This window comes from Luteimonas sp. RC10, assembly GCF_014192745.1.
Taxonomy (GTDB): domain Bacteria; phylum Pseudomonadota; class Gammaproteobacteria; order Xanthomonadales; family Xanthomonadaceae; genus Luteimonas.
Genome location: NZ_JACHYJ010000002.1, coordinates 623,551 through 680,124, shown reverse-complemented (window position 1 = coordinate 680,124; position 56,574 = coordinate 623,551). Strand labels below are relative to the sequence as shown.

The window sequence follows — 56,574 nt, the reverse complement described above, 5'->3', positions numbered from 1 at the left end:
GCGCGGCCTCTGCAGTGAGGCAACGCGTCCGTTCTGAGTGCATCGGTTCCGGCACAGTGTGCGCGCCGTCAAAAAATCCCTGGAACACTGGATTCCCATAGCGCTCGCGCGCATTTCACGCGTGCTTGACACAGGTCAAGGTTGCCCGGGCGGGGCTGGCCGACGATGCCGCGGACCCCGAAAGAGACCAGTGCCATGAGTTCGACACGCAAGTTATGGATAGGGCTGACCGCCCTGTTGCTCGCATCCTTCGCGGTGCTGTTATGGGTGGGCAGCGAGGTCCACCGCAAAGCGCCGCCGATGCCCGACAAGGTGGTCACCGTCGATGGCGATGTATTGTTCACCCGCGCCGACATCGAGACCGGCCGGCAGGTGTGGCAATCGATCGGCGGACAGCAGTTGGGCTCGATCTGGGGCCATGGTGCCTATGTCGCCCCCGACTGGGGCGCGGACTGGCTGCACCGCGAAGCCGAAGCCGTGCTGGACCTGTGGGCACGCCGCGAGCATGGCGTCGACAGCTACAAGCAGCTCGACGAGCCGACCCAGGCCGCCTACGCCAAGCGCGTGCAGGCGCTGCTGCGCCGCAATACCTGGGACGAAAGCGCGGGCACCATCACCATCGAGCGCGATCGTGCCGAGGCGATGGCGCTGGTCGGCGCGCACTACATCGACCTGTTCGGCAACGAGCCGGCCACCGCGGAGCTGCGCGAAGCCTACGCGATGCGCAACGACACGGTGCCCGATGCCGCACACCGCAAGGCGATGACCGGCTTCTTCTGGTGGGCGGCCTGGTCGTCGGTGACCGAGCGTCCCGATGACGTGATCAGCTACACCGCCAACTGGCCGGCCGACGAGCTGGTCGGCAACACGCCGCCGCCCAGCGCCTTCCTGTGGACCGTCTTCAGTGTGCTGTTCCTGATCGCCGGTGTCGCGCTGCTGGGCTGGCACTACGCGGTCAACCACGGCGACGAGATGGTGCCCGAGCTGCCGCGGACCGACCCGCTGGCCTCGATCCGCATCACCCCGTCGATGCGCGCGAGCGCCAAGTACTTCTGGATCGTGATCGCGTTGTTCCTGGTGCAGATCCTGCTCGGCGCGACGACCGCGCATTACCAGGTCGAGGGCCAGGAGGCCTACGGTTTCGCGCTGGCCGACATCCTGCCGTACTCGCTGACGCGCACCTGGCACACACAGCTCGCGGTGCTGTGGATCGCCACCGCCTGGCTCGGCATGGGGCTGTACATCGCGCCGGCGATCTCGGGCCATGAGCCGAAGTTCCAGCGTCTGGGCGTCAACGTGCTGTGGATCTGCCTGATCACGATCGTGGTCGGTTCGTTCACCGGCCAGTGGTTCGCGGTGATGCAGAAGATGGGTCTGGCGCACAACTTCTGGTTCGGTCACCAGGGGTGGGAATACGTCGATCTTGGCCGCTTCTGGCAGTGGTTCCTGTTCATCGGCCTGATCCTGTGGTTGACGCTGGTCGGCCGCGCGCTGTGGCCGGCGATCCGCCACGGCGGCGAATCGCGCTCGATCGTCAGCCTGCTGTTCCTGTCGGTCGTGGCGATCGGCGTGTTCTACGCTGCGGGCCTGATGTGGGGCGAGCACACGCACCTGTCGATGGTCGAGTACTGGCGCTGGTGGGTCGTGCACCTGTGGGTGGAAGGCTTCTTCGAGGTGTTCGCGGTGGCGGTGATCGCTTTCCTGTTCACCCGCCTGGGCCTGCTGCAGGTGCGCACCGCCACGATCGCCGTGCTGTTCGCGACGGTCGTGTTCATGGCTGGTGGCGTACTCGGCACGCTGCACCATCTGTACTTCGCTGGCACGCCCACCTCGGTGATCGCGCTGGGTGCGAGCTTCTCTGCGCTCGAAGTGGTGCCGCTGGCCTACGTCGGATTCGAGGCCTACCAGAGCTATCGACTGGGCCGCTCGACGCCGTGGATGCAGCGCTACAAGTGGCCGATCATGTTCTTCATCGCAGTGGCGTTCTGGAACCTCGTCGGTGCGGGCCTGTTCGGGTTCCTGATCAACCCGCCGCTGCCGCTGTACTACATGCAAGGTTTGAACCTGACGGCCAACCATGGCCACACCGCACTGTTCGGTGTCTACGGCATGCTTGGCATCGGCCTGATGCTGTTCTGCCTGCGCGGCCTGAAGCCGGGCGTGGAATGGAACGAGCGCGCGCTGAAGGTTTCATTCTGGTCGCTCAACATCGGACTGGCGGGCATGTCGGCGTTCACGCTGCTGCCGCTGGGCATCCTGCAGCTCAACGCAGTGCTCGATCATGGCTACTGGTACGCACGCTCGGCGGAGTTCATGCAGCAGCCGCTGGTGGAGATGCTGGTGTGGATGCGCGTTCCGGCCGACACGCTCTTCAGCGTGGGCGCGCTGGCACTGGCCTGGTTCGTCCTGCGCCTGTGGATCGCGCCCAAGCAGGCGTCTGTGCCTGTGAACGCCGCCGGTATCGCCGCCGCCAAGCGCTGATTCCACTGATCTGTTGCACCGACCGGGGCCGCCACGCGGCCCCGGTTCTTTTTGGGGCCAGCGTGATCCAGTCGGCAGTGACCGCCAGCCGCATTGCGTGTCGTCGGCCCCAGAAGGTCGGCAGCGCATTCGCGGCCCAAGCGCGGGGCGGGCATCACTCCTGGCTGGGCAACCGCGGCATACGGGCCCTCGACCCCGGCCGTTGCATGGCGGCCGCCTTCACGTTCGGCTCTTCGCTTCGTCAGCCTGTGCAGGCGCCATCACTGTTCCGGTGCGGCGAGGCCCCGGGCACACTATCGCTTCCATCCTGGCCGTGACGTTCCATATGCCCAGGACCGGCCAGTGGGTTTCATGCTGTTGGACGGTCACCATATGGACGCACTCTTCATCGATCCCGCTGCGCGCGGTACCGGTGTCGGTCGTTTGCTGGTCGAGCATGCGCTGGCCCGATATCCCGGGCTGAGTACCGACGTCAATGCACAGAATGCGCAGGCGCTCGGGTTCTATCTGCGGATGGGCTTTGTCGAGATCGGCCGCTCGGCGCACGACGCGCAGGGGCGGCCCTATCCGTTGATCCATCTGCGCCACGGCGGCTGAGCCGCGGTCATGCCTCGCCACGTCATCGCCCTGTTGCAGCGTCGTACCGCGGCATGGGGTGCTGCGCGCGGTCTTGAAGCGCGGTCGTGGCCGGTGGGGATCGCGGTCGCGTGACGCCAGCCCCTGCAGTTCCGGCATGCGGTTGACCCACGTCAACGACGCGGCCGTGGCGCATGGCCGAAGATGCCTGCATGAAATCACCCGCATCCCGTCCCTCGCCACAGCTGTTGGCGGCTGCCCCGCACCGGCTGATGTTCTTCATCGGTGCGGGCAATCTGCTGCTCGCGATGCTGTGGTGGGCGGCCTGGCTGGTGTCCCAACGCTGGTCGCTGGGCTTCGGAATGCCGCAAGCGGCGACCTATCCAGGCTGGCTGCACGCGTTCGTGATGCAGTACCAGGTGCTGCCGAGCTTCTTCTTCGGTTTCCTGCTGACCACGTTTCCGCGCTGGATGGGCCTGCGCGAGGTGCCGCGCTGGCAGTACCTGCCGGTCGGCATCGGTCTGATGGGCGGTCAGGCGCTGCTGCTGTGCGCAGCGCTGGGGCTGGAGGTCGCGTTGACGATCGGCCTGTTCATGACGCTGGCCGGCTGGGGCGCCGGGTTGTGGCTGCTGACGCGGCTGGTGCTGGCCGAGCGCGGTCGCACCTGGCATGCCTGGTCGTGCCTGGCCGCGTTGTGGTTGGGCATGGCGGGGCTGCTGTGCTTCGCCGGGTTCGTTGCGACCGGCTCGCCATGGCTGGTGTTTGTCAGCATCAAGCTCGGGACCTTCGGCTTGCTGGCGCCGGTGTACCTCACCGTCGCGCACCGGATGTTTCCGTTCTTCGCCGGCAATGCCGTGCCCGGTTACGTCGCCTGGCGACCGATGTGGTGGCTCGGTGCGATGTGGGCCTTGCTGATCGCGCATCTGGCGCTCGAGCTCGTACATGCCTATGCCTGGCTGTGGCTGGTCGATCTGCCGATGCTCGCCCTGGCCCTGTACACGCTCTGGCGCTGGTGGCCACGGGGCGCCGCGCCCGGGCTGCTGAGTACGCTGTTCTTCGGGCTGTCGTGGTGGCCGGTGACGTACGTGCTGCATGCCGCGCAGAGCCTGCTGTATCTGCAGACCGGGACGTTCCTGCTTGGCCGCGCACCGGCGCACGCCTTGTTCATCGGCCTGTTCGGCAGCGTGCTGGTCGCGATGGTGACGCGCGTCACCCAGGGCCATTCCGGGCGCCCGCTGCGCATGACCGGCACGGCATGGTGGGCATTTGTCGGCATCCAGGTCGTCGCCGCGCTGCGGATCTCAGCCGAGGTGCTGCCCGACACGATGCTGTGGCTGGCGGTATCCGCGCTCGGCTGGCTGGTCGTGCTCGGCCCGTGGGTCGCCCGCATCGGCGCCATCTATCTGTCGCCGCGCGCCGACGGCAAGCCCGGATGACGGTCGCAGGGACGTCGGGCATGCTGCTGCTTTCATCGCCGGCCGCGTCGCAACCTTGGCGCACTGGCCGGCTTCGCGTCGAGGGTCCGTTCCGATGATCGAGTTCTATCCCCAGATCAAGCATGCGCACATGGGACTGGCGTTGACCAGCGGCGCGCTGTTCGCGCTGCGTGGTGCGGCGCTGCTTGCCGGCATGCGCTGGCCGAAGGCGGCTGTCGTGCGTTACGCCAGCTATACGATCGATACCGCGCTGCTGACCGCAGCGATGATGCTGCTGACCATCCTGCCCGGCGCGCTTTATGCCAACGGCTGGCTGGCGACCAAGGTGGTGCTGATCGTGGTCTATGTCGTACTGGGCATTCTGGCCTTCGGCGAGAAGCGGTCGCGGCGCGCGCGGGTCATGTTCTATGTCGCCGCGTTGCTGACGTTCGGGCAGATCTACTGCATCGCCCGTGCACATCACCCGCTGGGGCTCTTCTACCTGCTCTGAACGAGCGCCGGTGCTGGCGAGGCGCGCACGCTCGTCTTCATGCCCCGGCACTGCGTCGTGCCGCAGTGCCGACTGACGATGCCTCATCCTCAAGGGCATCGCGTGTTCGAGCCTCGCGGTGGATCGCCGCAACGCGGCGCCAGCATCTGACGCACACCGCTCGCACGTCTGACGAACCGGTCAGTGCGCCTGCACACCTGGTGTGCATCGTCGGCACAGCGTGTGCGTTGGTGGTACGCGCCCGCAGCTCCATGTGCGCTGAGCGCCGGTGCGCTTAACCGGCGTCCTGTCCCGCTGCGCTCTGTGCAGTAGACGTCGGTGCCAGTGGCACCAGGTGGGCAATGCGCCCGGTCTGACCCATCAGCATCCACAGCCGCGCAGCCCCGTCAAAGGATGGCGTTGAGAGCGCTGGCTTCTGGTCGACCGCGTCCGGTGGGATTGGCATGCGCAGGCGGGCGGGGCGATGGGGGTCGGGCCGTGAGCAGACCGGCATCGGCTGAGTGGGCGGTCCCCCTGCACGCAAGGGGCCAGGTGGCAGCGTCCGGCATGTGGCGTGGGCCGCGCAGGGTGCAGACCCTCAGGCGCGCGACGCCAATCGCGATGCTTCGTGGTCGATCGACCCGGCCACGGCGTGGGTGGACGTCCTGCAGGCGCCGAATCTGACGGGTGACAGTGCCCCGGCACGACACGCGGCGCATCTTCCGGCGTTGTGGAATGTGACGGTCTGTGGCACGCCGAGAACAAGAAAGGCCACCCCTGCAATGCAGAGGTGGCCCAAGGCGCTGGAGAGAGCGCGTGACTTACTTGTCGGCAGGCAGCGCCAGGCTGGTGCTGGCCTTGATCGGACCGGCCGGGGACGGCGTGGTCATCAGGTCGTGGTTCCACTTGTCACCGTCGACCTTGATGTGTGCGGCGGCACCGAGCAGGACAGCCTCGATCAGGTTGTGGTTGAGATACACATACAGGCCCGGCTGACGGAAGGTGTAGAGCGCAGCGCCCGCCGAGCCGCCGCGGATGAACCAGGTCTCCAGGTCCTTGGCCGGCGCGTTGTTGAACTTGCCTTCTTCCCAGACGTAGTCGCCATGGCCACCGATCAGATGCGGACGGCTGTCGCGGTTGGCCTGGGAGTGCACCAGCAGGACCGTTTCGCCGACCTTGCTGGTCATCGCGTGCTCTCCCGTCAGTGCGCCGACGGCGCCGTTGAACACGACATGCGAGGGTGTGAGGCTCTTCATCGTGGCCAGTGTGTCGGGCAGCGCCTCGGCATGCGAGCCATAGGTCTTGAAGTTGCCGTCGGCATCGCGCGGGACGTAGAAGTCCGTTTCACCGACATAGTAGGCGCGGTCGTAGTGCAGCGGCTTGCCGTCGCCGTCCTTCAGGCCGTCGCGGGGCAGCACCATCACCGTGCCCTGCATGCCCGAGACCACGTGCCAGGGTGTCATCGGACCGCCCGGGGCGCAGTGGTAGACGAACGTGCCCGGACGCGTGGCCTTCCAGCGCAGCACCACTTCCTCACCGGGCTGGATGACCGTGAGGTCGCCGCCGCCCAGCGCGCCGGTGGCCGCATGGAAATCGATGTTGTGCACCATCGAATTGGTTGCGGGATTGACCAACGTGAGTTCGACATAATCGCCCTCGTGCACGACCATCAACGGACCCGGCACCGAACCGCCGAAGGTCATCGCGTGCATCGTGGTGCCCTGGCCGTCGATGACGATTTCCTTTTCGACAATCGGCAGCGTGAACTGGATGACCTTGGGGCCGCCCTTGGCGACCTGGTCGTGATCATGGACGAACGGCGGGCGCTTGAGTTCGACGTGCTGGCGCGGCAGGTTGGCCAGATCCGAGGCGTCGCTCAGCGTCGCGTTGACGAGGTCCTTGGCATCGACCGCCTGAGCGGGGCTGGACAGCAGAGGGGAGGCTGCGAGTGCGATCGCAGCGGCGAGCAGGCTGGTCTTCAGGACGTTCATCTGGGTGTCTCCTCTTGTTTCCGTTCGCTTGTTATTGGCGTGGAAACAATATGCGTCCGAGGATTATCTGCCGCCTTGATCGGGATCAAGAATATGTGAACAAATAATCGGTTGATTATTGTTTCAATTGAATAAATTGATTTCGATCAAAACCGATGTTGATTCAAATCAATCGGCTCTTGAAGCGCGATTGGGCAGGTGCCTTGGCCGATCCGGTCGCCCAGTGGCCGTGCGGTCCGGTCTTGAAGGAGGGCGCGACGATATCCGGCGAGAAGGCGGGCAACGCAAGCGCTGGCAGCGCGCCGAGACAAGGTCTTCATACCGGCGATCCGCGAAGTGAAGCGGGCCGCCGGGCCGGGACGGAGACTCCGAAAGCGTGCGTTTTCCGCCCGGAGAGAAGCTGCCACTGTCCGCAGCAGCGGACTGCCAGACAACCGGCGTAAAAGAACCGGGGTCAGAGTGCGATTTCGCAAGGCGAAAGTGCACTCTGACCCCGGTTTGTGGCGGGAGGGCGCCCGCGTCGCGAAGCGGCCAGGTCGAGGGAGGCGACTTCCGCTGGCAGGGCGCTGGTATCCGAGGAGGCGCGCCATTCCCGCAGTGGGAGAAGCATCAAAAAAAGCGCCACCCGAAGGTGGCGCCTGGTGTCGCGGGTCGGGCCGTGGGCCCGGGGCGAGCGGTCAGGGCTGGACGACCAGCTTGCCGCGCATGATCGCCGAGTGGCCCGGGAAGGAGCAGAAGTAGGTGTAGTCGCCACCGGCCTTGAGCGCCGAGCCCGGCAGGGTGATCGTGGTCGTCTGGCCGCCACCCACCAGCTTGGTGTGCGCCAGCACGCGCTTGTCGCCGGCCTGGATGTAGTCGGCGGCTGCGCCGGCCTTGATGCCGTCGCGGGCGACCGCATCGGCGTCCGGGGTCGCGGTCAGGACCACGTTGTGGCCCATGGCGGTGACCGGCAGGTTGCCGACGTGGGCGAGTTCGATCGTGACCGTGCGGCAGCTCGCCGACACCGTGGCGGTTCTCTGGTCGAACTGCATCTGGTCGTTGCCCTTCAGGCTGACCTTGCAGTTCGGAGTGGCGTGGGCCATGCCGGCGGCACCGAGGAGGGCGAGGCCGAGCAGCATCGTACGGGTGTTCATGGAGCGTCTCCGTTGGGGTCTGGTCTTCTTGCGTGGGGCCATCTTCCCCCGTTGCCGGCCGCCGCGCCTTGATCTGGATCATTCCTGGCCTTTCAGGTGATCCGCCGGGATGATGCGCTTCCCTGCCGTTCATTCCGGGCGCTTACGGCCCGGCGCACCGACCATGCCCGACCGCTCGACACCCACTCCCGGTCCCGCTTTGTGCAGCGAAGAGGACGTGGTCCGGCTGGTCCACGCGTTCTATGCGCGGGCCCGCGCGGACGCACAGCTGGGGCCGGTGTTCGAGGCGCATGTCGAGGACTGGCCAGCCCATCTGGCGCTGCTGGTCGACTTCTGGTCGGCGATGTTGCGCGGGACGCGACGGTTCCGCGGCGCGCCTGTGCAGCGACACATGCGCCTGGATGGGCTCGATGAGGCCATGTTCGCGCGCTGGCTGGCGCTGTTCCGCCAGACCACCGCCGAGTTGGGCAATGCGCCGATGCAGCAACTGGCCGACGAGATGGCCGAGCGGGTCGCCGCGACGTTCCTGGCGCGCTACCGCGACGCGCGCGGCTGAGCCGGCGACAGCGCGCCGGTCGAGCCGCGCAGCACCAGCCGGCCGGGAATCGTCCGGCTTTCGACCGGCGCCCCTTCGATCTGCGCGATCAGCGTATCGACCAGCAGCGCGCCGGCCTGACGCGTGTCCTGCTGCACGGTCGACAGCCCCGGGGTCACGAACGCGGCCAGCGGGATGTCGTCGAATCCGGCCACCGCAACATCGTCGGGCACCCGCAGGCCGTGCTCGTGCAGCGCCTTCATCGCGCCGATCGCGATCAGATCACTGCCGGCGAAGATCGCGTCGAATGGCGTGCCGCGGGCGAGCAGAGTGCGGGCGGCCTCGAAGCCGGACTGCTCGCTGGTGACCGCATCGACCTGCAGGGCGGGCCCGGTGGGCAGGCCGGCCTCGGTCAACGCCGCCGCCAGGCCGCGGTGGCGCTCCTGGAACTCGGGATAGCGCGCGGAGGCGTCGCCGAGGAAGGCGATGCGCCGGCGCCCCTGCGCGAGCAGGTGCTCGGCCATCGCCCGGCCGCCCTGGAAGTTGTCGCTGCCGATCGACACCCCCGGCTGGCCCGGCAGCGCCGCGCCCCAGCGCACGAAGCGGGTGCCCTGTTCGACCAGTTGCTGCAGCCGGTCGCGGGCCTGGAGGTAGTCGCCGTAGCCGAGCAGCAGCAGGCCGTCGGCCTTGTGGGAGTCCTCGTAGTCGGCGTGCCAGTCGCTGGAGAGCTGCTGGAACGAGATCAGCAGGTCGTAGCCGCGCAGCGCGCAGGCCCGGGTGATCGCGCCGAGCATCGACAGGAAGAACGGATTGATCGCATCGTCCGCCGGTTCTTCGAAGAACAGCAGCGCCAGCGTGCCGGACTGCTGGCAGCGCAGGTTGGAGGCGTTCTTGTCGACCTTGTAGTTGAGCTCGCGGGCGATCGCGAGGATGCGCTCGCGCGTGTCCCGGCTCACCGACGGGTGGCCGCGCAATGCGCGCGAGACGGTCGGCTGGGACACGCCGGCCAGGTGCGCGATATCGAGGGAAGTGGGCTTGCCTTTGATGGTCATCGCACGCCGTCGCGGCGCTGGGGGCGACCGCATGATGCCACGGCCGCGGCGCGCAACGCCGGCCCGGCGTTCTGGGCTAGAATCGGCCCCTGGCGTCCCTCCAGCCGAACAGGTGGCCCGCGTTTGCGCCGGCCGAGCGTGCGACATGAGCACTACCCCCTTCCAGCGCTGATCGTCCCCGCGGGTCCTCCAAGGCGCCCTCGCGGCGCTTTTTTTGTGCGACACGCCGCGACCCGGGAACGACAATCGACTGCTTGCGATCGGCCCGCGTTCGCGAATCTCCACCTCTCCTCATAGCCATCACGCCCATGATCACCATCACGCTTCCCGACGGCAGCCGCCGCGAGTTCGACCACCCCGTCACGGTCATGCAGGTCGCCCAGTCGATCGGCCCGGGCCTGGCCAAGGCCACCGTCGCCGGCAAGGTCGACGGCCGCCAGGTCGACGCTTCCGATCTGATCGACCACGATGCCTCGCTGCAGATCCTCACCCCCAAGGACCCGGAGGGTGTGGAGATCATCCGCCACTCCTGCGCGCACCTGGTCGGGCACGCGGTCAAGCAGCTCTACCCCGAGGTCAAGATGGTCATCGGCCCGGTGATCGACGAAGGCTTCTATTACGACGTCTACAGCGAGCGGCCGTTCACGCCCGAGGACCTGGCAGCGATCGAGAAGCGCATGGGCGAGCTGATCGACACCGAATACGACGTGATCAAGAAGATGACCCCGCGTGCGGAGGTCATCGAGACGTTCCGGGCGCGCGGCGAGGATTACAAGCTGCGGCTGATCGACGACATGGGGCCGGACATCACTGAGATGGGGCTGTACTTCCATCAAGAATACGTCGACATGTGCCGCGGGCCGCACGTGCCCAATACGCGCTTCCTCAAGGCGTTCAAGCTCACGCGCATTTCCGGCGCGTACTGGCGCGGCGACTCGAAGAACGAGCAGCTCCAGCGCATCTACGGCACCGCCTGGGCCGACGCCAAGCAGCTCAAGGCCTATATCCAGCGCATCGAGGAAGCCGAGAAGCGCGACCACCGGCGCATCGGCAAGGCCCAGGACCTGTTCCACCTGCAGGAAGAAGCGCCGGGTCTGGTGTTCTGGCACCCCAAGGGCTGGGCGCTGTGGCAGGTGGTCGAGCAGTACATGCGCCAGGTCTACCGCGACAGTGGCTACGGCGAGGTGCGCTGCCCGCAGATCCTCGATGTCTCGCTGTGGCAGAAGTCCGGCCACTGGGACAACTACAAGGACAACATGTTCTTCACCGAGTCCGAGAAGCGGACCTATGCGGTGAAGCCGATGAACTGCCCCGGCCACGTGCAGGTCTTCAACCAGGGCCTGCACAGCTATCGCGACCTGCCGATCCGCTATGGCGAATTCGGCTCCTGCCATCGCAACGAGCCCTCGGGCGCGCTGCACGGCATCCTGCGCGTGCGCGGCTTCACCCAGGACGACGGCCACGTGTTCTGCACCGAGGCGCAGATCGAGTCGGAGGTGACCGCGTTTCACCAGCAGGCGCTGGCGGTCTATGCGCATTTCGGCTTCCAGGACATCCAGATCAAGATCGCGCTGCGGCCCGAATCGCGGCTGGGCGACGACGCGACCTGGGACAAGGCCGAGGCCGCGCTGCGCAATGCGTTGTCGGCCTGCGGCGTGGCCTGGGAGGAGCTGCCGGGCGAGGGCGCGTTCTACGGCCCGAAGATCGAGTACCACCTCAAGGACGCCATCGGCCGGACCTGGCAGCTGGGCACGATGCAGGTCGACTTCATGATGCCCGGGCGCCTGGGCGCGGAGTACGTCGACGAGCAGAGCCAGCGCCGCACCCCGGTCATGCTGCACCGGGCGATCGTCGGTTCCATGGAGCGTTTCATCGGCATCCTGATCGAGCACCACGCCGGGCAGTTCCCCGCCTGGCTGGCCCCGGTGCAGGCGGTGGTGATGAACATCACCGATGCCCAGGCCGACTTCGTCGAGGCGGTGCGGAAATCCCTTGCGAATCAAGGCGTCCGGGTCGAGGCCGATTTGCGGAACGAGAAAATCGGCTATAAGATCCGCGAGCACACGCTGCAGCGGGTGCCGTATCTGCTCGTGGTCGGGGACCGCGAGAAGGAAAACGGCGCAGTCGCGGTTCGGACGCGGTCCGGGGAAGATCTGGGCACGATGCCGGTCGGCGATTTCGTTTCGCGCCTCCGCGCGGAGCCGGTGTCAGCATGAGTTCTTCACCGGCGCGGCGCCATCATCGGCCGCGCCGGTCGCCCCGTTGGCTGACGAGCCGGCGGTATGTTCCATTTCGGAGATTGCAGTATTAGCACCCCTGACAAGCAGAATCGGCGCAACCAGGATATCCGCGTACCCCGTGTGCGCGTGATCGGTTCGGACGGAGAAATGATTGGCGTGCTCTCGCGCGACGATGCATTGCGCGCCGCCGAAGAGGAGGGACTCGACCTCGTCGAGATCCAGCCCAATGCGGACCCGCCGGTCTGCAAGATCATGGACTTCGGCAAGTTCAAGTTCGAAGCCCAGAAGAAGGCCAACGAGGCCAAGAAGAAGACCAAGCAGGTCGAGATCAAGGAACTGAAGTTCCGGCCGGTCACCGACGAGGGCGACTACCAGATCAAGCTGCGCAAGATGCGGGCTTTCCTGGAAGACGGCGACAAGATCAAGGTCAACATCCGCTTCCGTGGCCGCGAAATGAGCCACCAGGAACTGGGCCGCGAGATGGCGGCGCGGATCGAGGCCGACCTGGGCGAGGACATCGTCATCGAGTCGCGGCCGCGCCTGGAAGGCCGGCAGATGGTGATGATGATCGCGCCGAAGAAGCGCTGACCGGTCGCGTCCTCGGGCGCGGCAGGACTCCGGCTCGCCTGTTCCGGACCGGGGCAGGGTGAAGAGAGGCGCCGCAAGGCGCCTCTTTGCGTTTTCGGCAACGCCGCCATTTGGCCGCGCCCCAGGGCGATCGCGCCCGGCGAGGCCCGGCGGACGCGGATGCGCCGCTTTCCGGAAGGCCAAGCCGATGATTTGCAAGCCAAAGCGGCGCGCGGCATAATGCGCGGCTCCCGGCCTGTCCGGGTGGTTTGAGCGGTATCAGGACCGGCCGGAATCCCGCAGGGATCGAGGCCTGAACACCGGCATGGGCATGGATGGAAAGTGTGGCGAACGCCACCGCCCGGTCAGTACTCGTATCCCACAAGGACTCTCGCAATGCCCAAGATCAAGACGCACCGGGGCGCTTCCAAGCGTTTCCGGAAGACGGCTTCCGGCAAGTACAAGGCCGGCCACGCCAATCGCAGCCACATCCTCACCAAGAAGGCGACGAAGCGGAAGCGCAATCTCCGCCAGACGAACCACATTCCGGCGTGCGACAGCGGTCGTCTCGACCGCATGCTGCCGTATCTCTGAGGAGGACTGAACCATGGCACGAGTCAAGCGTGGCGTCCAAGCGCGCCGCCGTCACAAGAAGGTCCTCGGCCGCGCGAAGGGCTATTACAACGCCCGTCGCAAGGTCTTCCGCGTCGCCAAGCAGGCCGTCATCAAGGCCGGCCAGTACGCCTACATCGGTCGCAAGCAGAAGAAGCGCGACTACCGTTCGCTGTGGATCACGCGCATCAACGCGGCGGCCCGTCTGAACGGCATCAGCTACAGCCGCTTCATGAACGGCCTGCTCAAGGCTGGCATCACGCTGGACCGCAAGGTCCTGGCCGATATCGCGGTGCACGATGCGACCGGCTTTACCGCGCTTGCCGAGAAGGCGAAGGGCGCGCTGGCGGCCTAAGGCCGTCGTCTCCACCGTAAAGCGGTACTGCCGCCGGATCCGTCCGGCGGTCACGTGGGGAAGGGCGCAAGTCCTTCCCCATCGTTTTTTGCGGCATCCGAATGTGCGGCGCCCCGGTGTTCGGGCGCGTCCGCGACACGGACCTCCCTCAGTGACGGGCCTGTAGATGAGCGAAATCGAATCCCTGTCGAGCCGGGCGCTGGCCGACATCGACGCGGCAGCCACGCCCGAAGCGCTCGAAGCGCTGCGCGTGGCGCTGCTGGGCAAGAGCGGCAGCATCACTGCCCAGCTCAAGGCGCTTGGCGCACTGCCCGGTGATCAGCGCAAGGCGGCCGGCGAGGCCATCAACCGCGCGCGCGACGCGATCGGTGCGGCCCTGGCCCAGCGCAAGACTGCGCTCGAGGACGCCGCGCTCGACGCGCGCCTGGCCTCGCAGACGATCGACGTGACCCTGCCCGGGCGCGACGCCGGTCGCGGCGGCGTGCATCCGATCAGCCGTACCCTCGAGCGCATCGCCGACATCTTCGGCCGGCTGGGCTACGAGCTGGCCGACGGCCCGGAGATCGAGGACGACTGGCACAACTTCGAGGCGCTGAACTTCCCGCCGCACCATCCAGCGCGCGCGATGCACGACACGTTCTATTTCGCGCCCGACGCGGCCGGGGTCGCGCGCCTGCTGCGCACGCACACCTCCGGCGTGCAGGTGCGCTACATGGGCGAGCACCGCCCGCCGCTGCGGATGATCGCCGCCGGCAAGGTCTACCGCTCCGACAGCGACCAGACCCACTCGCCGATGTTCCACCAGGTCGAAGGCCTGCTGGTCGACGAGCACGCGACGTTCGCCGACCTCAAGGGCACGCTCAGCGAGTTCGTGCGCGCGTTCTTCGAGCGCGATTTCGAGATGCGTTTCCGTCCCAGCTACTTCCCGTTCGTCGAACCCGGCGCCGAGGTCGACATCGCCTGGCAGCAGGCCGACGGCAGCACCCGCTGGCTGGAGGTGCTGGGCTGCGGCATGGTGCATCCCAACGTGCTCAAGGCGGTCGGCATCGACCCTGAGCGCTATACCGGGTTCGCATTCGGCATGGGCGTGGAGCGCTTCGCCATGCTGCGCTACGGCGTCGATGACCTGCGCGCGTTCTTCGAAAACGACGTGCGGTTTCTCAGGCAGTTCGCTTGAGGAATGTGCGATGCGTGATCCGGGTAGACGGATCGCGCGCCCCATCGCGACCCGCCGCTTTTTGAACCACGCATCCCCCATTACGACTCACGGAATTTCAGCATGAAATTTTCCGAAAGCTGGCTTCGCCAGCACGTGCGCACCGAGGCATCGCGCGAGGACCTGGCGGCGACGCTGACGGCGATCGGCCTGGAGGTCGAGGACATCGTGCCGCTGGACGACGCGCTCGAGGGCGTGGTCGTGGCGCGCATCGTCTCGGCCGAGAAGCATCCCGAGGCCGACCGGCTGCAGGTGTGTCAGGTCGACGCCGGCGGCGCGGCGCCGCTGCAGATCGTCTGCGGTGCGCCGAATGCGCGCCCGGGCCTGGTCGCGCCGCTGGCGACGATCGGCACGCGCGTGGGCGAGCTGACGATCCAGGCCGCCAAGCTGCGCGGCGTCGCGTCCAACGGCATGCTGTGCTCGGCCAAGGAACTTGGGCTCGACGCCGATGCCTCGGGACTGCTCGAACTGCCCGACGACGCGCCGATCGGCCGTCCGCTGGCCGATTACCTCGGCCTGCCGGACGCCACGATCGAGCTCAAGCTCACCCCCAACCGCGCCGACTGCTTCAGCGTGCGCGGCATCGCGTTCGATGTCGCCGCCGCGTTCGGCAGTCAGGTCGCGCCGTTGCAGGCGCCGCCCGTGGAGGTCGCATCGGGCGCTGCACTGCCGGTGGCGCTCGATGCCGGCAGCGATGCGCCGCGGTATCTCGGCCGGGTGATCGAGGGCGTCGATGCGACGCGTCCGACACCGGTATGGATGGCCGAGCGCCTGCGCCGCAGCGGTATCCGCCCGGTCAGCTTCCTCGTCGACGTCACCCAGTATGTGATGCTCGAACTCGGCCAGCCGATGCATGCCTTCGACCGCGACCTGCTGACCGGCCCGGTGGGTGTGCGCCGTGCACGCCAGGGCGAAACGCTCAAGCTGCTCGATGGCCGTGACGCGACGCTCGACCCGCAGTTCCTGGCGATCACCGACAACGACCGCGTCGTCGCACTGGCCGGCCTGATGGGCGGCTTCGACACCCGCGTGACCAATGCCACGCGCAACGTGTTCCTGGAATCGGCGCACTTCGCACCCGACGCGATCATCGGCCGCAGCCGGCGCCTGGGCCTGCACACCGATGCCGCGCATCGCTTCGAACGCGGTGTAGATCCCGAACTGCCGCGCACCGCACTCGAATACGCGACACGGCTGATCCTCGATGTCGCCGGCGGCCGCGCTGGCCCGGTGACCGTCGCCGAGCTCGATGCGCATCTCGCGCAGCCGCGCACGATCGCGCTGCGCCGCGCACGGCTGGCGCGCGTGCTCGGGCTGACCGTCGACGACGCCGAGGTCGAGCGCATCCTGCGCGCACTCGGACTGGAGGTCGTCGCCGATGCCGACGGCTGGCAGGTCACTGCGCCGACGCGGCGCTTCGACCTGACAATCGAGGAAGACCTGATCGAGGAAGTCGTGCGCATCCATGGCTACGACCGGGTGCCGACGACGCTGCCAGGGGGCGCGACGCGGATCGCCGCTCCCAGTGAGACCCAGGTCGCCGAGGCCGAGCTGCGTCGCCAACTGGTGGCCCGCGATTGCCTGGAAACGGTCAACTTCGCCTTCGTCGACGCCGCGCTGCTCGCGGCCTGGCAGGCCGACGACGGCGCCGTACCGCTGGCCAACCCGCTCAGCGCCGAACTGGGCGTCATGCGGACCGCGTTGCTGCCGGGGCTGGTCGCGACGCTGGCGCGCAACCTCGCCCGCCAGCAGACGCGCGTGCGACTGTTCGAACTCGGCAAGGTGTTCGCAAACGCGGATCCGGCGTCGGGAGCGGCGGGTGCACCGGTGGAGACATTGCGGGTTGCGGCGGCGGTCGCCGGCGATGCGCAGGCCGAGCAGTGGGGCCAACCCGCGCGGCCAGTCGACTATTTCGACCTCAAGGGCGACCTCGAGGCGCTGGCCGCGGTGGCCGGTGCCCAGCTGACGTTCAGGCGCTCGACCGTGGCGCATGGCCATCCGGGCCGCTCGGCCGACGTGCTGCGCGATGGCGTGCGGGTCGGTTGGATCGGCGAGTTGCATCCGCGTCTACTGCGCGCGCTGGGCATCGACACGTCGGTCGTGGCGTTCGAGCTCGATGCCGCAGCGCTGCAGGCCCGCGCACTGCCGCGCGTGGCGCCGCTCTCGCGTTTCCCGTCGGTGCGCCGCGACCTGGCGATCGTCGCCCCCGACGCGGTCGACTGGGCCGCGCTGGAGGCCACCGCCCGCGCGGCCGCCGGCCCGCTGCTGACCGGGATCCGGCTGTTCGACCGCTATGCCGGGCAGGGCGTCGAATCGGGTTTCAGGAGTCTCGCCATGGGCTTGATTCTGCAGGAAACTTCACGCACTCTGACCGATCGCGATGTCGAAGTAGTGGTCGCGAACGTGGTCGAAGCGCTGGCGCGCGACCACGGCGCGAAGATCCGAGGCTGAGGTGGACAAGGGGATGCGGGCGTGGCGTTGACGAAGGCGGACATGGCCGAGAAGCTCTACGAGGAAGTCGGGCTGAACAAGCGCGAGGCCAAAGAATTCGTCGATGCGTTCTTCGACGTCCTGCGCGAAGCGCTGCAGCACGGCCGCCAGGTCAAGCTGTCGGGCTTCGGCAACTTCGACCTGCGGCGCAAGAACGAGCGCCCCGGCCGCAACCCCAAGACCGGCGAGGAGATTCCGATCTCCGCGCGCACAGTGGTCACCTTCCGCCCTGGGCAGAAGCTCAAGGAGCGGGTCGAGGCCTACACCGGCACCGTCGGCGCGGGAGCCGGACATGCTTGATCCGGGCAGCAACCGCGAACTGCCGCCGATTCCGGCCAAGCGCTATTTCACGATCGGCGAGGTCAGCGAACTGTGCGACGTCAAGCCGCATGTGCTGCGCTACTGGGAAACCGAGTTCCCGAGCCTCAGCCCGGTCAAGCGTCGCGGCAACCGCCGCTACTACCAGCGCCACGACGTGCTGATGGTGCGTCAGATCCGCGGCCTGCTCTACGAGCAGGGCTACACGATCGGCGGCGCGCGTCTGCGCCTGGAGGGCGCTGGCGCCAAGCAGGAATCGGCGCTCAGCAGCCAGATCGTGCGTCAGGTGCGCATGGAACTCGAAGACGTGCTGCAACTGCTCAAGCGTTGACGCAGGCATGGGCGAAACGCCCGCCAACGGGTATACTGCCCAGCTTTCCGGGGTATAGCGCAGCCTGGTAGCGCACTTGTCTGGGGGACAAGTGGTCGTCGGTTCGAATCCGGCTACCCCGACCAAATATTCAGGCCCGCCTCGCGCGGGTCTTTTTTTGCGCGCTCACCTGACTCCGGCCTGGTGGCCGGATCGCCGAAGGCTTGCCCGGCGGGGCAGACCGGCATCCAATCGCGGCTTCGGATCTGGGACGCCATCGATGCGCGGGCGAATCGTCGGAATCGTGATGGGCATGGTGCTGATCGCAGGCGCGGTTACCGCGTGGGCGCAGGCGCCCGCGGCCGGCGCGCAACCGCCACCGCCAGCCAGCGAAGCGGGCATCGTCGACATGGGGCCGGTCGTGGTCTCGGGCGTCCAGCCCGGCCCGGGGCTCTGGCAGGTGCGCCGCGGCGATCACACGCTCTATGTGCTCGGCGAGGTGTCGCCGTTGCCGCGCGACATCGACTGGAGTACGGACGAGGTCGAGGCGGTCATCGCGCGTGCGCAGACCGTGATCACCGCGCCGCAGATCGAATTGCGCGCCGATGTCGGCCGGTTCCGAACGCTGCTGATGGTGCCGGCGTTGCTGCGGGCCCGGCGCAATCCGGACGGCAAGCAACTGCAGGATGTCGTGCCGCCTGCGCTCTACGCGCGTTGGGCGCCGCTGAAGGCGCGATGGATCGGCCGCAGCGATCGGGTCGAGCGCTGGCGCCCGGTGTTCGCGGCCGGCGAACTCTATGCCTCGGCGATTGCACGCATGCGCATGCGTCAGGACGGCATCATCGAGCCGGTGGTCACGCGTCTGGCGAAGGCGCATCGGGTGCCCATCGTCCGTACCGACCTCGAGATCCGGGTGGACGACACGAAGGCGGCGCTGCGCGAGTTCGGCGGCGCCCCGCTCGACGATCTGCCCTGTTTCGAGCGCATGCTCGCGCGCATCGAGCGCGACCTGCAGCACATGGGCGAGCGCGCCAATGCCTGGGCCGTCGGCGATATCGATGCGCTGCGCGCGCTGCAGGGCGAGAACACCTACACCGTGTGCATGCGGACTTTCACTCAAGGCGCGCTGGCCAAGCGGCTCGGGGTGGAAGACGTCGATCGACGCGTCGAGGCGCAGTGGCTCCAGGCCGCCGAGAGCGCGCTCGCGCAGAACCAGACGACGTTCGCCGTGTTGCCGATGTCGCTCGTGCTTGGCGAGCACGGTTATCTCGCCAAGCTGGCAGCCAAGGGCTACGAGGTCCAAGCACCGTAGCGGCCGCCGGCGCCTACAGCGCGGCGGACCCGCACACCCGCAGCGCGTTGGCTCAGGCCTCCACAAGCAGGGCGAAGCCGCCGTAGATCATGCGCTTGCCATCGAACGGCATCTCGCCATCCGGGCGCATCCGCGGGTCCTCCATCAGCTTCGGCCACGCCGTATTGCGCACCTCCCGGCTGGGCCATTCGATCCACGAGAACACCACGTGTTCGTCGTCTTCGAGCAGCACCGCACGTCGGAAATCGGTGTGCTTGCCCTCGGGCACGTCATCGCCCCAGGCCTCCATCACGCGGACGGCCCCGTACTCCAGAAACGCCTCGGCGGTCTTGCGCGCCATCGCGGTGTACGCATCGCGTGCGCGTGCTGGAACCGGCAGCACGATGCCGTCGACATAGCCGCCGCGGCCGGTCCCGACATCGACGAGGGAGGCGAAGCCGCCCAGGATCATGCGCTTGCCGTCGAAGGGCATGTCCTGCATCTGTTGCATGCGCGGGTCGGCCATCATCTTCTCGTGGGCCGCGTCGCGGGTCGCGCGGTCCGGATACTCCATCCAGCTGAACACCACGGTCTCATCGTCGGTCGCCTGTACCGCGCCCTGGAAGTCGTTGCGCTTGCCATGCGGCACTTCGTCGCCCCAGGTCTCCACGCACCGGACTGGGCCGTACGTCTTCAGCACAGCGAAGGCATCGCGGGCATGCTGTGCGTAGGCGTCCTTGTTGGCGGTCGAGACCGCGACCACGAAACCCTGGACATAGGTCATGCGCTTTCTCCTGTCGGATGGAACGAGGCGTCGCGATGGACGTGGTTGCCGATCCTGGATCATGAAGTTATAAAAAACAACCATGAAGTTAGAAAAAGAAACTGAATCGGCGCAGGCGATGGTGGGGCGCTGGTACGACGACGCCTGCGGCGCCGCGCTTGCGCTGGAACTCGTCGGCGAGCGCTGGGCGCTGCTGGTGATCCGCGAACTGATGTTCGGCCCGCGCCGGTTTTCCGACCTCAAGGCCGACCTCACCGGGATCAGTGCGAACGTGCTGACGCAGCGGCTGGCAGGGCTGGAACGCATCGGCGTGCTGCGCAAATGCCAGTTGCCACCGCCGGCCCGGGGGCGGGCCTACGAGCTGACGGCCTGGGGCTACGAGGCCGAGCCGATCTTCCAGGTGCTCGGCCGTTGGGCGGTACGCTCGCCGCTGCACGACCCGACGCGACCGCTGTCGGCGGTTTCGACGATGCTGTCGCTACGGACGATGCTGCGGCCCGATCGTGCGCCGCTGACGATGACGGTGGCCTTCCGCTTTCCCGGCAATGCCTTCATCGGCCGGCTGTCTTCGGCGGGGCTGACGATCGAGCGCGGCGATGCGGACGGGGTGGACGTCGTGTTCGACACCGAGACGACCACGACCTTCGCAGGTCTGGTCTACGGCGGTCTGTCGTTCGATGAGGCCGAAGCGGCCGGCGTGTTGCGGCTCACCGGCGACCGCGGGCTCGCCGCGCGCTTCATCGGCTGCTTCACACTGCCCGACAAGATCGAAGCCGACGTCCGATAACGCCTGCGCGCCGGGCCGGGCCGGGGGCGCGCAGGCCCGGCCGCGGAGGCTCAGCCCGCCGCGCTGCCCACGACCGGCGCGGCCGCTGCCGCCAACGCCGGCCAACGCGTCAGCACTGCGGTGCGGATACCGGCGACATCGAGTCCGGCCTCGGCCAGCAGGTCCTCGCGGCTGGCGTGGTGCTGGAACGCATCGGGCAAGCCCAGGTGCAGCACCGGCATCGCGATGCCCTCGGCATTGAGCAGCTCGGCCACGCCCGAACCGGCGCCGCCGGCGACGACGTTGTCCTCCAGCGTCACGAAGCCGTCGTGCGAACGCGCGAGCTCGAGCACAAGCGCGCGGTCGAGCGGGCGCACGAAGCGCATGTTGACGACCGTCAGGCCCAGCTCGGCGGCGACGGCCTCGGCGGCCGGCACGATGGCGCCGAAGGCGAGCAGGGCGATACGGCCACCTTGCCGGCGGATCTGGGCCTGCCCGATCGGCAGCGTCTCCAGACCCGGGTCGATCGCCACGCCAGGGCCGGTGCCGCGTGGGTAGCGCACTGCGGCCGGGCCTTTGTGGCGGAAGCCGGTGGTGAGCATGCGCCGGGCCTCGTCTTCGTCGGCGGGCGCCATGACGACCATGTTCGGTACGCAGCGCAGAAAACTCAGGTCGAGGTTGCCAGCATGCGTGGCGCCGTCGGGCCCGACGACACCGGCGCGATCGATCGCGAACAGCACGTCGAGATTCTGCACCGCGACGTCGTGCACCAACTGGTCATAGGCGCGCTGCAGGAACGTCGAGTAGATCGCCACGACCGGTTTGGCGCCCTCGCAGGCCATGCCTGCAGCCAGCGTCACCGCGTGCTGCTCGGCGATCGCGGTATCGAAGTAGCGCTCGGGGTATTCCTTGGAGAACCGCACCAGGCCCGAGCCCTCGCGCATCGCCGGGGTGATGCCCAGCAGGCGGTCGTCGACGGCGGCCATGTCGCACAGCCAGTCGCCGAACACGTCGGTGTAGGTGGGCTTCTTCGCGCCGCCCTTGGCGACCACGCCCGTGCTCGGGTCGAACGGCGAGACCGCGTGGTAGCCGATCTGGTCGCCCTCGGCGAGCTCGTAGCCCTTGCCCTTGGTCGTGATCACGTGCAGCAGCTGCGGCCCCTTGAGGCCACGCAGCGTCTTCAGCGCACCGACCAACGCCTTCATGTCGTGGCCGTCGATCGGACCGGTGTAGTGGAAGCCCATTTCCTCGAACAGCGTGGACGGCACGAACATGCCCTTCCAGTGTTCCTCCCAGCGGCGCACGAACCGGGCCGTCGGGTTGTTCTTGTCGCCCAGCAGCTTCTTGCCGCTTTCGCGCAGGGCATTGAGCGTGCGGCTGCCGGTCATGCGGCCGAGCATCTGGGTCAGGCCGCCGACCGCCTCGCTGATCGACATGCGGTTGTCGTTGAGCACCACCAGCAGGTCGGGCTCGGGCTCCATGCCGCCGGCGTGGTTGAGGGCCTCGTAGGCCATGCCGGCGGTCATCGCGCCATCGCCGATCACGGCGACCACGCGGCGCTCGTTGCCGGCGCGCGCGTTGGCGATGGCCATGCCCAGCGCGGCCGAGATCGAGGTGCTCGAGTGGCCGACGCCGAAGGTGTCGAACTCCGATTCGTCCCGCTTGGGGAACGGCGCCACGCCGTCCTTCTGCTTGACCGTATGGATGCTGTCGCGGCGGCCGGTGAGGATCTTGTGCGGGTACGTCTGATGGCCGACGTCCCAGACGATGCGGTCCTCGGGCGTTTCGTACAGGTAATGCAGCGCGGTCGTGAGTTCGATCACGCCCAGCCCGGCGCCGAAATGGCCCCCACTGCGGCCGACGGACTCGATCAGGTAGGCGCGCAGCTCGTCGGCGATCGCCGGCAGTTCGCTCTCGTCGAACTGGCGCAGGTCGGACGGCGCGTCGATGCGCGCAAGGCGCGGGTAGCGCGAGGAATCGATCATCCGCGCATTGTAAGGCCTGGCCCTGCCCGGGCGTCATGCCGCGGTCACGCGGCCGGTTGGCGAAGACCGCGCATGATGCATGTCGTCCCGGTCGCGAGAACGGCGCGGCGCGCAGGCTGCACGCCGCAGATGCCTGTCGGCCGGCGTCAGACGACGGCGCGTGGGCCGCGGCGGGGCAGGTGGGCGCTCAGAAAGCTCATCTGGTCGGCCAGAATGTTGCGGTTGCTCAGGATCAGGTGCTCGATCCAGCTCGGCCGGAACGGCACCGCCAGCAACGGCATGCCGGCCTGTTGCGGTGTGCGCCCGCCCTTGCGGGAGTTGCAGGCCACGCAGGCCGAAACCACGTTCTCCCAGATGTCGAGCCCGCCCTGGGAGAGCGGGGCGACATGGTCGCGGGTCAGCGACTGGCGCCCGACCTGGCGGCCGCAGTACAGGCACAAGTGGTGGTCGCGGGCGAACAGCGCGGGGTTGGTCAAGGCCGGGGTCGGATCGAGCGCACTGGCGCGTGCATGGCTGCGGCCGGCGATGATCGGGTGCAGGTCCAGTCGGCTGCGGCGGCCGGTCGCGCGGCATAGTCCGCCCAGGACCGTGATGCAGGGCGCGCCGAGGGTCCAGGCGACCGCGTCGCGTGCGTACAGACACGCTGCGTCCTGCCAACTGATCCAGTTCAATGCCCGGCCATGCGCGTCGAGCGCAAGCAGGCGCACACCGGCGGTGTGGGGGCGGGGCGCGGAATCGAAGGCCGATGCTTCGGCGACCGGCGCCGGATCGGAACCGGTGGGGACGAGGCGAGGACGCGCGCAGTCGGTCTCCATCGGGAATCGAGCATATACCCGAACTGTGACGGTTTGTGCAAGGCGCGTGCTGGCCGGATCGCGAGCGCTCCGAGAAGCCTCGGTGCGGGCGCGCCGCCGACTGCATTCGCGCAGCGGCGCGCCACGGTCGGGATCAGCTGTCGAAGGCCTCGTCGGCCAGCGACAGCAGCGGCGCCGGCCCGCTCTCGATCGCCGCAGCGTGCGCCAGCGTGCGCGGCAGCAGACGCGCGAAGTAGAACCGCGCGGTCTCGCGCTTGCCGGCCTTGAACGTCTCCGGCCGCGACGAGGCGTCGGCAACGGCCACGCTGCGCGCCCACCAGTAGGCCAGGGCGACGTAGCCGGAGAAGAACAGGTAATCGTGCGCGGCGGCGCCGACTTCCTCGGGATCGGCTGCGGCGCGTTCGGCGATGGCGCGGGTGAGCGCCTGCCACTGCGCGGCCTTCTCACGCAGCGGGCCGACGAACTCCGCCAACTGGGCATTGCCCTCGTGCTCGCTGCAGAACGCCTCGATCATGCCCAGGAACACGCGCAGCCCCGCGCCCTGTAGCTGCAGCACCTTGCGGCCCACCAGGTCCAGCGCCTGGATGCCGGTGGTGCCCTCGTAGAGCGTGGTGATGCGCGCGTCGCGCGCCAGTTGCTCCATGCCGTGCTCGGCGATGTAGCCATGGCCACCGAAACACTGCAGTGCGTGATAGGTGCACTCATTGCCCCACTCGGTGAGGCAGGCCTTGACGATCGGAGTCAGGAAGCCGAGCAGATCGTCGGCCTGGCGGCGTGCGGCTTCGTCGGCGGCGCCGTGTGCGGCATCGACCAGCGAGCCGGCGTGGTAGGCCAGCAGGCGGCCGCCCTCGGTCAGCGACTTGCAGGTGAGCAGCATGCGGCGCACGTCCGGCTGCACCAGGATCGGGTCGGCCGGCTTGCTGGGCAGCTTGGGGCCGGAGAGTGCACGCGATTGCAGGCGCTCGCGGGCGTAGCGCAGCGCGTTCTCGTAGGCGCGCGTCGCCAGGCCCAGGCCCTGCACGCCGACACCCAGGCGCGCGGTATTCATCATGGTGAACATCGCCAGCAGCCCCTTGTGCGGCTGACCGACCAGCCAGCCCTCGGCGCCGTCGAAGTTCATCACGCAGGTCGCCGAGCCATGGATGCCCATCTTGTGCTCGACCGCGCCGCAGCGCACCGCGTTGCGCGCGCCGAGCGTGCCGTCGCGCCCGACCTTGACCTTGGGCACGACGAACAGCGAGATGCCCTTGCTGCCGGCCGGCGCATCGGGCAGGCGCGCCAACACCAGGTGGATGATGTTGTCGGTCAGGTCGTGCTCGCCGGCGGTGATGAAGATCTTGGTGCCGGTGATCGCATAGGCGCCGTCGGCCGCGGGCTCGGCGCGCGTCTTGAGCAGGCCGAGGTCGGTGCCGCAGTGCGGCTCGGTCAGGCACATCGTGCCGGTCCAGGTGCCGGCGATCAGCGGCTTGAGGAAGACCTCCTTCTGCCAGGCCTCGCCGTGGTGGTGCAGGGCGTTGACCGCGCCGTGGGAGAGCAGCGGGAAGTTGCTCCAGGCCAGGTTGGCTGCGTCGATCATCTCCTCCAGGCAGATGCCGACCGTGTGGGGCATGTTCATGCCGCCGAACTCGGCCGGCGCGCTCATGCCGGTCCAGCCGCCTTGCGCGAACTGGTCGTAGGCGTCCTTGAAGCCGTCGGGCGTGGTCACCGCACCGGTCGCCTTGTCGTAGTGCACGCCCTGCTCATCGCCGATGCGGTTGAGCGGGGCGAGCACGGTCTCGCACAGCCGGGCGCACTCGTCGAGCACCGCATCGACCGTCTCGCGGTTGGCGTCCTCGAAGCCCAGGGAAGCAAACAGGGACTCGACCTGCAGCACGTCGTGCAGCGCGAAGCGGATGTCGGTCAACGGGGCGTGGTAGGTGCTCATGGGGTCGGCTCTTCTAAAAGGGGAGCGGGCACACAGCGCGTGCTCGGCGGGACGTGCGCGACGGGATCAGCGCAGCACGCCGGGCAGGCCCGGCACGGGGCTGAGCGCGCTGTCGCGGCGGACGGTGTAGTCGCGGGCGGCGCCGCGATCGTCGGGGGCCGCACGCAGCGTGCCGTCGATGCGATAGGGCAGGCTGCGCCCGGCGGCCAGCGCATCGGCCGTCTGCAGCCGCGCCTGCGCGCTGGGCGCGAACGCCAACGTGAGCACATCGGCCGACTCGGGCCCGATCGTGATCGGGGTCGAGGACGCCAGCGTGCCGGCCGCGTCGCCGCCGACCGTCAGGTCGAGCCGGATGGACTCGAAGCGCATCGGCACGCTGCTGTAGTTCTGCACTCGCAGATCCACCGACCAACTGCCGTCGGCCGCGACGCTCAGTTGCTGGATGCTCGCCGCCGGCTCGGAGACACGGCGCGGGCTGGTGACGCAGGCCGCGACCACGCAGGTCGCCAACAGGAGGGTCAGCAGCTTCCACGGCTTCATCGCAGCGCTCCGTCGAGGGTGGGCCCACGATGTTAACGCGTCGCCGCGCCCGGCCGATGCCTGGCCGGGTGCCATCGACAATAGGGCGCTCAAGAAGTGGTTGCCGTTCTGCGGCGCGCCCCGTATCATGCGCGTCCCGCAGTGGCCGGGTAGCTCAGTTGGTAGAGCAGGGGATTGAAAATCCCCGTGTCGGGGGTTCGATTCCCTCCCCGGCCACCATTGCGATACGGAAAAGCCCGCAGAAATGCGGGCTTTCTCGTTTCTGGGCGTGGCCGCTCAGGACTGGCGCTGTCGCTGTGCTTGAAGCACTCCTGATTGCAGGCGTGGCGACTCAAGCGTTGCACATCGATACAGGGAAGCGCCTTCGCTGATGTTGAAGGCGACTCGAAGGGATGCGTTCGAGCGGGTTGCTGACGCGCCTGCGCGTCTTGCACCGAGGCGTTGCGATATTCGGTGGCGCAATTCCTTCAGTATCGGCCGATGGCGCTGCAAGATTGCGCGCCTCCCTGATTCTTCAGGGAGGCGGATAGACGCAGTGTCAGCTTCACCGGCAAAAGGCGGCGTTCGATACAGTCTCTTTGTATTCCCGCCTGAGTGGGTGCTTGGCCGCGTGATCCTCGCAGGGTGGGTTCCTGAAGCCAGGCGTGGCAATGGTCCTGCGCCGAGAGTAGGATTGAATCCTATTCGATAGTTCAGGTGGTCGCCATGCGTTCGACCCAGCAGTTCAGCATCACCCTCCCCAATGAGATGGCCGACCTGGTCAAGGCCAAGGTCGCTGCCGGCGAGTACGCGACGGAGAGTGAGGTGATCCGGGATGGCTTGCGCACGCTGCTGGCCCGAGATCGGGCGATGGAGGCGTGGTTGCGCGAGCAGGTGGTGCCGGCGGCCCAGGCCTTGAAGGCCGCTCCGGAACGGGCCCTGTCGGTTGGCCAGGCCCGTGAGCAATTGGCAGAGAAGCGCCGTCGCCGCGCATGAGCTACCGGGTCGAGTTCGCCCCTGAGGCGGTCGCTCAACTCGCTGCGATCGAGGAATACATCATCGATGCCGTGCGCCTACTTCGGCCGTCCGCTATGTCGATGCGATCGTGGCCTACTGCGAGAGCTTGGAGACGTTCCCGGAACGGGGGACAAAGCGGGACGATCTATCCCCGGGCCTTCGGATCACGAGTTACCGTGGCGCCGCTGTGATTGCGTTCCTTGTGGATGTCGAACGGGAAGTAGTCTCGATCCTCGGCGTGTTCTACGGTGGCCAGGACTATGAGGGGATGTGGTCGCTCGACGGCTAATGGCGGCAGTGTCACAGCAGCCCTGCGACCCCATGACACGGCGCAAGCCCCACTCCATACTCCGCGCTTCGCTGCCGCCCTGCGGCTGAAGGACAACGCGCATGCATGCAGTCACCACCATGGAAGTGTTCCTGATCGCGATGGCGATCATCTTCTGTGTGCCGTTCCTGATCTGGCGCCTGGGGCGCACGGATTACTTCGCGCCGCTGGTCGTGGTGCAGATCCTCACCGGCATCGTGCTCGGCCCGGGCATCTTGGGGGCCGCGTTCCCGGGCTACTACACCTTCGTGTTCCGGCCGGAGGTGGTGCAGATCCTCAACGGGCTGGGCGCCTGGGCGGTGATGCTGTTCGTGTTGATCGCGGGCATCGAGCTCGATCTGAGCAAGGCCTGGGTCAACCGCCGGGAGAGTGGCATCACCGCGGGCCTGGCGCTGGGCGTGCCGCTGGTGTTCGGGGCGCTGGCGGCGTTCGGTCTGCTGCGCTTTCCGGGCTGGATCGGCGCGTCGGGCGCGGACTGGCAGTTCGTGGTCGGCGTGGGCATGGCCTGCGCGGTGACGGCGTTGCCGATTCTGATCCTGCTGATGGAGAAGCTCGACATCCTGCGCCAGCCGATCGGGCAGCGCATCCTGCGCTATGCCAGCCTCGACGACATCGCCATCTGGGGCGTGCTGGCCCTGGTGCTGCTCGACTGGGAGCGCATCGGGCGTCAGGTCGGCTTCCTGCTGGCGTTCGCAGTCGCCTGCGTGGTGTTCCGGCGCTTGATGCGGGCGATTGCCGAACGCGACCGCTGGTACGTGATGCTGATCTGGCTGGCGGTGTGCGCCTTCGGCGCCGACTGGTCGGGCCTGCACTTCATGGTCGGCGCGTTCCTGGCCGGCGTGGTGATCGATGCGGACTGGTTCGATCAGCAGGACATGGACCGCCTGCGGCACAACGTGCTGCTGGTGATGATGCCGGTGTTCTTCCTCAGCACGGGCCTGCGCACCGAATGGAGCGTCGGCGGTGCGGCAGTGTTCGTCGCCGCACTGGTCCTGCTGGTGGCGTCGGTGGCGGGCAAGCTCGCCGGTGTGCACCTGGCCGGACGCTTGCTCAAGTGGGCGCCTGGCGAGGCCTCGCTGATCGGATGGCTGCTGCAGACCAAGGCGCTGATCATGATCATCTTCGCCAACATCCTGCTCGACAAGGCCATCATCTCGAGCGCGACGTTCACCGCGTTGCTGCTGATGGCGGTGATGAGCACGATGCTCACGATCCCGATGGCCACGCCGCGCCTGCGCGCGCTGGGGATGGGCAAGTAGATCTGCCAGGGGGCGAGCGCGTCCAGGCCGGCGCGCCCGGATCGGTGACCAGCCGGCCACGCGCTGAACGTGTGGCGGCGCGGGCCTGGAACGCCGCGCAGGCGGGCGCATGATCGGTATCGGATACCGCGCGAGATCGAAGGAGGTCCGCATGCGCCGCCATCCCGTCCCATTCGCCGCCGCGCTGGTCGCCGCGCTGACGCTCGGTGCCTGCGCCAGCCCCGGTCTACGCGATGCCGACAAGTACGCGCTGTACGACGCGCACGCCGGTGCGCCGGTCGATCACTTCCGCTACATGGGCCAGATCAACGGCTGGACGCCGCTGGGCGACAGCGCGCTCGCGGTCTGGACGCGACCGGGCGAGGCCTGGCTGCTCGACCTGACGGGGCCGTGCCAGGACCTGAGCTATACGCCGGCGATCGGGTTGACCAGCACCATGAGCCGGGTCGATGCGCGGTTCGACAAGGTGCTGGTGCACAGCCGCAGTGCCATCAGCATGCCGTGCCACATCCGGCAGATCCGGCCGTTTGACGTCAAGGCGGTACGCGCGGCCGAAAAGCACAACCGCGAGGGTGGGCCCTCGCTCGACCGGCCGTCCGACGCGCCGGCGCCGGCGGCTCAGCCTTCCGATTCGGGCACGTAGCCCATCGGGCGATCGGTCTGCCGCTCGAACAGGTACTTGCGCATCTCAGCTTCGAGGAAGGCGCGGTGCTTGGGGTCGAGCGGCGAGAGCCGGTTTTCGTTGATCAGCATGGTCTGGTGCGCCAGCCAGCGCGCCCAGGCCGGCTTGCCGATGCTGGCGAAGACCTGCTTGCCCAGTTCGCCCGGCCAGGGGATGAAGTCCAGGCCTTCGGTCTCGGTCTGGTCGTGGACGCAGTGCACGCGTCGGCTCATGTCAGTCCTCCAGCGCAACGCGCGGCGACAGCAGCAGCGTGCGGATCGGTGCGGGAATGCCGAGCGTCGCGAGTTCGTCGCGGGCCACCCAGCGCAGGTCGTCATTGTCGCGCACGGCGCGGCGCGGGGCGAGGCCGGCCCAGTGCAGCGGATGCAGTTGCAGGCGGTAGTGGGTGAAACCGTGATGCACGGTCTGCAGTCTGTGCGGCGTGTCGCGGTCGCCGGCGTCGATCATGTGTGGCGCGTGTGCGTCCAGCCAGGCCAGCGCGGCGTCGGCATCCTCGCCCTGCGGCAGTGACCACAGCGCCGCCCACACGCCGGTCGCCGGCCGCCGGTGCAGCAGCACACGGCCATCGCGGTCCTCGAGCAGCAGCACGGTCGCCTCGCGCTCGGGCAGCGTCTTGGTCGGCTTGGGCGTGGGCAGTTCCTCGACCCGGCCTTGAGCGAACGCCACGCAGTCGTCGTTGACCGGGCACAGCAGGCAGGCGGGCGCATGACGCGTGCACAGCGTGGCGCCGAAGTCCATCTGCGCCTGGGTGTAGTCGGCCATCCGCGCCTCGGGCAGCAGCGTGTCGGCGATCGCCCACAGTGTCTTCTCGACCTTGGGCAGCCCCGGCCAGCCGGCGACGCCGTGGTGGCGCGCGAGCACGCGCTTGACGTTGCCGTCGAGGATCGCGAAGCGGTCGCCCCAAGCCTGCGACAGGATCGCCGCCGCGGTGCTGCGGCCGATGCCGGGCAGTGCGAGCAGCGCGTCGAAGTCGCGCGGCAGCTCGCCGCCGTGCCGTTCGACGCAGGCCTGCGCGGCGGCCTGCAGGTTGCGGGCGCGGGCGTAGTAGCCCAGGCCCGACCACAGCGCGAGCACATCGTCACGCGGGGCGGCGGCCAACGCGCGCACGTCAGGCAATGCGGCGACGAAGCGCTCGAAGTACGGCATCACCACCCGCACCTGGGTCTGCTGCAGCATGATCTCCGACAGCCACACCCGATACGGCGTGCGCGGATGCTGCCAGGGCAGGTCGTGGCGGCCGTGGACGTCGAACCAGGCCAGCAGGCGGGCGGCGTAGGACGCGCTCATGGCGGGGTGCCGTCGTCGACGTCGATCTCGAGGCCCTCGAGCGTCGCGCCGGGCACCTCGAGGCGATCGATCCGCAACTGTCCGCGCAGCGGCGGCACCGGCGAGCCACTGTCGAGGGCATCGAGCCAGCGCAGCACCTCGGGCACGCGCGCACTGCCGTCGAACCGTGCGCCGCCGTGGGCGACGTGCAGCGACAGCGGGGCGCCCAGCGTCGCGGGCCCGCGATAGCGGATCGCGAACGGCAGCGGCCCCTCTGTCTGTGACAGCGGCGCCGGCAACGCGGGCCAGCCCGCAGGCCAATGCGCGATGCGTCCGTCGAGTGCGAGCTCCAGCACGTCGTCGTAGGCGACGCGGCCACCGGCGGAGAAGGTCGGAACGACGTCATCGGCGCGGGTCGCCAGCCCGATCGGTGCCAACACCAGGCGTCCGTCGGCAAAGGCCAGCCGGCCCTGCAGGCCGAACGCGAACGGCAGGTCGGTGCCTTCGGCGCGCCAGCGGGCATCCATCGCCACGCGCAGCGGTGCCAGGGTCAGCCCGGGGGCGTCGGCGTCGACACGGGTCGCCTCGAGCGCGAGCCGGGTGTCGAGCCGGCCCTCGCCGCTGTCGGCCGACAGCGTGCCGCGCGCCTCGATCCGGGAAAATGCAAGCGGGCGGTCGGCCTGCAGCCGCAGGCGGAACGGGATGCGCAGCGCATCGACGATCGCGGTGCCTGCGACCTGGCCGGTGACCGCGCGCTCGGCGTGCAGTGTGGGCAGATCGAGTGTCAGCCCCTCGATGCGCCAGTCCTCGGCGTCGAGCCTGCCGTCGCGCACATGCAGGCCGTCGGTGAACGGGGGCAGGGCGCCGTCGCCCGGCGGCCGGGTGTCGAGCCAGTGCAGCAGCACCGGCAGTTGCAGCTGCGGGCCGTCGAGTTCGATGCGCGCGATCTCGAGGTCGGCGCCGCGACTGCGGATGGTCTTCCACGGCAGCGCCAGCAGCACGCGCCGGGCCTGCAGCATCGGGGCTTGCGTACCCGGCACGCGTACGGTCACGTCGTGGACCACCAGTTGCGGGGTGCCGCGCAGGCGGTAGTCGACCGTGCCGTCGAACTGGATCGACAGACCGAGGGCGGGCTCCAGGCGCGCGAGCGCCAGACGCAATGCACGCTCGGGCGGCAGCAGCAGCCAGATCGCGGCGATGCCGGCCGCGAGCAGGGCCGCGATGCCCACCAGCCATTTCAGCCCGCGCCGGTGACGGCGCGGCGGCACCGGCGCGGCCGGCGCCTGCCCCGAGGCGCTCACGTCCCCAGCGTCTCCGGCAGCATCGCGTCGACGAAGGCCTGGGCATCGAACACGCGCAGATCCTCGGGGCGCTCGCCGATGCCGGCGAAGCGGATCGGGATGCCGAACTCGCGTGCCAGTGCGAACAGCACGCCGCCCTTGGCGGTGCCGTCGAGCTTGGTCACGACCAGGCCGGTGACCTGGACCGCGGCGTTGAACTGCCGCAACTGCGAGAGCGCGTTCTGGCCGGTGGTGCCATCGATGACCATCAGCACCTCATGCGGCGCGGTCGCATCGATCTTGCCGAGCACGCGGCGGATCTTGCCCAGTTCGCCCATCAGGCCCTGCTGGGTATGCAGGCGGCCGGCGGTGTCGGCGATGAGCACGTCGATGCCGCGCGACTTGGCCGCCTGCAGCGCGTCGAATGCGACGGCGGCCGGGTCGGCGTCCTGGCCCTGGGCGACCACGGCCACGCTGTTGCGCTCGCCCCAGGCCTTGAGCTGGGCGACCGCGGCGGCGCGGAAGGTGTCGCCGGCGGCCAGCATCAGGCCGTGGCCCTCGTCCTTGAAGCGCTTGGCGAGCTTGCCGATCGTCGTGGTCTTGCCGACGCCGTTGACGCCGACGGTGAGGATCACGAACGGCTTGGCGGCCGGGTCGATCGTCAACGGCCGGGCGACCGGGGTCAGCATCGCGACCAGGTCGGCGCGCAGCGCCTGCAGCAGCGCATTGGCGTCGACGAACGCGCGCGCCTTCATGCGCTTGCGCAAGGATTCGACCAGCTCGGTGCTCGCCGCCACGCCGACATCGGCGGTCAGCAGCGCGGTCTCGATCTCGTCGAGCAGGTCGTCGTCGAGCTTGGGGTTGCGCGAGAACAGGCCGCCGAAGCTGCGGGCGAAGGTGCTGCCGCTCAGCCGCTCGCGCCAACCCGATTTGCCGGCCGCGGCGGCGGGCTTGGTCGCGAACACGACTTCGGCCATCGCGGCGGCCGGGTCATAGATCGCAGGACGCGGCGGCGGTGGCGGGACAGCGGGCGCGGGTGTCGGCGCGAGCGCATCGGCAGCGACCGGCGCGCTCGGCGCCACGGCCGGGGTCGCGGTGGCAGCGACCGACGCGTCGAATGCAGGCGTGGGCGCGACAGGCGTGGGCGGCGTGATCAGGGCGGGCGTCGACGGGGCAGCAGGCGGTGCGACGGGTGTTGTCGCTGGCGCGACATCCGTGGACGGCACCGGCGCGTCGACAGGCGGCGAGGCGGTCGGCGCACCGAACGCGGCGGCGATTTCCTCGTCGGTGAGGCGGCGCCGGCCGCCCTCGGATTGGGGTTTGTCGCGCTTGAACCAGCTGACCATGCGGCCGTCGGAGCCTGGATGGGGGAGAATGGCGCGCATGGTATCACCCGCATTTTCCACGCCCCGTGTAGCGGGGCGCCGATGAAACCGTCTTCCGGCAGGGTCCGCATCGTCGGCGGCCGCTGGCGTGGCACACGGCTGGACGTGCCCGATGCACCGGGCCTGCGCCCGACCGGCGACCGCGTGCGCGAGACCCTGTTCAACTGGCTGCAGCCGGCATTGCCGGGGGCGCGCGTGATCGATGCGTTCGCCGGTACCGGTGCGCTCGGGCTGGAGGCGGTCTCGCGCGGGGCGCGCTCGGCGCTGCTGATCGAGCGCGACCCGGCGCTGGCCGCCGCGCTGTCGGCGGTCGCTGCCCGGCTGCCCGGCGGGGAGGTGGTCGAGGTCCGCCGCGGCGATGCGCTGCCGCTGCTCGCGGCGCTGCCGGCGGCCGCATTCGACATCGCCTTCGTCGACCCGCCGTTCGCCGCCGAGCTGTGGACGCCGGCGCTGGTCGCACTCGATGTCGCGCTCGCGCCGCAGGCCTGGTTGTACGTCGAGTCGCCGGCGGCGCGGCCGGCGCAGGCGCCCGCCGGCTGGCGCCAACACCGCGAACTGGTGACCCGCGAGGCGCACTGCGCGCTCTGGCGCCGCGACGGCTGAACCGCGTCCGGCGCTGCTACACTTTGCGCCCGCGCCACGTCGCACCCCTGCCTCCCGACAGCGAACGTCAGCCATGAGTGCGAGTCGCAAACGCATTGCGGTGTATCCGGGCACCTTCGACCCGATCACCAACGGCCATGTCGACCTGGTCGACCGGGCGGCGCCGCTGTTCGAACGCCTGATTGTGGGCGTGGCCGAAAGCCCGGCCAAGCGCCCGGCGATGTCGCTCGACGAGCGCGTGTCGCTGGCACGCGAGGCGCTGGCCCATCACGACAACATCGAGGTCATCGGCTTCGACTCGCTGCTCGCGCATTTCGTCGCCAAGGTCGAGGCCGGCGTGCTGCTGCGCGGTCTGCGCGCGGTGTCGGACTTCGAGTACGAGTTCCAGCTGGCGAGCATGAACCGACATCTGATCCCCGAGGTCGAGACGCTGTTCCTCACGCCGGCCGAGCAGTACGGCTTCATCTCCTCCACGCTGGTGCGCGAGATCTCGCGCCTCGGCGGCGACGTGTCGGGGTTCGTACCCGCCGCGGTCGATCGCGCACTGCGCAACCACTCGCAACGCTGACGTTGCCCATCCAAACGCAAGAGAAACAAGAGGGAATGCCATGAAGTCCATCACCCGCGCGCTGCTGATCGCCTGCCTGGTCCTGCCAGTCATCGCCTGTGGCAAGAAGGAAGACACCCAGCAGGCGCAGGCCGCGCCGGTCGCGGCCCCGACCACCGAGGACAAGGCGGCGTGGAACGCCTACCTCAACGAGGTCGCCAGCCGCCACATGGAAGGCATCAACAACTCGCCGTACGTCTACCTGGTACCGCCGCCGCCGGCCAACATGACCGAGGCGCCGCCGGCCGACGCCCAGGCCCCGGCCGATGGCGAAGCCTCGGACCTGTCCACCCCGGTCGACGGCAACTACGAGCGCCTGCTCGACAAGGCCAAGCTGGACGTGGCGCGCGGCATCGTGCGCGGCAACCTGCTGATCTACGCCGGGCTGAACTCGGCGCGCACCGCCGACCTGACGGTCGCCTCGTTCGAGGAAGTCGAGCCGGGCACGATGAAGGGCGTGCGCGTGCTGTTCATCGGCGAGGAAGCCGACAACGCCCGCGTCAAGGCGGCCGTCGAGCCGGCTGGCGTGGAGTACGTGTTCGTCGACACCGCCAAGTAAGCCCCGGGTCGCCGGCCTGGCCGGCGGTTCCGATGCACACGACGCCGTCGTTGCCCGTCCGGGCACGGCGGCGTCGCTGTTTCCGAGTCCGGGAGCGCGCCCCACCCGCTGGGCGACGCGGTTCCAGCGATGGAACGCCGCGCGGCGCCGCACTCACTACAATGTGCCGATGTCCCTGAAGATCAATGCGCTCTGCGTCAACTGCGACGTCTGCGAGCCGGCGTGCCCGAACCAGGCGATTTCGCAGGGCGAAGAGATCTACGTGATCGACCCGGCGCGCTGCACCGAGTGCGTCGGTCACTTCGACGAACCGCAGTGCGTGGTCGTATGCCCGGTGGAGTGCATCGACCCCGATCCCGACCTTCCCGAAACCCAGGCGGAGTTGCTGGCCAAGCTCGCGCGCCTGCAGCAGGAGTCGTCATGAGCCGTTCCCGTGTCCACGCCGCCGGCCTGCCGGCGCTGCTGCTCTCATTGTTGCTGTTGGCGGTCGCGCCGTCGTGCGCGCGCGATGTCCGTCCATCGACTGCGCCGGTCGCGGCGCAGTCGCAAGCCGCGCCGCCCGGCAATGCGGTCGCCTCGGCGCATGCGTTGGCCACCGAGGCCGGCCTGCAGGTGATGCGCGAAGGCGGCAACGCGTTCGACGCGGCGATCGCGACCTCGGCCGTGCTGTCGGTCGTCGAGCCCATCTCATCGGGCCTGGGCGGCGGCGGGTTCTTCCTGTTGCACGATGCGGCGTCGGGCCGCGATGTGTTCATCGACGCGCGCGAGACCGCGCCCGCCAACGCCTATGCCGATCGCTATCGCACGGCCGACGGTCAGTTCGACCGCGATCGGGCCGAGAACGGCCCGTGGTCGGCCGGCATCCCCGGCCTGCCGGCCGCGTTCGTGCACATCGCCGAGCGCTATGGCCGGCTGCCGCTGGCGCAATCGCTGGCCCCGGCGATCCGCATTGCCGAGGGCGGCTTTCCGGTCTACGCCCGGTTCGCGCGCGGCTACCAGTCGCGGCGCGAGGTCATGGAGCGGTACCCGGGCACGCGCGCGGTGTTCCTGGCCGGCGGCCGTGCGCCGCAGGAGGGCGACCTGTTCCGCCAGCCGGAACTGGCGCGGACGCTGCGGTTGCTTGCCGAGCGCGGCTTCGACGGCTTCTACCGCGGGGAGACCGGCGAGAAGCTGGTCGCCGGGGTCAACGCCGAGGGCGGGCGATGGACCGCCGAGGATCTGGCCGGGTACCGCGTCGTCGAGCGGGCGCCGATCCGTTTCCGTTACCACGACTGGACGGTGACGACCGCGCCGCCGCCGTCGTCGGGCGGCATCGCGATGGCGCAGATGCTGCAGATCCTCGAGCCCTATGACCTGCCGGCGCTCGACGATGCCGCGCGCACGCACCTGGTCGTCGAGTCGATGCGCCGTGCGTTCCGCGACCGCACGTTCTATCTGGGCGATCCGGATTTCGTGAAGATTCCCGAGCGCACGCTGCTCAGCCGCGACTACGCCGCTGGCCTGCGCGCGACGATCAATCCGGCCAAGGCCACCCCCAGCGACCTGCTGTCGGGCGATCCCACGCCGCTGGAGGACGAGGAGACCACGCACTTCTCGATCATCGATGCCACCGGCAACCGTGCCGCGGTCACCCAGACGGTGAACCTGCTGTTCGGCAGCGGCCTGGTGGCGCCGGGGACCGGCGTGCTGCTCAACAACGAGATGGACGATTTCGCATTGCAGCCCGGCGTCCCCAACGCGTTCGGGGTCATGGGCTTCGACGCCAATGCGCCGCGGCCCGGCAAGCGCCCGTTGAGCTCGATGACGCCGACCTTCCTTGAATCGCCCGACCGCGTCGCGGTGCTGGGCACGCCCGGCGGCAGCCGGATCATCACGATGGTGCTGCTGGGCGTGCTCGGCTACGACGCCGGACTCGACGCCCAGGCCGTCGCGGCGCTGCCGCGCTATCACCACCAGTGGATGCCCGATGCGATCTCGGCCGAGTCGAACGCGTTTTCCGCCGACACCGTCGCGCGGCTGCGCGCGCTGGGCCACACCGTCGACCTGCCGGGCGATCGCGCCGCTGGTGGCCGCGGTTCCAGCCATGTCTGGGGTAACCTGCAGACCGTGCTGTGGAACCGCGCCGACGGCACCTTGACTGGCGGCAGCGACCCGCGTAATCCGGTGGGCGCGGCGAAGGTCGAGCCGGCCTTAGGCGACGGTACCGCGCGTCCCTGACGCACACACCCCCGGGAATGGACACCATGGAGCCCGCACGATGACCCCACGCATTTCGCTGTTGATCGCATCGCTGCATGTCGTGCTGTACGTGGTGCTGTCGCTGCGGGTGGCGTTGCACCGCGCCAATGCCAAGGTGGGCATCGGCACCGGCGGCGATCCGGTGCTGGCGCGCAAGGTCCGCGTGCAGGCCAATTTCGGTGAGTACGTGCCGCTGGCGCTGTTGATGCTGGCGCTGCTCGAACTGGCCGCGTTCGATCCCCGGCTGCTGTGGACGCTCGGCCTGGCGCTGCTGCTGGCACGCGTGCTGCATGCCGTCGGGCTCGGCGGCTCGGCCGGCTATTCGGTCGGCCGTTTCGGCGGCGCGATGCTGACCTTCGCGCTGTTGCTGGTGATGGCCGGGCTCGGCATCTGGCGCTTCGTTGCCGTGGCGACGCTGACCTAGCGAATGCCGCGCGCCGCGGGCGTTGTCGACGCCCTACGCCGGCCTGTCTCAGCGTGCCGCCTCGTCGCGCCGCGCATGGACGACCAGGCGCAGGTGACGTTCTTCATCGATCGTCAGCATCGTGTGCTCGAAGGCCACCGGCACACCGTCCACGCACAGCCGACGCTCGCCGCTGCAGGGCGCGCCGGCATCGTGGTGCGCCCACCAGGCCGCGAACTCCGGCGACGCCCGGCGCAGGGAGTCGACCAACGCCTGCGCGTCGGCGTCCTGCGCGCCACGGGCATGATCGCGGCGATAGCTCGAGAGCATGGCGCGCGCCTGGGCGTCCCAGTCGACGAGGCGCGTGCGCATGCCCTCGTCGGTGAACAGCAGCCAGAGCAGGTTGCGGCGTTCGGGCGGGTGCGCGCCGAAGCCGAACAGCGCATCGGCCGGCGCATTGAACGCCAGCACGTCCCAGCGCAGATTGAGCACGTGCGCCGCATGCGGGGCGAGGTCGTCCATCAAGCGCCGGACCAGCGGCGGGACCTGACAGAACGTGCGTCCGGGCTCGGCCGGCGGGCGCGCGTGCGCGAGCAGATAGAGGTGACGCCGCTCGGCGGCATCGAGCCGCAGCACCCGCGCCAGATTGTCCAGGAACGTGGACGAGACGCCGATGTCGCGGCCTTGTTCCAGCCACGTGTACCAGCTCAGACCGACCCCGGCGAGCGCCGCGACCTCTTCGCGGCGCAGGCCCGGCGTGCGCCGGCGGCCGCCGTTCTGCAGGCCGACATCGGCCGGCGACAGGCGCGCGCGGCAGGTCCGCAGGAAGCTCGACAGTTCGGGGCGGGCGCGTTGCAGGCGGCTCATCGGTCGGGCACCGGTTGCTTGTAGTAACAGCATGAATGGACAAATTGTAACCGGATAGATGCGGCGCCAGACTCCGGCTCCCCTCGTTCGGACTCCCCGTCATGCCCGATTGCCGCGCCCCTGCGTCCTCGTCTGTTGCGACCGCTGCCGATGTGGCCGTGGCAGCGCCGGCCCGTCCCCCCTGGCTCGGCCTGGCCGTGCTGCTGCTCGCCGGCTTCGTCACGATCTTCGATCTGTTCGTGGTCAATGTCGCGATCCCGTCGATGCAGGCCACGCTCGAGGCTAGCCTGTCGCAGGTGGGGCTGGTGGTCGCCGGTTACGAACTGGCCTTCGGCGTGCTGCTGATCGCGGGCGGGCGCCTCGGCGACCGCCATGGCCGTCGCCGCCTGTTCGTAGTCGGCATGGCGGGATTCGCGCTGGCCTCGGCGTTGTGCGGACTGGCGCCCGATGCCGGCGCGCTGATCGCCGCGCGGGTGCTGCAGGGGCTGGCGGCGGCGTTGCTGTTCCCGCAGGTCTACGCCTCGATCCGGGTGCATTTCGAGGGGGCGGCCGCCCGCCGCGCGTTCGGCCTGCTCGGCATGACGCTGGGCCTGGCCGCGATCGCCGGTCAGGTACTGGGTGGGTGGCTGGTGCATGCCGACATCGGCGGCCTGGGCTGGCGCACGATCTTCCTGATCAACGTCCCGATCGGCGTGCTCGCGATCGCGATGGCGCGCCTGGTGCCCGAATCGCGCGCGCCCGAGCGCCCGACGCTCGACTGGGGCGGCGTCGCTCTGGTCAGTGCCGGGCTGGGACTGTGGCTGGTGCCCTTGCTGGAAGGGCCCGCCCACGGCTGGCCGGCCTGGATGCTCGTCGCGCTGGTGGCCGGTACCGGGCTGCTGGCCATGTTCGCGCGGCACCAGATCCGGCGCCGGCTGTGCGGCGAAGACCCGTTGGTCGACATGCGCCTGCTGTGTGATCGGCAGTTCGCCATCGGCGGCCTGCTGGTGCTGCTGGTCTACTCGACCTCGAGTTCGTTCTTCCTGTGCTTTGCCTTGCTGGTGCAGTCGGGCCTTGGCCTCGACCCGATGACCGCCGGCTTGCTGTTCGCACCGTGCAGCGTCGGCTTCGTGCTGGCCTCGCTGTCGGCGCCGCGGCTGGTGGCCCGCTTCGGTCCGGTCGCGCTCGCGGTCGCTGCGGTGGTCTACGCGGCCTCGTTGGCCTGGCTCGTCGGCCAGGTGCACAGCGCGGGCGGGGCGCTGTCGCCTGCGCACCTGGTGCCGACGCTGGTCGTCGTCGGCGCCGCGCAGGGCTTGATCATGACGCCGCTGCTGAACCTCGTGCTCGGCACGGTCGATGCGGCGCGCGCCGGCATGGCCTCGGGCGTGATCTCGACGCTGCAGCAGGTCGGCGCGGCGTTCGGTGTGGCGATCGTCGGCATGGTGTTCGGCGCCGCCTTGTCCGGCGCTGTTGGCGATGACCTGCGTGCACGCTACGCCGATGCCTTCGTCGCCGGCATGGCCTGCAACGTCGTGGCGGCATTCGTCGCGGCGCTGCTGCTGCGGCGCTTGGCGCGCAGCAGCGGGCAGGGCAGGGAGACCGAGCCACCAGCGTCTTGATGAGCACTGGCTCGGCGCAGCCGTCGGGACTGTGGGGCGCGCGGCAGGCCGGGCGTGGATGGCGGCCGTGTGTTCGGCGCCGAGCCGCGACCGGGCCATTCGCTCGATGTTGACGCATGGCGTTCTAGCCTCTCGTCGACGAGTGCAGGCGAGACCGACATGTTCAATGTGATTCGCGTGGCGCCGGATCGGATCGACGTCGAGATCGACGGTCGGTTCGATCGGGAGACGATGGCGGCGCTGATCGATGCGTTCGTCGAGGCGGCGGACGGCATCGAAGGTGGCGCGATGCTCTATCGCGTACGCGATGTCGACCTGCCGTCGTTCGGTGCAGTCGCAGTCGAGTTCTCGCGGCTGCCGGCACTGCTGCGTGCAGTGCGGCGTTTCGACCGGATCGCAGTGATCGCCGAATCGCTGTGGATCCGCCGCCTCTCGGAACTGGAAGGGTTGCTGTTGCCGGGCGTCGAGGTCCGCGGCTTCACGCCCGAATGCGCCGGTGACGGCCAGGCGTGGTTGCGCGAGCGATAAGGGCGCCACGCGTTCGGCTCGGTGATGGCGCACCGCAGCAAGCATGTTCGGCGACAAGTGGCTACAGTGCCTGCACCGCCGATTGACGCCGAGCGCGCCCATGCCGCTGCCTGCTCCAAGCCGTGCTGTTTTTTTTAGCTCCGATAATGGTAGCGCTAACTTTTTCGTGTCAGGGGTGTGCGCATGAGCCTCGTCGCCGGCCTCGATCTCGGCACGCAGAGCATCAAGCTCGTGGTCTACGACCCGGCAGCGCGGCAGGTGCTGGCGACCCAGGGCCGGGCGTTGGATCTGATCGCCGGCGATGACGGCAGCCGCGAGCAGCATCCCGCCGACTGGCTCGACGCGATCCGCGCCTGCTTTTCCGCAGTCGACCCGGCGATCCGCGCGCGTATCGCCGCACTCGGCGTCTCGGGCCAGCAGCATGGCTTCGTGCCGCTCGATGCAGAGGGGCAGGTGCTGGCGCCGGCCAAGCTGTGGTGCGACACCAGCACCAGCGCGCAATGCGCGCCGATCATGGAGGCCGTCGGCGGCGTGGCGGCCTGCATCGCGCAGGCCGGCAACCCGATCCTGGCGGGCTACACTGCGTCCAAGTTGCCGTGGACGAAGGCCCATCGGCCGGAGGTCTACGCAAAGCTGGCGGCGATCGCGCTGCCGCACGACTACGTCAATCTCTGGCTGACCGGCGCGCGCTGGATGGAGCACGGCGATGCGTCGGGCACCGGCTGGCTCGACGTCCGCACGCGGACTTGGTCACCAGCGCTGCTGCAGGCAACCGATCCCGAGCGCGACCTGTCGGCCTGCCTGCCCCCGCTGGTCGAGGCCGATGCGCTGTTTCCGATCCGGCCCGAGATCGCGGCCGAACTGGGCCTGTCGCCACAGATGCGCGTATCGGCCGGCGGCGGCGACAACATGATGGCGGCGATCGGCACCGGCTGCGTGGCGCCCGGTCGATTGGCGATGAGCCTGGGCACCTCGGGCACCTTGTTCGCCTACAGCGACACGCCGGTGGTCTCGGACTCCGGTGCGTGGGCCGCGTTCTGCGACTCGACCGGCGGCTGGCTGCCGCTGATCTGCACGATGAACTGCACGGTGGCGACCGAACAGGTCGCACGGATGTTCGGCTTTGCGACCCGCGAAGGCGATGCGCATATCGACGCGACGGCGCCGGGCGCTGGCGGGCTGACCTTGCTGCCGTTCCTCAACGGCGAGCGCACGCCCGACCTGCCGCTGGGGCGCGGCGTACTGACGGGCCTGACCGCGCACAACATGGACCCCGCGCATCTGTACCGCGCGGCGATGGAAGGCGCGACCTACAGCCTGAAGTACGGCTTCGATGCGTTCGTGTCGGCCGGCATGGCGTTCGATCGCATCGTGCTGACCGGCGGCGGTGCCAACAGCGCGGCCTGGCGGCAACTGGTCGCCGACGTGTTCGCGCTGCCGGTGGACGTGCCGGTGCAGGGCGAGGGCGCGGCGTTCGGTGCGGCGCTGCAGGCGCTGTGGGCGCTCGGTCGTGCACAGGGCGATGCGACATCGATGGCTGCGCTCGCGGCCGCGCATGTCGCGACCGATCCTGCGCGCGCCTGCACGCCCGAGCCGAGCCGCGCCCCGGCCTACCGCGCCGCCTACCGGCGCTTCACCGACCACCTCGACGCGGTACGGCCGCTGTACGCCGCGCCGCCGGCCGCGTAGGCGCGCGCCGCCTGCCGATCCGTCCACTCCACTTCAATACGGGACTGCATATGACCACGACCCCCTTCATCGGCAGCCGGGAATACTTCCCCGGCATCGGCCAGATCCCCTTCGAGGGCAAGACCTCCGACAACCCGCTGGCCTTCAAGGTCTATGACGCCGGCAAGAAGATCGGTGGCAAGACGATGGCCGAGCACCTGCGCTTTGCGGTGTGCTACTGGCATACGTTCTGCAACGCCGGCGCCGATCCCTTCGGTCCGGGCACGCGGCGCTTCCCGTGGGACGGCGGTGCGCCGCTGGCGGCGGCCGAGGCCAAGCTCGATGCGGCGTTCGAGTTCTTCACCAAGCTCGGCGTGCCGTACTGGTGCTTCCACGACGTCGACCTGGCGCCCGACGCCGACGACATCGGCCAGTACGAGAAGAATCTCAAGCACATGGTCGCGCTGGCCAAGGAACGCCAGGCCGCGACCGGCATGCAGCTGCTGTGGGGCACGGCGAACCTGTTCTCGCATCCGCGCTACATGAACGGTGCGTCGACCAACCCCGACTTCGCGGTGGTCGCGCGCGCCGCGGTGCAGGTCAAGGCGGCGCTGGAGGCGACCGTGGAACTGGGCGGCGAGCACTACGTGTTCTGGGGCGGCCGCGAAGGCTACGCCAGCCTGCACAACACCGACATGCAGCGCGAGCTGGCGCACTTCGCGCGGTTCCTGACGATGGCGCGCGACTACGGCCGCAGCATCGGGCTCAAGGGCAATTTCCTGATCGAGCCCAAGCCGATGGAGCCGATGAAGCACCAGTACGACTTCGACAGCGCGACCTGCGCGGGCTTTCTCAAAGCGCACGGTCTGGACAAGGATTTCAAGCTCAACATAGAAGCCAACCACGCCACGCTGTCCGGGCACACCTTCGAGCACGACCTGCAGGTCGCGTCCGACCACGGCCTGCTCGGCAGCATCGACGCGAACCGCGGCAATGCGCAGAACGGCTGGGACACCGACCAGTTCCCCACCGACCTGTACGACACCGTCGGCGCGATGCTGGTGGTGCTGCGCCAGGGCGGCCTCGAGGGCGGCCTGAACTTCGACGCCAAGCCGCGCCGCGAATCGACGGACATGGACGACCTGTTCATCGCGCACATCGGCGGCATGGATGCGTTCGCGCGCGGGCTGGAAGTCGCGCATGCGCTGCTGCACGAGTCCACGTGGGAACAATGGCGCCGCGACCGCTACGCGAGCTTCGACGGCGGCGACGGGCAGGCATTCGAGCAGGGCCGGCTGTCGCTGACCGACCTGCATGCGATCGCGGCCAAGGCCGGCGAGCCGCAGCAGCGCAGTGGCCGCCAGGAGGCCTACGAAAACCTGTTCAACCAGTACCTGCTGCGCTGAGCCCGATGCGTCGTCGCTCCGCCATTGCGAGCGTCCTGGCCGGCGCGCCCACCGGGCGCGCCGCGCGCGGGCGGGGCGCGTTACTTCTTCTTCGGCGGGGCGGCGACCGAGTCGCGTGCGACCAGCCGATGCGGTACGACGCGGTCAGTGAGCACGCGGGTGCTGGCGTCGTTGCGGCGGATCCCGCGCAACAGCACGTCGATCGCAGCATCGGCCATCGAGGCGATCGGCTGGTGGATGGTCGTCAGCTCGGGCCACACCGTGGTCGCGGCCGAGGTGTCGTCGAACCCGACGACCGACAGGTCGCGCGGCACGTCCAGCCCGCGGCGATGCGCGACCGAGATCGCCGCGGCGGCCATGTCGTCGTTGCTGGCGAAGATCGCGCTCGGCGGCTTGCGATGGCCGAGCAGCTTTTCGGCCGCCTTCAGTCCCGAGCGGTAGGTGTAGTCGCCCTGTTGCACCAGCGCCGGATCGAAGGCAATGCCGGCTTCTTCGAGCGCGGCCTGGAAGCCCTGGAAGCGGCGGGTGCTTGCGCTGAGGTCGGCACGGCCCTTGATGAAGCCGATCCGGGTGTGGCCGCGTTCGATCATGTGCTCGGCCAGTTCCTTGCCCGCGCGGAAGTCGTCGATGCGCACGCAGGAGATGTCGTCGCTGAAGCGGCCCGAGGCGATCGCGACGACCGGGATGCCGGCGCGCACGAACTCGGTCACCGCTGCGCGCGATTCGCACAGCGGCGGCGGCAGGATCACCGCATCGACGCGCTTGCCCAAGGCGCGCGCGGCCTTGCGCTCGGCCTCGGCGTCGAGCTCGTCCCAGTAATCGACCACCAACTGGATCGGCGTGCGCGAGGCGACGCGCAGCAGCCCGACCAGCAGTTCGCGCAGGTAGGCGCCGCTGGGATTGGTGTAGATCAGCGCGATGCGCGTGTGCTGCGCGGCGGCGAGCGAGCTGGCCGCCAGATTGGGGGTGTAGTTGAGTTCGCGCACTGCGCGCATGACCCGCTCGCGGGTGGTGTCGCGCACCTTGCCCTGGCCGTTGATGACCCGCGAGATCGTCATCGGCGACACGCCGGCCAGTGCGGCGACTTCATCGATGGTGACGCCGCGGGTCTTGCGGCGGACCGATTTCTTCGGCTTGTCCAAAAGCGTTCCTTCGGCCGGACGGCGGTGTGCAGGCCCCGTCCGCAAGGCTAAGGGAACTGGAGTGAAGCCGTCCAAGGGGAGATGATGGGAATGTCGGGGATGTTACCGCTAACTATCCGGTTTCGCGACTGGATCCGGCTGGTGGGGCCGGCCGTCGTGCTGGCGCTGGCCACGTTCGTCGGTCTGGCGCCGGCGCAGGCCGAGGACGGGTATGCCCTGTGGCTGCGCTACGCCCAGGCGGGGGCCGAGCGCGGGCCCGACGCGCCGCGGGTCTCGCAACTGGCGATCGCCGAGGCGACGCCGACCCAGCGCGCAACGCGCGACGAACTGCTGCGCGGCTTGCAGGGGCTGCAGGGGCAGGCGCCGCACGTGGCCGGCCACATCGACCGCGCAGGCGCCTTGCTGGTCGGCACGCCGCAGTCGCTGCCGGCGATCGCGCGGCTGGCGCTGGACCTGGGCGACCTCGGCCAGGCGGGCTACTTGATCCGTTCGATGTCCGTGGACGGGCATCCAGCGACAGTGGTCGCGGCCAATACCGACGTTGGCGCCCTCTACGGCGCGTTCGCGTTCCTGCGCCTGATGCAGACCGATCAGCCGATCGCCGACCTCGACCTGCGTCAGGCGCCGCGGATCGAGCGCCGAGTGCTCAACCACTGGGACGACCTCGACCGCCACGTCGAGCGCGGCTACGCCGGCCAGTCGATCTGGGACTGGCACCGGCTGCCGGGTTGGCGCGACCCGCGCTATACCGACTACGCCCGCGCCAACGCCTCGATCGGCATCAACGGCACCGTGCTCAACAACGTCAACGCCAGCGCCGACGTGCTGACGCCGATGTACCTGGAGAAGGTCGCCGCGCTGGCGGACATCTTCCGGCCGTGGGGCATTCGCGTGTACCTGTCCGCGCGCTTCAGCGCCCCGATCGAGATCGGCGGGCTTGAGACGGCCGACCCGCTGGACCCGGCAGTGCAGCACTGGTGGCGGGCCAAGGCCGACGAGATCTACGCGGCGATCCCGGACTTCGGCGGCTTCCTGGTCAAGGCCAACTCCGAGGGCCAGCCCGGCCCGCAGGACTACGGCCGCTCGCATGCCGACGGCGCCAACCTGCTGGCCGATGCGCTGGCGCCGCACGGCGGCATCGTGATGTGGCGGGCATTCGTCTATTCCCACGACGAACCCGACGACCGCCACAAGCAGGCCTACACCGAGTTCGTGCCGCACGATGGCGCGTTCCGCGACAACGTGATCGTGCAGGTCAAGAACGGCGCGATCGATTTCCAGCCGCGCGAGCCGTTCCATCCGCTGTTCGGCGCGATGCCGAAGACGCCGTTGATGATGGAGTTCCAGATCACTAAGGAGTACCTCGGTTTCTCCACGCATCTGGCGTATCTCGGGCCGCTGTACGAGGAGGTGCTACGCGCCGATACACAGGTCCAGGGCGCGGGCTCGACGGTCGCGCGTGTGATCGACGGCACGCTGTACCGCGACGTGCCCGGCAGAAGCGCGCTGACCGGCATCGCTGGCGTGGCCAACATCGGCAGCGATCGCAACTGGAGCGGCTCGCATTTCGATCAGGCCAACTGGTACGCCTTCGGGCGCTTGGCATGGGACCCGATGCAGGCCTCGCGCGAGATCGCCGAGGAATGGACCCGCATGACGTTCGGTAACGACGCGGGCGTGGTCGAACCGATCGTCGGCATGATGATGGGCTCGCGCGAGGCGGTGGTCGATTACACCGGTGCGCTCGGGCTGCACCATCTGATGGGCCGCGGCCACCATTACGGCCCCAGCCCCTGGGTTGAGGGCGGCCCGCGTGCGGACTGGACCTCGGTCTACTACCACCGCGCCACGCGTAAGGGCATCGGCTTCGACCGCAGCCGCAGCGGCAGCGATGCGGTCTCGCAATATGCGTCGCCGGTGGCGGATGTGTTCGACGATCCCGAGCGCGTGCCCGAAACGCTGCTGCTGTGGTTCCACCATCTGCCCTGGGATCGTCCGATGGCATCGGGACGCCCGTTGTGGGACGAGTTGGTACAGCGCTACGACCGCGGCGTCGCCACGGTGCGCGCCATGCGCAGCACCTGGGATGGACTCGCGGGCCGTGTCGATGCCGAACGGCATGCGCAGGTCGCTGCGTTTCTCGCGATCCAGGAACAGGAGGCGCAATGGTGGCGCGACGCCAGCATTGCGTACTTCCAATCGATCTCCGGTCGCCCGCTTCCCGCAGGCACCGCAGCGCCGGCGCATCCGCTGGCGTACTACCAGTCGCTTGAATTTCCGCACGCACCGGGAGATACCCGATGAACGGCCGCCCCCACCCAACCCTCCCCCGCAAGCAGGGGACGGCAATCGAGCACTCTGCACAGGGCAGGGTGCACACAACCGAGCACCCCGCACAGATCTGGAAGCGGGCAATCGAGCACTCCGCGGACCTGATGCGGGCAATCGAGCATTTCGCACAGAGCCGGATGCGGGCAGTCGAGCATTTCGCGCAGGGCCGGATGCGGGCGATCAAACGCCCCGTCCAAGAACAGGGGCAAGCAAGCGGGCACTTCGCCCACGATTGGCGAAGGGCAATCGAGCACCCTGCGCAGGACAGCGGGCGCGCAATCGAGCATCCCACTGGCCCGTCGACGCCGTACTTCGCGCACCTCCCCCGCGTGCGGGGGAGGTCGGCGCCGCAGGCGCCGGGTGGGGGCGGGGGCCTTGCACGCATTGCGTGCCTGCTTGTCCTGCTCGCCCTCGCACCGCTCGTCCACGCCGACACGCGCGAGGCGGCGTTGCTGCATCCGTTGATCCAGGACCACGCCGTCCTCCAGCGCGATCGTCCCGTGCGCCTGCAGGGCGAGGCGCCGGCCGGCAGCGTGGTCCATCTCACGCTTGCCGACCGCCGTGCGCAGGCGCGCGCCGATGCCGACGGCCATTGGCTAGCCGAACTGCCGGCGTTGCCGGCCGGCGGTCCGCACACCTTGACCGTCCGGGCAGGCGAGACCACCCGGACCGTCCGCGACCTGCTGGTCGGCGATGTCTGGCTGTGCGCGGGTCAATCGAATATGGAGTTGCAGGTCTGGCGCTCGCTCGATGCGCGCGCCGAGATCGCCGGCGCCGATGCGCCCGACATCCGCTTGCTGACCGTGCCGCAAGTGAGCAGCCCGGTCCCGCTGGCGCGCTTCACCGAGCCGGTGACCTGGCAGCCGGTCACGCCGGAGAGCGTGCGCGACTTTTCGGCCGCCTGCTATTACTTCGCCCGCGAACTGCGCAAGACCGTGGACGTGCCGATGGGGTTGATCGAGGCCGCGTGGGGCGGTTCGCGCGTCCAGGCCTGGACCAGCGGCGACGCGCTGCGCGCGGGCGGCCACCCCGACGAAGACCTCGACGTGCTCGCGCTCTACCACACCGACCCGATGCAGGCGGCCGCGCGCTGGGGCGAGCGCTGGGCCGCCTGGTGGTCGCAGGCGCCGGGTGTGCCGGCCGACGACCGCCCTTGGACCGACACCGTGTCCGGCGACTGGCGTGCGGCGCCGCGCGATCTCGGCGCGTGGGAGCGCTGGGGCGTGCCTGAGCTCGCGACGTTCGACGGCATGGTCTGGTACCGGACCTCGGTGCGCCTGACCGCCGCGCAGGCGGCGCAGGACGCGACACTGCTGCTCGGCCCCGCCGACGAGATGGATCTGACCTGGGTCAACGGCACCGCGGTGGGCAGCAGCTACGGCGCCGGCACCCCGCGCGCGTACCCGCTGCCGCCTGGCCTGCTGCGCGCGGGCGACAACACCATCGTGGTCAATGTGCTCGACACCTACCGCGAGGGCGGGCTGGCGGGACCTGAGTCCGCGCATCGGCTGCAACTGGCCGACGGCGCGATCGTGCCGCTCGACGCCGGCTGGCGCTACCGCATCGTGCCGCCGCAGACCGGCGCGCCGCCGCGTGCGCCATGGCAATCCGCGGCCGGTCTGTCGACGCTGTACAACGGGATGATCGCGCCACTGGGCACCGCTGGGTTGCGCGGTGTGGTCTGGTACCAGGGCGAAGCCAACACAGGCGAGGCTGGCGCCTACGCGGATCAACTGCGCGGCCTGCGCGACGATTGGCGCACGCGCTTCGGTGACCCGCAGCTGCCTTGGCTGGTGGTGCAGTTGCCCAACTACGGCGCGCCGACGCAGGCGCCCGGCGAGAGCGACTGGGCGACGCTGCGCGAGGCGCAACGCCGGGTCGCCGGCGAGCCGCACGCAGCGCTCGGGGTGACCATCGACCTGGGTGAGGCCGACGATATCCATCCGGCCAACAAGCAGGAGATCGGCCGCCGGCTCGCGCGCGCGGCACGCCACGCCGTCTATGGCGATGCGCTGGCGCCGAGCGGCCCGGTGCCGCGCAGCGCGCGGCGCGAGGCCGACACCGTCGTGGTGACGTTCGACGCCGTCGACGGCGGCCTGGTCGCCTACGGCGCGCCGGGACCGGTCGGCTTCGAACTGTGCGGCGCGGATGCCGGCAGTTGTCGTTGGGCGCAGGCCGTCCTCGATGGCGACCGCGTGCGTCTGCAGGCGCCTGACGTCGTCGTGCCGGTGCGCGTGCGCTACGCCTGGGCCGACAACCCGCTGGTCAACCTGTTCGACCGCGCCGGCCAGCCGCCGGGGCCGTTCGAGATCGAGATCCGTTGACCCACAACCTCCTCCGCTTGCGGGGGAAGGTGCCGAAGGCGGATGGGGGGGGCCGTCGCAGGCGCGGGAGACGCCTCATCCGCCCCGCCGGGGCACCTTCTCTCGTCCGCGGCAGAACGACACAACCCCAGACACATTCACCATCGTATCCAGAGTCGCCCACATGTCCGTCCACACCGAACCCAACCGTCACAGCAGCCGCCACGATCGCGAGATCGTCGAGGCGCGCGTCATTGTCACCTGTCCCGGCCGCAACTTCGTCACGCTCAAGATCGTCACCCGCTCGGGCATCTATGGCCTGGGCGATGCCACGCTCAACGGCCGCGAACTCGCAGTCGCGGCGTATCTGCAGGACCACGTGGTGCCGAACCTGATCGGTCGCGATGCCGGCCGCATCGAGGACCTGTGGCAGTTCCTGTACCGCGGCGCGTATTGGCGGCGCGGGCCGGTCACGATGACCGCGATTGCCGCGGTCGACGTCGCGCTGTGGGACATCCTGGGCAAGATGGCCGGCATGCCGCTGTACCAGCTGCTTGGTGGCCGCTCGCGCGAGGGTGCGCTGGTCTACGCGCACGCCAACGGTCGCGACATCGCCGAGGCCAGCGACGAAGTGGGCATGTATCTCGAACGCGGTTTCCTCGCCGTGCGCGCCCAGTGCGGCGTGCCGGGCGTCAAGAAGGCCTACGGCATCTCGACCCCCGGCAAGCCCTACGAGCCGGCCGAAAGCGAACTGCCCGCCGAGACCGTCTGGAACACGCCGCGCTACCTGGAGACGGCGCCGAGGCTGTTCGAGCAGTTGCGCGCCGACCACGGCAACGCCGTCGAGCTGCTGCATGACGTGCATCACCGGCTCACGCCGATCGAGGCCGCGCGCCTGGCCCGCGATCTCGAGCCCTACCGGCTGTTCTGGCTCGAGGACGCGACCCCGGCCGAGCACCAGGCGGCGTTCGAACTGATCCGCCAGCACTCGGTCACCCCGCTGGCGGTGGGCGAGGTGTTCAACTCGATCTGGGACTGCAAGCACCTGATCGAGCGGCAACTGATCGATTACATCCGTACCACCATCGTCCACGGCGGCGGCATCACCCACATCCGCCGGCTCGCCGATTTCGCCGGCCTGCACCAGGTGCGCACCGGCTTCCACGGCGCGACCGATCTGTCGCCGGTCACGATGGGCGCGGCGCTGCATTTCGATACCTGGGTGCCGAACTTCGGCATCCAGGAATACATGTTCCACGGCGAGGAGATCCTGGCAGTGTTCCCACACGATTACGCATTCCGTGCCGGCCGGCTGCACGTCGGCGACACGCCCGGGCACGGCGTCGACATCGACGAGGCACTGGCCGCGAAGTACCCCTACACGCCCAAGCAACTGCCGGTCGCGCGCCTGGAAGACGGCGGGATGTGGGACTGGTAATGGGCGCGCCAGCAACGGGACCATCCCCGCACGTCTCCTTGCACGGTTGGCTGCGCGCGCTTGCGACTGGCCTTCTGGTCGCCGCCGTCGCATCGCCCGTCATCGCCGAGGACCGGCCCGATCCCGAGCCCGTGCGCTTCGACTGGTTCGAGTACACCGGCAGCGACCGCGCGTTCGAGGCGCCACTGCCGGCCGGACACTTCCGCAACCCGATCCTCGCAGGTTTCCATTCCGACCCGAGCATCGTCGCGGCCAAGGGGAAGTTCTACCTGGTCGCCTCGACGTTCACCTATTTCCCGGGCATTCCGATCTTCGAAAGCGAGGACCTGGTGCACTGGACCCAGATCGGCAACGCGATCCATCGCCCCGACCAGCTCGACTTCGATGGCCTGGGCCTGTCGCGCGGCGTGTTCGCGCCGACGATCGAGTATCACGATGGCACCTTCTACGTGGTCAACACCGCGGTCGATGCCGGTGGCAACTTCATCGTCACCGCCAGCGATCCGGCAGGGCCGTGGTCGGACCCGGTCTGGCTGCCCGGCATCGGCGGCATCGACCCGTCGCTGTTCTTCGACGACGACGGCCGCGCCTACCTCCTCAACAACGACGCGCCGGATGGGCCGGTGCGATACGACGGCCATCGCGCCATCTGGCTGCAGGCGATCGACATCGCGACACTGACGCCGTTCGGGCCGCGCAAGGTGTTGATCGACGGCGGTGTCAAACCCGAAGACAACCCGATCTGGATCGAAGGCCCGCACCTGTACAAGGTCGACGGCTGGTACTACCTCAACAATGCCGAAGGCGGCACCGGCCCACAGCATTCGCAGGTGATCCTGCGCAGCCGCGACGTCTGGGGGCCGTACACGCCGTACGCCGGCAATCCGATCCTGACCCAGCGCGACCTGCCGCCCGAGCGGGCATTGCCGGTGACCAATGCCGGTCACGCCGATCTTGTCCAGGGCCCGGACGGCAGCTGGTGGGCGGTGTTCCTGGCCAGCCGCAACTACGACGTGCGCCACTACAACACCGGACGCGAGACCTTCCTGCTGCCGGTGACCTGGACCGACGGCTGGCCAACGATCCTGCCGCCGGACACGCCGATTCCCTATGTGCTGCCCGCGCCGTCGTGGATGTCGCGCGAGGCTGACCAGACGCCGATGAGCGGCAACTTCACCTGGCGCGATGCGTTCGATGGCCCCGCGCTCGATCCGGCATGGATGTTCGTGCGCGTGCCCAAGCGCGAGTGGGCCGATCTCGCTTCCCATCCGGGGACGCTGTCGATCCACCCCGGGCGCGAGGGCCTCGACACGCTGGGTAACCCCTCGTTCCTCGCGCGCCGACAACAGCATCTCGCCTTCGAGGCCAGTACCGCACTGACGATGCCGGACCCGGGCATCGTGGGTGGGCTCGCCGCCTTCCAGAGCGGCAATCACTGGTACTTGCTCGGCGTACGGCGCGATGCCGGCGATGGCGCGGTCGTGTTCGTCGAACGGGCGAGCGGTGTCTGTCAGCCGGCGCAAATCGTCGCGCAGCAAACGATCGACACGACGGCGGAGCTGCGGCTGAAAGTGGCGGGCGATGCGGGCCGTATCGCGTTCGCATGGGCTGCCGACGACGGCGACTGGCACTGGCTGCTGCGCGATGCGGATGCGACCTTGCTGAGCACCGACCATGCCGGCGGTTTCGTCGGCGTGACGCTGGGCCCGTACGCGCGCGACGAGCGATGAGCCAGGGCCGCCTGTCCGAGGCCACGCTCACCACGCTGCCGTCCGCGATCGCGCGCCCGGCCTTCGATCGCGCCGCGACCCGGATCGGGATCGTGCATCTGGGCGCGGGCGCCTTCCATCGCGCGCACCAGGCGGTGTACTTCGACGATGCGCTCGCGCTCGATCCCGACTGGGCCGTGTGTGCGGTGTCGTTGCGCAGCCCGGATGTGCGCGACGCGCTGCGCCCGCAGGACGGTCTGTACACGCTTGCGATCCTGGGGCAGACGCCGCAGTTGCGCGTCATCGGCGCGCTGCGCGAAGTGCTGTGCGCGCGCGACGAGGCTGCTGCCGTGCTCGCGCGTCTCGCCGATCCGGCCGTCCGCCTGGTCACGCTGACCGTGACCGAGAAGGGTTACTGCCTGGCCGGCGACGGCCTCGACCTCAGTCATCCCGATATCGTCCACGACCTCGCGACGCCCGACGCGCCGGTCAGTGCGATCGGCCATGTCGTTGCCGGCCTGGCGCGACGTCGCGCCGCCGGCCTGGCACCGTACACCGTGCTCAGTTGCGACAACCTCGCCGACAACGGCGTGCGCCTGCGCCGCGCCGTGCTCGCGTTCGCCGAGCGCATCGACCCGGCGCTTGCCGCATGGATCGACGCCGAGGTCGCGTTTCCGCGCTCGATGGTCGACAGCATCACACCCGCTACCGACGACGCGCTGCGCACCCGCGTGGCCGATGCGCTCGGCCTGGACGATGCCTGGCCCGTCCAGCGCGAGCCCTACACGCAATGGGTCGTGGAGGATTGTTTCTGCAATGGGCGCCCGCCGCTGGACCAGGTCGGCGTGATCCTCAGCGACGACATCGCCGGTTTCGACCGCGCCAAGCTGCGCCTGCTCAACGGCCCACACAGCGCGCTCGCGTACCTCGGGCTGTTGCGGGGCATCGAGACCGTCGCCGATGCGATGCGCCATCCCGGTTTGGCCGCCTTCGTCGCAAGGCTGATGCGCGAAGACATCGCGCCGACGCTGAGCGTGCCGGCCGCACTGGATCTGGACGCCTATATCGACGCGATCCTGGCGCGCTTCCGCAATCCGGCCATTGCCCATCGCCTGGCCCAGGTCGCCTGGGACGGCAGCCAGAAACTGCCCGTGCGCCTGCTCGGCACGCTCCGCGATGCGCAGGCCGCCGGCCGATCCATCGACCGCCTGTGCCTGCCGATCGCAGCGTGGATGCACTTCGTGCGGCGGCAGGCCCAGGCCGGTGTCGCGCTGGTCGACCCAATGGCCGACACCCTGGCGAAGATCGGTCAAGAGGCAACCGGCGACGCGCAGGGCGACGTGGCGCGGTTCCTCGCGCTGCGGGAGGTGTTCGCAGATGTGGCAGAGGCGCCGACCATCGTCGATGCGATCGAACGGGGCTATGCGGCGCTCTATCAGCGAGCCGAGACGGCAATCGAAAGCGAGGCCGCACGCTGACGAGTCTGATGGTGAGTGGATGTTGGAGAGTGCAGAGTGGTCAGTCCGCGTGGGGTGGCGTCTTTTGCCCGGAACGCTCAGACTTCCCCAGAAGATCGGCGACGACGAACATGCAGCCAGCGAGCGGAGGTCAGGTTCGGACGTGAGCCCATCCCCAACGTCTTCATCGGAAGAACTGGCGTTCTCGTCTGCGACCGTGTTGGCGCGGCTGATACGGGAAAAGCGGATCAGCTCGCTCGAACTCACCCAGTCCTACATCGAGCGTATCGAACGATTCGACACCACACTGAACGCTGTCGTGGTGCGGGATTTCGAGCACGCACTGGACGCGGCGAAGCTGGCCGACGCATCACTTGCCCGCGGGCGCGTGCTGGGACCGCTGCACGGCATCCCGATGACGGTCAAGGAGACTTTCGACGTCACCGGGCTGCCGACGACCTGGGGTGTGCCGGAACAACGCGACCACCTCGCACAGAGCGACGCAACGGTCGTCGAGCGCCTGAAGGCGGCCGGCGCCCATGTCATGGGGAAGACGAACGTTCCGCTGCGGCTTGGGGATTGGCAGAGCTACAACGACCTCTACGGGACGACCCGCAACCCTTGGGATACGGCGCGGTCGCCGGGTGGCTCTTCCGGTGGCGCGGCCGCTGCGCTCGCGGCCGGCCTGACGTGCCTGGAGTTCGCCTCGGATATCGGCGGGTCGATCCGGAACCCGTCTCACTTCTGCGGCGTGTATGGGCACAAGCCGACCTATGGCATCGTGCCGATGCAGGGTCACAGTCCTCCCGGGATCATCTCCACACCGGATCTGAATGTCGTCGGGCCGATGGCGCGAAGTGCCGAAGATCTGGCGCTCGCCCTGGATGTCGCGGCCGGTCCCGATCGACTCCGATCGCCCGGATGGCAGCTGGCGCTTCCTCCGCCGAAGGCACGCACGCTGCGCGGCTTACGCGTCGCGATCTGGCCAATGGAGCATGCCGTTCCCACGTCCGCCGAGATCTCCGATCGCGTGCAAGAGATCGGCGTCGCGCTCGCGCGTGCAGGCGCCGTCGTCTCCGATCGGGCGCGCCCAGCAATCTCGCCGAGGCAGGCGTACATCACCTACCTGAGCCTGTTGGGATCGACGGGACTCGTCAATCTGCCTGATGCCCACTATGCCGCGACCCAGCGCGGGGCAGCGGCGCTCGATGCGAGCGACGATTCGCCGCTGGCGGTGCTCACGCGTGCTCGTGTCCTGGATCACCGCACCTGGTCCGATCACGATGAAGCGCGCAACCGCGATCGCCTGCGGTGGCGCGCGTTCTTCGACGATTGGGATGTGGTGATCTGCCCGATCTCCGCAACGACGGCCTACGCGCACGACCATCGGCCGAAGCTTGAGCGGACCCTCGCCGTCGATGGCGTGATGACATCGCACTACGCCCACTTTTTCTGGGTCGGCCTTGCGACCGCCGCCTATTTGCCGAGTACTGCGTTTCCGAGTGGACTGTCACGCGATGGATTGCCGATTGGCCTGCAGATCATCGGCCCGGCGTACGGCGATCGGACCACGATCGAAGTCGCCCGGCTGATCGCCCAAGAGATCGGCGGCTTTCGGACGCCGGCTGGCTTCGAGGCGGTGTAGCAGGGAGGTCACGCGCTGTCGTCAGAGCTTCACACACGCTGTGACGAGCACTGCGGCGGCATTGTCCGCTGCCCATCCTCGAGCAAACGAACGGCAGCCCGGTCCCAGGCTCGGCTCAGAACGTGACCTTGACCGAGTCCGCGCTGTAGGTGGCCGGGCCGTGATAGACGACTTCGATGTTGTTGCCATCGGGGTCGAGCACGAAGGCGCCGTAATAGCCCGGGTGATACGGGCGTTCGCCGGGCGGGCCATTGTCGGTGCCGCCGGCTGCGATCGCGGCAGCGTGGAAAGCGTCGACGGTCGCGGCATCGCGCGCCTGGAAGGCCAGGTGGTGGCGGCCAGTCAACTGGCCGGCGGCTGCTTCGCTGCTGGCGGTGGAGATGAACAGTTCATCGGCCCAGAAATAGTCCGGGCCTTCGCCGGCGATCGGAATGCCGATGCTGTCGAATACCGCTTGGTAGAAGCGGCGGCTGGCGGCCAGATCGCGCACCACGAGTTGCAGGTGATCGATCAACCGGCCGCGGTGCAGTTCCATCGTTTCCATAGACACCTCGCGACAAGGCAATGGGCAGGAGAGGGTGTTGGCGAGGCGATCATGCCAGCTGCGTCACGGCGGTGCACAACTGGCCCGGATGTGCTGCCGGTGTCGGATCGAAACTCGTTCGGCGGGACGTTGTACGGCCTTTGGCACATGTGCGCATCTGGCGCATTCGGCCAGACGGGAGCGCCTGCCCGCTTCAGTCCGGAAGGTACCTACGGGGCCGTGCGTGTCAGCCTCGGAGCGCGCATGCTGGCAACCGTGATCGATCGCCGCCGCCCCTGGTCAAACCGGTTCCAGCGGTCGGCGACTACCGGCAGAGGACAGACGTGAACAGACAACCGCCTGGGCCGCCGCACGCGCATTCCCGCACGCGCTGGCGCCCGTTTCAGACTTTCACCGCCCGGCCGCGGCTGAGCCTTGCGACGGCTGTGTTCGTTGCCGCCTGCGCC

General features: G+C 69.0%; 51 protein-coding genes, 2 tRNA genes and 2 pseudogenes (2 of these 55 cut by a window edge). 39 read left to right on the top strand and 16 right to left on the bottom strand.

Annotated elements, in window-relative coordinates:
- From FHW73_RS06870 to FHW73_RS06850, 5 genes and pseudogenes are all read left to right on the top strand, one after another.
- Positions 1-37: the 3' end of a Crp/Fnr family transcriptional regulator gene (locus tag FHW73_RS06870; protein ID WP_183425946.1), read on the top strand. Its footprint begins 701 nt before the window's first position; the window shows 37 of its 738 coding nt (coding positions 702-738); its start codon lies beyond the left edge, outside the window; the stop codon is at positions 35-37.
- Positions 38-195: 158 nt separating this feature from the next.
- The gene (locus tag FHW73_RS06865; RefSeq protein WP_183425945.1) at positions 196-2,481 is read left to right on the top strand and encodes a nitric-oxide reductase large subunit; all 2,286 of its coding nucleotides are present in this window, start codon (positions 196-198) and stop codon (positions 2,479-2,481) included.
- A 327-nt stretch (positions 2,482-2,808) separates the two neighbouring features.
- A pseudogene (locus FHW73_RS06860) lies at positions 2,809-3,078 on the top strand (acetyltransferase); the annotation flags it as partial.
- A 191-nt stretch (positions 3,079-3,269) separates the two neighbouring features.
- Complete coding sequence (locus tag FHW73_RS06855; RefSeq protein ID WP_255492747.1) at positions 3,270-4,493, top strand: NnrS family protein; 1,224 nt, start codon at positions 3,270-3,272, stop codon at positions 4,491-4,493.
- 94 nt (positions 4,494-4,587) lie between these two features.
- Positions 4,588-4,983 (top strand): SirB2 family protein, encoded by a 396-nt coding sequence (locus FHW73_RS06850; RefSeq protein ID WP_183425943.1) that lies wholly within the window; start codon positions 4,588-4,590, stop codon positions 4,981-4,983.
- 800 nt (positions 4,984-5,783) lie between these two features.
- Here FHW73_RS06850 and nirK read toward each other — a convergent pair.
- Together nirK and azu are read right to left on the bottom strand one after the other, a co-directional pair.
- On the bottom strand, positions 5,784-6,953 hold the full coding sequence (gene nirK / locus FHW73_RS06845; protein WP_183425942.1) for a copper-containing nitrite reductase: 1,170 nt from the start codon (positions 6,951-6,953) through the stop codon (positions 5,784-5,786).
- A 677-nt stretch (positions 6,954-7,630) separates the two neighbouring features.
- On the bottom strand, positions 7,631-8,086 hold the full coding sequence (azu, locus tag FHW73_RS06840) for an azurin (protein WP_183425941.1): 456 nt from the start codon (positions 8,084-8,086) through the stop codon (positions 7,631-7,633).
- A gap of 163 nt (positions 8,087-8,249) precedes the next feature.
- Here azu and FHW73_RS06835 point away from each other — a divergent pair, with 163 nt between their 5' ends.
- Positions 8,250-8,642, top strand: a complete 393-nt coding sequence (locus tag FHW73_RS06835) for a group III truncated hemoglobin (RefSeq protein WP_183425940.1) — start codon at positions 8,250-8,252, stop codon at positions 8,640-8,642.
- Here FHW73_RS06835 and FHW73_RS06830 read toward each other — a convergent pair.
- Positions 8,621-9,673 carry a LacI family DNA-binding transcriptional regulator gene (locus tag FHW73_RS06830; protein ID WP_183425939.1) on the bottom strand — a complete coding sequence of 351 codons (1,053 nt, stop codon included), beginning with the start codon at positions 9,671-9,673 and terminating at the stop codon, positions 8,621-8,623. The genes FHW73_RS06835 and FHW73_RS06830 overlap by 22 nt on opposite strands.
- Positions 9,674-9,981: 308 nt before the next feature.
- Between FHW73_RS06830 and thrS the strand changes: the two genes are divergently transcribed.
- From thrS to FHW73_RS06780, 10 genes are all read left to right on the top strand, one after another.
- Positions 9,982-11,889, top strand: coding sequence for a threonine--tRNA ligase (thrS, locus tag FHW73_RS06825; protein WP_183425938.1), 1,908 nt, complete (start codon positions 9,982-9,984; stop codon positions 11,887-11,889).
- Between the two features lie 66 nt (positions 11,890-11,955).
- Positions 11,956-12,501, top strand: a complete 546-nt coding sequence (gene infC / locus FHW73_RS06820) for a translation initiation factor IF-3 (protein ID WP_183425937.1) — start codon at positions 11,956-11,958, stop codon at positions 12,499-12,501.
- Positions 12,502-12,876: 375 nt separating this feature from the next.
- On the top strand, positions 12,877-13,074 hold the full coding sequence (gene rpmI / locus FHW73_RS06815; RefSeq protein ID WP_047136497.1) for a 50S ribosomal protein L35: 198 nt from the start codon (positions 12,877-12,879) through the stop codon (positions 13,072-13,074).
- 13 nt (positions 13,075-13,087) lie between these two features.
- A complete protein-coding gene (gene rplT / locus FHW73_RS06810) occupies positions 13,088-13,447 on the top strand; it encodes a 50S ribosomal protein L20 (protein ID WP_047136498.1) in 360 nt (119 codons plus the stop codon).
- Between the two features lie 166 nt (positions 13,448-13,613).
- Complete coding sequence (gene pheS, locus FHW73_RS06805) at positions 13,614-14,624, top strand: phenylalanine--tRNA ligase subunit alpha (RefSeq protein WP_183425936.1); 1,011 nt, start codon at positions 13,614-13,616, stop codon at positions 14,622-14,624.
- Positions 14,625-14,726: 102 nt separating this feature from the next.
- Complete coding sequence (pheT, locus tag FHW73_RS06800; protein ID WP_183425935.1) at positions 14,727-17,114, top strand: phenylalanine--tRNA ligase subunit beta; 2,388 nt, start codon at positions 14,727-14,729, stop codon at positions 17,112-17,114.
- A gap of 21 nt (positions 17,115-17,135) precedes the next feature.
- Positions 17,136-17,453, top strand: a complete 318-nt coding sequence (locus FHW73_RS06795; RefSeq protein ID WP_183425934.1) for an integration host factor subunit alpha — start codon at positions 17,136-17,138, stop codon at positions 17,451-17,453.
- On the top strand, positions 17,446-17,802 hold the full coding sequence (locus FHW73_RS06790; RefSeq protein WP_183425933.1) for a MerR family transcriptional regulator: 357 nt from the start codon (positions 17,446-17,448) through the stop codon (positions 17,800-17,802). Before FHW73_RS06795 ends, FHW73_RS06790 begins: the two co-directional genes overlap by 8 nt.
- 48 nt (positions 17,803-17,850) lie before the next feature.
- Positions 17,851-17,927, top strand: a tRNA-Pro gene (locus FHW73_RS06785).
- A 134-nt stretch (positions 17,928-18,061) separates the two neighbouring features.
- Complete coding sequence (locus FHW73_RS06780) at positions 18,062-19,093, top strand: TraB/GumN family protein (protein ID WP_183425932.1); 1,032 nt, start codon at positions 18,062-18,064, stop codon at positions 19,091-19,093.
- Between the two features lie 52 nt (positions 19,094-19,145).
- Here the strand turns inward: FHW73_RS06780 and FHW73_RS17350 are convergent, their stop codons facing one another.
- Complete coding sequence (locus FHW73_RS17350) at positions 19,146-19,478, bottom strand: DUF1428 domain-containing protein (protein WP_345776158.1); 333 nt, start codon at positions 19,476-19,478, stop codon at positions 19,146-19,148.
- 30 nt (positions 19,479-19,508) lie between these two features.
- Positions 19,509-19,856 (bottom strand): annotated as a pseudogene (locus FHW73_RS17455) (DUF1428 domain-containing protein); the annotation flags it as partial.
- Between the two features lie 82 nt (positions 19,857-19,938).
- On the opposite strand from FHW73_RS17455, the gene FHW73_RS06770 reads away from it, so the two are divergent.
- Complete coding sequence (locus tag FHW73_RS06770) at positions 19,939-20,643, top strand: winged helix-turn-helix transcriptional regulator (RefSeq protein ID WP_183425930.1); 705 nt, start codon at positions 19,939-19,941, stop codon at positions 20,641-20,643.
- Between the two features lie 50 nt (positions 20,644-20,693).
- Here FHW73_RS06770 and dxs read toward each other — a convergent pair whose 3' ends face one another.
- The 4 genes from dxs to FHW73_RS06750 form a co-directional block, all read right to left on the bottom strand.
- Complete coding sequence (dxs, locus tag FHW73_RS06765) at positions 20,694-22,607, bottom strand: 1-deoxy-D-xylulose-5-phosphate synthase (RefSeq protein ID WP_183425929.1); 1,914 nt, start codon at positions 22,605-22,607, stop codon at positions 20,694-20,696.
- Between the two features lie 146 nt (positions 22,608-22,753).
- Positions 22,754-23,422, bottom strand: coding sequence for an HNH endonuclease (locus FHW73_RS06760; RefSeq protein WP_183425928.1), 669 nt, complete (start codon positions 23,420-23,422; stop codon positions 22,754-22,756).
- A 133-nt stretch (positions 23,423-23,555) separates the two neighbouring features.
- The gene (locus FHW73_RS06755; RefSeq protein WP_183425927.1) at positions 23,556-25,346 is read right to left on the bottom strand and encodes an acyl-CoA dehydrogenase C-terminal domain-containing protein; all 1,791 of its coding nucleotides are present in this window, start codon (positions 25,344-25,346) and stop codon (positions 23,556-23,558) included.
- A 66-nt stretch (positions 25,347-25,412) separates the two neighbouring features.
- A complete protein-coding gene (locus FHW73_RS06750) occupies positions 25,413-25,886 on the bottom strand; it encodes an LEA type 2 family protein (RefSeq protein ID WP_183425926.1) in 474 nt (157 codons plus the stop codon).
- 143 nt (positions 25,887-26,029) lie between these two features.
- Between FHW73_RS06750 and FHW73_RS06745 the strand changes: the two genes are divergently transcribed.
- From FHW73_RS06745 to FHW73_RS06725, 5 genes are all read left to right on the top strand, one after another.
- Positions 26,030-26,105, top strand: a tRNA-Phe gene (locus tag FHW73_RS06745).
- 486 nt (positions 26,106-26,591) lie between these two features.
- Positions 26,592-26,861, top strand: coding sequence for a type II toxin-antitoxin system ParD family antitoxin (locus FHW73_RS06740; RefSeq protein ID WP_183425925.1), 270 nt, complete (start codon positions 26,592-26,594; stop codon positions 26,859-26,861).
- A 109-nt stretch (positions 26,862-26,970) separates the two neighbouring features.
- The gene (locus tag FHW73_RS17450; protein ID WP_345776154.1) at positions 26,971-27,171 is read left to right on the top strand and encodes a type II toxin-antitoxin system RelE/ParE family toxin; all 201 of its coding nucleotides are present in this window, start codon (positions 26,971-26,973) and stop codon (positions 27,169-27,171) included.
- Between the two features lie 101 nt (positions 27,172-27,272).
- A complete protein-coding gene (locus tag FHW73_RS06730; protein WP_183425924.1) occupies positions 27,273-28,469 on the top strand; it encodes a cation:proton antiporter in 1,197 nt (398 codons plus the stop codon).
- A gap of 151 nt (positions 28,470-28,620) precedes the next feature.
- Complete coding sequence (locus tag FHW73_RS06725) at positions 28,621-29,112, top strand: DUF6491 family protein (protein ID WP_221187440.1); 492 nt, start codon at positions 28,621-28,623, stop codon at positions 29,110-29,112.
- On the opposite strand, the gene FHW73_RS06720 is transcribed toward FHW73_RS06725, so the two are convergent.
- Genes FHW73_RS06720 through ftsY form a run of 4 tightly spaced genes read right to left on the bottom strand, consistent with a single transcriptional unit; the run spans position 29,088 to position 33,043 of the window.
- Positions 29,088-29,363, bottom strand: a complete 276-nt coding sequence (locus tag FHW73_RS06720; RefSeq protein WP_183425923.1) for an oxidative damage protection protein — start codon at positions 29,361-29,363, stop codon at positions 29,088-29,090. The two genes, FHW73_RS06725 and FHW73_RS06720, sit on opposite strands and share 25 nt — an antisense overlap.
- Before the next feature lies 1 nt (position 29,364).
- Complete coding sequence (gene mutY, locus FHW73_RS06715) at positions 29,365-30,438, bottom strand: A/G-specific adenine glycosylase (protein WP_183425922.1); 1,074 nt, start codon at positions 30,436-30,438, stop codon at positions 29,365-29,367.
- Positions 30,435-31,718: a hypothetical protein gene (locus tag FHW73_RS06710; RefSeq protein WP_183425921.1), complete on the bottom strand. Its 1,284-nt coding sequence runs from the start codon at positions 31,716-31,718 to the stop codon at positions 30,435-30,437. Before FHW73_RS06710 ends, mutY begins: the two co-directional genes overlap by 4 nt.
- Positions 31,715-33,043: a signal recognition particle-docking protein FtsY gene (gene ftsY, locus FHW73_RS06705; RefSeq protein ID WP_183425920.1), complete on the bottom strand. Its 1,329-nt coding sequence runs from the start codon at positions 33,041-33,043 to the stop codon at positions 31,715-31,717. Before ftsY ends, FHW73_RS06710 begins: the two co-directional genes overlap by 4 nt.
- A gap of 81 nt (positions 33,044-33,124) precedes the next feature.
- On the opposite strand from ftsY, the gene rsmD reads away from it, so the two are divergent.
- The 6 genes from rsmD (at position 33,125) to FHW73_RS06675 (ending at position 37,513) form a co-directional block, all read left to right on the top strand.
- Positions 33,125-33,685, top strand: coding sequence for a 16S rRNA (guanine(966)-N(2))-methyltransferase RsmD (rsmD, locus tag FHW73_RS06700; protein ID WP_255492744.1), 561 nt, complete (start codon positions 33,125-33,127; stop codon positions 33,683-33,685).
- Between the two features lie 73 nt (positions 33,686-33,758).
- Complete coding sequence (gene coaD / locus FHW73_RS06695) at positions 33,759-34,253, top strand: pantetheine-phosphate adenylyltransferase (protein ID WP_183425918.1); 495 nt, start codon at positions 33,759-33,761, stop codon at positions 34,251-34,253.
- A gap of 40 nt (positions 34,254-34,293) precedes the next feature.
- The gene (locus FHW73_RS06690; RefSeq protein ID WP_183425917.1) at positions 34,294-34,851 is read left to right on the top strand and encodes a hypothetical protein; all 558 of its coding nucleotides are present in this window, start codon (positions 34,294-34,296) and stop codon (positions 34,849-34,851) included.
- Between the two features lie 169 nt (positions 34,852-35,020).
- Positions 35,021-35,275 (top strand): YfhL family 4Fe-4S dicluster ferredoxin, encoded by a 255-nt coding sequence (locus FHW73_RS06685; protein ID WP_183425916.1) that lies wholly within the window; start codon positions 35,021-35,023, stop codon positions 35,273-35,275.
- The gene (ggt, locus tag FHW73_RS06680; RefSeq protein WP_183425915.1) at positions 35,272-37,068 is read left to right on the top strand and encodes a gamma-glutamyltransferase; all 1,797 of its coding nucleotides are present in this window, start codon (positions 35,272-35,274) and stop codon (positions 37,066-37,068) included. Before FHW73_RS06685 ends, ggt begins: the two co-directional genes overlap by 4 nt.
- 40 nt (positions 37,069-37,108) lie before the next feature.
- Positions 37,109-37,513, top strand: a complete 405-nt coding sequence (locus tag FHW73_RS06675) for an MAPEG family protein (protein WP_183425914.1) — start codon at positions 37,109-37,111, stop codon at positions 37,511-37,513.
- Positions 37,514-37,561: 48 nt separating this feature from the next.
- Here FHW73_RS06675 and FHW73_RS06670 read toward each other — a convergent pair whose 3' ends face one another.
- On the bottom strand, positions 37,562-38,359 hold the full coding sequence (locus FHW73_RS06670) for a helix-turn-helix transcriptional regulator (protein WP_183425913.1): 798 nt from the start codon (positions 38,357-38,359) through the stop codon (positions 37,562-37,564).
- A 101-nt stretch (positions 38,360-38,460) separates the two neighbouring features.
- Here FHW73_RS06670 and FHW73_RS06665 point away from each other — a divergent pair, with 101 nt between their 5' ends.
- The 4 genes from FHW73_RS06665 to xylA all read left to right on the top strand — a co-directional run bounded on the left by FHW73_RS06665 (position 38,461) and on the right by xylA (position 43,559).
- Entirely contained in the window at positions 38,461-39,957 is a 1,497-nt protein-coding gene (locus FHW73_RS06665; protein WP_183425912.1) for an MFS transporter, read from the top strand.
- Positions 39,958-40,116: 159 nt separating this feature from the next.
- On the top strand, positions 40,117-40,485 hold the full coding sequence (locus FHW73_RS06660; protein WP_183425911.1) for an STAS/SEC14 domain-containing protein: 369 nt from the start codon (positions 40,117-40,119) through the stop codon (positions 40,483-40,485).
- Between the two features lie 183 nt (positions 40,486-40,668).
- Positions 40,669-42,174 carry a xylulokinase gene (xylB, locus tag FHW73_RS06655; RefSeq protein ID WP_183425910.1) on the top strand — a complete coding sequence of 502 codons (1,506 nt, stop codon included), beginning with the start codon at positions 40,669-40,671 and terminating at the stop codon, positions 42,172-42,174.
- Positions 42,175-42,224: 50 nt separating this feature from the next.
- Entirely contained in the window at positions 42,225-43,559 is a 1,335-nt protein-coding gene (xylA, locus tag FHW73_RS06650) for a xylose isomerase (protein ID WP_183425909.1), read from the top strand.
- An 80-nt stretch (positions 43,560-43,639) separates the two neighbouring features.
- Here the strand turns inward: xylA and FHW73_RS06645 are convergent, their stop codons facing one another.
- Positions 43,640-44,701 (bottom strand): LacI family DNA-binding transcriptional regulator, encoded by a 1,062-nt coding sequence (locus FHW73_RS06645; RefSeq protein ID WP_183425908.1) that lies wholly within the window; start codon positions 44,699-44,701, stop codon positions 43,640-43,642.
- Positions 44,702-44,791: 90 nt separating this feature from the next.
- Between FHW73_RS06645 and FHW73_RS06640 the strand changes: the two genes are divergently transcribed.
- From FHW73_RS06640 to FHW73_RS06615, 6 genes are all read left to right on the top strand, one after another.
- A complete protein-coding gene (locus FHW73_RS06640) occupies positions 44,792-47,005 on the top strand; it encodes an alpha-glucuronidase family glycosyl hydrolase (protein WP_183425907.1) in 2,214 nt (737 codons plus the stop codon).
- Positions 47,006-47,424: 419 nt separating this feature from the next.
- On the top strand, positions 47,425-49,356 hold the full coding sequence (locus FHW73_RS06635) for a sialate O-acetylesterase (RefSeq protein ID WP_255492780.1): 1,932 nt from the start codon (positions 47,425-47,427) through the stop codon (positions 49,354-49,356).
- Between the two features lie 163 nt (positions 49,357-49,519).
- Positions 49,520-50,773: a D-mannonate dehydratase ManD gene (gene manD, locus FHW73_RS06630; RefSeq protein ID WP_183425906.1), complete on the top strand. Its 1,254-nt coding sequence runs from the start codon at positions 49,520-49,522 to the stop codon at positions 50,771-50,773.
- 101 nt (positions 50,774-50,874) lie between these two features.
- Positions 50,875-52,503, top strand: a complete 1,629-nt coding sequence (locus FHW73_RS06625; protein WP_345776157.1) for a glycoside hydrolase family 43 protein — start codon at positions 50,875-50,877, stop codon at positions 52,501-52,503.
- Positions 52,500-53,960 carry a mannitol dehydrogenase family protein gene (locus tag FHW73_RS06620; protein ID WP_183425904.1) on the top strand — a complete coding sequence of 487 codons (1,461 nt, stop codon included), beginning with the start codon at positions 52,500-52,502 and terminating at the stop codon, positions 53,958-53,960. The genes FHW73_RS06625 and FHW73_RS06620 overlap by 4 nt, the downstream gene beginning before the upstream one ends.
- Before the next feature lie 142 nt (positions 53,961-54,102).
- Positions 54,103-55,584 carry an amidase gene (locus tag FHW73_RS06615; RefSeq protein WP_183425903.1) on the top strand — a complete coding sequence of 494 codons (1,482 nt, stop codon included), beginning with the start codon at positions 54,103-54,105 and terminating at the stop codon, positions 55,582-55,584.
- 115 nt (positions 55,585-55,699) lie between these two features.
- Here the strand turns inward: FHW73_RS06615 and FHW73_RS06610 are convergent, their stop codons facing one another.
- A complete protein-coding gene (locus FHW73_RS06610; RefSeq protein ID WP_183425902.1) occupies positions 55,700-56,128 on the bottom strand; it encodes a VOC family protein in 429 nt (142 codons plus the stop codon).
- A 20-nt stretch (positions 56,129-56,148) separates the two neighbouring features.
- On the opposite strand from FHW73_RS06610, the gene FHW73_RS06605 reads away from it, so the two are divergent.
- Positions 56,149-56,574 carry the 5' end (the start) of a DUF1345 domain-containing protein gene (locus FHW73_RS06605; protein WP_183425901.1) on the top strand. It continues 564 nt past the right edge of the window, so only the first 426 of its 990 coding nucleotides appear in the window; it begins with the start codon at positions 56,149-56,151; the stop codon falls past the right edge of the window.

What these genes read in the sequence shown, in the direction of transcription:
- nirK (WP_183425942.1), bottom strand. Translation starts at nt 6,953, where the DNA reads ATGAACGTCCTGAAGACCAGCCTGCTCGCCGCTGCGATCGCACTCGCA.
- FHW73_RS06665 (WP_183425912.1), top strand. Translation starts at nt 38,461, where the DNA reads ATGCCCGATTGCCGCGCCCCTGCGTCCTCGTCTGTTGCGACCGCTGCC.
- coaD (WP_183425918.1), top strand. Translation starts at nt 33,759, where the DNA reads ATGAGTGCGAGTCGCAAACGCATTGCGGTGTATCCGGGCACCTTCGAC.
- FHW73_RS06610 (WP_183425902.1), bottom strand. Translation starts at nt 56,128, where the DNA reads ATGGAAACGATGGAACTGCACCGCGGCCGGTTGATCGATCACCTGCAA.
- FHW73_RS06675 (WP_183425914.1), top strand. Translation starts at nt 37,109, where the DNA reads ATGACCCCACGCATTTCGCTGTTGATCGCATCGCTGCATGTCGTGCTG.
- FHW73_RS06760 (WP_183425928.1), bottom strand. Translation starts at nt 23,422, where the DNA reads ATGGAGACCGACTGCGCGCGTCCTCGCCTCGTCCCCACCGGTTCCGAT.
- azu (WP_183425941.1), bottom strand. Translation starts at nt 8,086, where the DNA reads ATGAACACCCGTACGATGCTGCTCGGCCTCGCCCTCCTCGGTGCCGCC.
- FHW73_RS06685 (WP_183425916.1), top strand. Translation starts at nt 35,021, where the DNA reads ATGTCCCTGAAGATCAATGCGCTCTGCGTCAACTGCGACGTCTGCGAG.
- pheS (WP_183425936.1), top strand. Translation starts at nt 13,614, where the DNA reads ATGAGCGAAATCGAATCCCTGTCGAGCCGGGCGCTGGCCGACATCGAC.
- FHW73_RS06725 (WP_221187440.1), top strand. Translation starts at nt 28,621, where the DNA reads ATGCGCCGCCATCCCGTCCCATTCGCCGCCGCGCTGGTCGCCGCGCTG.
- infC (WP_183425937.1), top strand. Translation starts at nt 11,956, where the DNA reads ATGTTCCATTTCGGAGATTGCAGTATTAGCACCCCTGACAAGCAGAAT.
- FHW73_RS06830 (WP_183425939.1), bottom strand. Translation starts at nt 9,673, where the DNA reads ATGACCATCAAAGGCAAGCCCACTTCCCTCGATATCGCGCACCTGGCC.
- mutY (WP_183425922.1), bottom strand. Translation starts at nt 30,438, where the DNA reads ATGAGCGCGTCCTACGCCGCCCGCCTGCTGGCCTGGTTCGACGTCCAC.
- FHW73_RS06690 (WP_183425917.1), top strand. Translation starts at nt 34,294, where the DNA reads ATGAAGTCCATCACCCGCGCGCTGCTGATCGCCTGCCTGGTCCTGCCA.
- FHW73_RS06835 (WP_183425940.1), top strand. Translation starts at nt 8,250, where the DNA reads ATGCCCGACCGCTCGACACCCACTCCCGGTCCCGCTTTGTGCAGCGAA.
- FHW73_RS06620 (WP_183425904.1), top strand. Translation starts at nt 52,500, where the DNA reads ATGAGCCAGGGCCGCCTGTCCGAGGCCACGCTCACCACGCTGCCGTCC.
- dxs (WP_183425929.1), bottom strand. Translation starts at nt 22,607, where the DNA reads ATGATCGATTCCTCGCGCTACCCGCGCCTTGCGCGCATCGACGCGCCG.
- FHW73_RS06670 (WP_183425913.1), bottom strand. Translation starts at nt 38,359, where the DNA reads ATGAGCCGCCTGCAACGCGCCCGCCCCGAACTGTCGAGCTTCCTGCGG.
- FHW73_RS06865 (WP_183425945.1), top strand. Translation starts at nt 196, where the DNA reads ATGAGTTCGACACGCAAGTTATGGATAGGGCTGACCGCCCTGTTGCTC.
- FHW73_RS06660 (WP_183425911.1), top strand. Translation starts at nt 40,117, where the DNA reads ATGTTCAATGTGATTCGCGTGGCGCCGGATCGGATCGACGTCGAGATC.
- manD (WP_183425906.1), top strand. Translation starts at nt 49,520, where the DNA reads ATGTCCGTCCACACCGAACCCAACCGTCACAGCAGCCGCCACGATCGC.
- FHW73_RS06730 (WP_183425924.1), top strand. Translation starts at nt 27,273, where the DNA reads ATGCATGCAGTCACCACCATGGAAGTGTTCCTGATCGCGATGGCGATC.
- ggt (WP_183425915.1), top strand. Translation starts at nt 35,272, where the DNA reads ATGAGCCGTTCCCGTGTCCACGCCGCCGGCCTGCCGGCGCTGCTGCTC.
- FHW73_RS06750 (WP_183425926.1), bottom strand. Translation starts at nt 25,886, where the DNA reads ATGAAGCCGTGGAAGCTGCTGACCCTCCTGTTGGCGACCTGCGTGGTC.
- FHW73_RS06850 (WP_183425943.1), top strand. Translation starts at nt 4,588, where the DNA reads ATGATCGAGTTCTATCCCCAGATCAAGCATGCGCACATGGGACTGGCG.
- ftsY (WP_183425920.1), bottom strand. Translation starts at nt 33,043, where the DNA reads ATGGTCAGCTGGTTCAAGCGCGACAAACCCCAATCCGAGGGCGGCCGG.
- thrS (WP_183425938.1), top strand. Translation starts at nt 9,982, where the DNA reads ATGATCACCATCACGCTTCCCGACGGCAGCCGCCGCGAGTTCGACCAC.
- FHW73_RS06855 (WP_255492747.1), top strand. Translation starts at nt 3,270, where the DNA reads ATGAAATCACCCGCATCCCGTCCCTCGCCACAGCTGTTGGCGGCTGCC.
- FHW73_RS06770 (WP_183425930.1), top strand. Translation starts at nt 19,939, where the DNA reads ATGAAGTTAGAAAAAGAAACTGAATCGGCGCAGGCGATGGTGGGGCGC.
- FHW73_RS06790 (WP_183425933.1), top strand. Translation starts at nt 17,446, where the DNA reads ATGCTTGATCCGGGCAGCAACCGCGAACTGCCGCCGATTCCGGCCAAG.
- xylA (WP_183425909.1), top strand. Translation starts at nt 42,225, where the DNA reads ATGACCACGACCCCCTTCATCGGCAGCCGGGAATACTTCCCCGGCATC.
- FHW73_RS06755 (WP_183425927.1), bottom strand. Translation starts at nt 25,346, where the DNA reads ATGAGCACCTACCACGCCCCGTTGACCGACATCCGCTTCGCGCTGCAC.
- rpmI (WP_047136497.1), top strand. Translation starts at nt 12,877, where the DNA reads ATGCCCAAGATCAAGACGCACCGGGGCGCTTCCAAGCGTTTCCGGAAG.
- rsmD (WP_255492744.1), top strand. Translation starts at nt 33,125, where the DNA reads ATGAAACCGTCTTCCGGCAGGGTCCGCATCGTCGGCGGCCGCTGGCGT.
- rplT (WP_047136498.1), top strand. Translation starts at nt 13,088, where the DNA reads ATGGCACGAGTCAAGCGTGGCGTCCAAGCGCGCCGCCGTCACAAGAAG.
- pheT (WP_183425935.1), top strand. Translation starts at nt 14,727, where the DNA reads ATGAAATTTTCCGAAAGCTGGCTTCGCCAGCACGTGCGCACCGAGGCA.
- FHW73_RS06720 (WP_183425923.1), bottom strand. Translation starts at nt 29,363, where the DNA reads ATGAGCCGACGCGTGCACTGCGTCCACGACCAGACCGAGACCGAAGGC.
- FHW73_RS06780 (WP_183425932.1), top strand. Translation starts at nt 18,062, where the DNA reads ATGCGCGGGCGAATCGTCGGAATCGTGATGGGCATGGTGCTGATCGCA.
- FHW73_RS06740 (WP_183425925.1), top strand. Translation starts at nt 26,592, where the DNA reads ATGCGTTCGACCCAGCAGTTCAGCATCACCCTCCCCAATGAGATGGCC.
- FHW73_RS06640 (WP_183425907.1), top strand. Translation starts at nt 44,792, where the DNA reads ATGTCGGGGATGTTACCGCTAACTATCCGGTTTCGCGACTGGATCCGG.
- xylB (WP_183425910.1), top strand. Translation starts at nt 40,669, where the DNA reads ATGAGCCTCGTCGCCGGCCTCGATCTCGGCACGCAGAGCATCAAGCTC.